A 49425-nucleotide genomic window follows, 5' to 3' on the forward strand; every position below is an offset into this window, starting at 1 on the left:
CCGAAGCGCTTTCCGCCGCGTTTCCTTAGAAAGGAGGTGATCCAGCCGCAGGTTCCCCTACGGCTACCTTGTTACGACTTCACCCCAGTCGCTGAACCCACCGTGGTCGCCTGCTTCCCTTACGGGTTGGCGCAACGCCTTCGGGTGAATCCAACTCCCATGGTGTGACGGGCGGTGTGTACAAGGCCTGGGAACGTATTCACCGCGGCATGCTGATCCGCGATTACTAGCGATTCCGCCTTCATGCTCTCGAGTTGCAGAGAACAATCCGAACTGAGACAACTTTTGGGGATTAGCTCGCCCTCGCAGGGTCGCTGCCCACTGTAGTTGCCATTGTAGCACGTGTGTAGCCCAGCGCGTAAGGGCCATGAGGACTTGACGTCATCCCCACCTTCCTCCGGCTTATCACCGGCGGTTCCTTTAGAGTACCCAACCAAATGATGGTAACTAAAGGCGAGGGTTGCGCTCGTTGCGGGACTTAACCCAACATCTCACGACACGAGCTGACGACAGCCATGCAGCACCTGTGTTCCAGTCCCCGAAGGGAAGAAAGGCATCTCTGCCAGTCGTCCGGACATGTCAAACGCTGGTAAGGTTCTGCGCGTTGCTTCGAATTAAACCACATGCTCCACCGCTTGTGCAGGCCCCCGTCAATTCCTTTGAGTTTTAACCTTGCGGCCGTACTCCCCAGGCGGATAACTTAATGCGTTAGCTGCGCCACCCAAGCACCAAGTGCCCGGACAGCTAGTTATCATCGTTTACGGCGTGGACTACCAGGGTATCTAATCCTGTTTGCTCCCCACGCTTTCGCACCTCAGCGTCAATACCAGTCCAGTCAGCCGCCTTCGCCACTGGTGTTCTTCCGAATATCTACGAATTTCACCTCTACACTCGGAATTCCACTGACCTCTCCTGGATTCAAGCGATGCAGTCTCAAAGGCAGTTCTGGAGTTGAGCTCCAGGCTTTCACCTCTGACTTACAAAGCCGCCTACGTGCGCTTTACGCCCAGTAATTCCGAACAACGCTAGCCCCCTCCGTATTACCGCGGCTGCTGGCACGGAGTTAGCCGGGGCTTATTCTCCCGGTACAGTCATTATCTTCCCGGGTAAAAGAGCTTTACAACCCTAGGGCCTTCATCACTCACGCGGCATTGCTGGATCAGGCTTTCGCCCATTGTCCAATATTCCCCACTGCTGCCTCCCGTAGGAGTCTGGGCCGTGTCTCAGTCCCAGTGTGGCTGATCATCCTCTCAGACCAGCTATGGATCGTCGGCTTGGTAGGCCTTTACCCCACCAACTACCTAATCCAACGCGGGCTCATCCTCTGGCGATAAATCTTTGGACTTTCGTCATCATCCGGTATTAGCAGCCGTTTCCAGCTGTTATTCCGAACCAAAGGGCAGATTCCCACGCGTTACGCACCCGTGCGCCACTAAGGCCGAAGCCTTCGTTCGACTTGCATGTGTTAGGCATGCCGCCAGCGTTCGTTCTGAGCCAGGATCAAACTCTCAAGTTTGATGCTCGATCCTCAACCAGGTGGAATAACCCAGCCAAGAACCGCTCACTTCAAGGAGCCAATTCCTGCACATCACATATTCAAGTGGATATGTAACGAGACATACGAACTGGCTTAAAACTTTAACGATCCCCGACGCACCTTGAATGCGTGAGTAACCGCCAAGCCGCCGCCCGCATGTCCCTTCATCTAACCTACAATGTCAAAGAGCCCCGACAACAAATCACCGGCAACACCTCACCTTCCCCGTTCCCAGGGCGTTCAGCGTGCCAGCATGTCGTAGCTGCAACCGGCGATCGTGGCGACCACCGCTGCGGTGAAACCCCTCTAGGCGGGACCACCCGGACGGTCAACACAAAAAGTGCCATTTTTCTGCAAAATTTCAAAAATCCTTTAGTTTTGGCGGTTTAAGCCAGACGCCATGGCCATCCCCTCGCGGAACCTTTGGCAGCTTTGTGATTCCGGCCTAGGCAGACGCGTGTGTAGGGCTTTCCTAGTGACCGCGTACCAGGAACGAGTGATACGAGCATGACGTCGCCCCGCATCACCGTTGCCCTGAGCGTCTATAACAACGCGGAATATCTGGCGGAGGCTCTGGACAGCATCCTCGCGCAGACCTTTGCCGATTTCGAGCTGGTGATCGTCGACGACGGCTCGACCGACCGCTCGGCCGCCATCATCGACCGCTATGCGGCGACCGATCCGCGCATCCGGGTGATCCGCCAAGCCAATCAGGGGCTGGTGGCGAGTCTCAACCACATCATCACGGTGGCGCGCGGGGCCTATATCGCCCGGATGGACGGCGATGACGTCGCCCTGCCCGAGCGTTTTGCACGGCAGGTCGCCTTTCTCGACGCGCATCCGGATCATGGCGTCATCGGGACGCAGATCCGGACGATCGATGCGCGGGGCCGTCGCCGCCGCGAACCGCCGATCGATCATCCTCTGTCCGCCGACATCATCGCCGCCGCCTTGCCGACCGCATCCCCTCTTTGCCATCCTTCGGTGATGATGCGTCGTGACATACTGGAAGCCGCAGGCGGCTATCGGCCGGCCTATCGCCATTGCGAGGATTACGACCTGTGGCTTCGACTGGCGGAGCGGACACGAATCGCCAATCTGCCCGAGCGGCTGCATCTCTATCGCTATTCGCCGTCACAGGTATCGCACCGGCATGTCCTGGCCCAGCGTTATGGTGTGGCGGTTGCGCGGCTGGCCCGGGTAGAACGCGCCGAAGGGCGACCCGACCCTTCGGACGGCTGGAGCGCCCTTCCCCCGATCGAGACGCTCGATACCGTCTTCGGGCGGCCGGGTGTGGCGCGCGATGTCCGCGCCGAGGTGGTGCGCGGGCTTTTGTATGCGCCCGAGGTGATGGCGGGAGAAGGGCTGACCTGGATCGCCGTGCATCTCGACGATATGCGCGGGACGGGTGGTGGACCCGTGGCCGGGCTTTGGCGGGCCGTGGCGCGGTTGGCGCGTCATCATCAGCCGCTGGCCGCGATCCGGCTCGCCGCGCTGCTGACCCGGCATCGGATCCGGCGATGAGCGGTTCTTTGGTTCGCGGCGCGGCGCTCTGGTCGATCGGGGCGCAATATATCGCCTTTGCGATTCAGTTCGTCGTCAGCGTGATCATATCGCGCTTCTTCCTCAGCCCGTCCGAGATGGGGCTTTATTCGATCGCGCTGTCCGCCGCGATGCTGGTGTCCGCGTTGCAGGATTTCGGCATCCGCCGGTTTGTGGCGGGCGAGCGCGACCTGACCGAGGAGCAGCTGCGCACCTGTTTTTCGGTGTCGCTGATCTTTGCGCTGGGTATCGGCCTGATCATTTTTGCGCTCGCCTGGCCGGTGGCGCGATTCTATGACAATGTCCGGCTGACCCCGCTGCTCGTCATCATCGCCGGATCCTATCTGATCGTGCCCTTCGGCATCGTGCCGGGCGCGATGCTCCAGCGGCGGATGGACTATTATTCGATCTTCCTGACCAGCGTCGGCGCGGCGGTGGTCAATGCGGTGTTTTCGCTGGCGCTGGCCTGGGCGGGCTATTCCGCCTTTGCGCTGGCCTGGGCCTCGGTCGCGCAACAGGCGGCACGCGCGATCATCGGCCAGTGGCGATCCGGCATCCGTCCCCCCTTCCCGCCCAGCCTGAAGGGGATCGGCCCGATCCTGCGCTTCGGGTCGAACAGCTCGCTCCTCTATATCAGCGACGCGATCAGCTCGCGCAGCCCGGAACTGGTCATCGGCCGTATCCTGACCCTGACCGCGGTCGGTCTGTACAGCCGCGCCTCCAGCCTGGGTGCGCAGTTACAGATGCTGGTCAGCGGCGCGGTCGACGGCGTGTTCTATCCGGCCTTTGCCCGCCTGCGCGATGCGGGGGCCGATCTGGCCGCGCCCTATCAGCGGGTCGTCGCGGCCTATAGCGGCGTGACCTGGCCCGCCATGACCTTCCTCGCCACCGCCGCGACGCCGATCGTGCTGATGCTCTATGGCCCGCGCTGGGCGGGCGTGGCGCCGCTGCTGAGCTGGATCGCGCTGGGGCAGTTGTTCTTCGCCGCCGTGCCGCTGCATTTCGAGCTGCCCATCCTGCTGGGGCATATCCGGCGGCTGATCGTCGCCAATGCGCTGGACACGATCGCGTCGATCGGGCTGCTGATCCTGGGGGCGATGGTCAGCCTGGAATGGGCGGCGATCTCGCGCATCGGCTATGGGATCGTGTGGTTCCTACTCTACGCCACGCTGATGAAGCCGCTGACCGGCTTTGCCTGGCGAGGGATGGTCAAAGTCTATGCACAGAGCCTGATCGCGACGCTGGCAACGGTCGCGCCGCTGCTGGCCGTCTATCGCTGGGTCGCGTCGCCGGAGACGGTCGGGTTCACGCTGCTGAGCGTGAGCGCGGCGGCGGGCGTGCTGGCGTGGCTGGCGGTGATCTATGCGGTGCGCCACCCGGTCCGGCGCGAGATCGACGCGATCGCCGGGGGCATCTGGGCCAAGCTGCCGGTCGGGCGGTTACGCCGGGCGAGGTAACATCCGCTTCGCTTGTCGAGCGGCCCGTCGTTGCGCATAGTCGGGCCATGGCCCCGCCCCCACCCGGACTCGACGATCCCAAGCAGGCGGCCTTTGCCTGGGCGCGGTTCCGCATGCTGATGGCATGGATGACGGTCGCCGCCGCCGTCGCGGTCGGCGGTTCGATGATCGCGCTGGCCGAGGTCTATGGCCCGCTCAACTGGGTGACGATGCTGGGCGTGATCGGCGGAATCGGCGGCATGGTGATGCTGACCGGCGCGCTGATGGGGCTGGTCTTCCTCAGCTCGGGCACCGGGCATGACGAGGATGTCGACCGGCGGCCATAAAAAACCGGCCCCCGCGAGCATCGCGGAGGCCGGTCCTTTATCCGTCGAAAGCGTGAGGGGCGATCAGCCCGCCGCCGCCTCCGGCTCCACCGGAGCCGCTGCGCGGACGCGACGACGGCGGGGTTTTTCCTCGGGCGTCGCTTCCGCCTCGGGTGCAGCGCTCAGGGCCGGGGGCAGGCGATCGGCGTCGAAGCCGGTCTGCTCGCCCGTATCCTGCACCTCGGCGGGACGCTCGCGACGCGGACGACCGCGACGACGGGGCGCTTCCTCCTCGGCCTGCGGTGCCGTCGCGACCTCAGCAACCGTGGCGGGCGCGGTCACGACCGGCTGCGCATCCTCGGCCATGGCGGGCTGTTCGGCGCGCATCGGGCGGCGATCCTCGCGCGGCTCACGGCGCGGTCGATCGTCGCGGTCGCGCCGGGGACGCTCTTCGCGCTGCTGATTGTCGCGGGCATAGGTTTCGCGCTGCTGGTTTTCTCTGGGCTGACGCTCACGACGCGGCTGTTCGACCTCGCCCTGCTGCTCGCCGGGGCGGATGGGGTCGCCCTCGTCGCCATAATCCTCGGCGTCGTTGTCGAAACCATCGTCATACTGGTCGTCGCGCGATTCCTCACGCTGGCGGCGCTGATTCTGCTCCTCGAAGCGCGAGCGGGTTTCGCTCAGCACCCGGAAATAGTGATCGGCGAACTGCCAGTAATATTCGGTGTTGACCCGGTCGCCCTGACGCTGCGCCTCGGTCGCCAGATTCTTGTACTTCTCGTACAGCTGGCTGGCGTTGCCGCGCGCGCGGTTGTCGATGCGATTGCCATTGTCGGAACGGCCAGGATTGCCGCCCGGACGCTGCCCACCATTATTGTTGCCGCCACGACCGCGACGGCGGCCGGCCTGCCGATTATTGATCAAGCTGTTCGTCCTTAGTCGTCAAACCAACAAGGTCCACTTTTTCCGACCCACTCTTCCCGACATCGCGCGCGGTTCGCGCGATGCGAAGCTGTCGCACCCGATGTCGGGCGCTGCCACGGCCGCCGGACAGCAGCGACTACATGACGAAGGGTATGGGCATCGGCCCGACATCCTGCGACCCCGAAAAACCGGTGAGAGTGCCAGATGTTCGCGTGCCCCTGTGCCCGCTCTAGCGGGTCGGACCTAGGTCCTTCAAGTGAAATATAGGGCATCACGCGCGATTGTTCAATGCACCAGCAGGGCACGCGGTCGCCCGCCGAGGTCGCGGTGCAGCGTCACCGCAAAGCCCTGATCCGCCAGCAAAGCCGTCACCGCCCCGGCCTGTTCATGCCCGATCTCAATCACCGCCGCTCCGCCGGGGGCGAGCAGGCGGCGCAGTTCGGGGGCGAGCAGCCGGTAATCGTCCAGTCCGTCGGGCCCGGCGAACAGCGCGGCGCCGGGTTCGTAATCGCGCACCTCGGGCGAGAGCGGCTCGGCCGTTCCGATATAGGGCGGGTTGGTGACGATGCAGTCGAACGACCCCGCCAGCGCCGCCGCCCAGTCGCCGCACACGAACCGCGCCCGGTCGGCCAGGCCACAGGCCGCGGCGTTGGCGACGGCGTATCGCAACGCTTGCGGGGAACAGTCGACGCCCAGCCCCTTCGCCTCCCGCCACTCGTCGAGGAGGGCGAGCAGCAACGTGCCCGGCCCGGTGCCCAGGTCGAGCAGGGTCGCGGGGGCACGCCCCCTGAAGTGCCGAAGTGCGGCGTCGACCAGCGTCTCGCTATCGACGCGCGGCACCAGCGCGCCGGGGCCGACCATCAGGTCCAGCGTCCAGAAGCCGCGCGTGCCGGTGATATAGGCGACCGGCTCTTGGGCGACTCGACGCTCGACCAGCGGCCAGAAGCTGTTGGGGACAGGGCGGCTCAAGTCGAGCAGCAAAGCGTTGCGCTCGATCCCCAGGGCGTAGGCGAGCAGCAGTTCCGCGTCGAGCCGCGCGGTGGGGGAGAAGGCGAAACGCTCTGCGGCCTGTGCAAGCGCGGTGCGGGCGTCCGTCACCGCATACCGACCACCCCGGCGAAGGCCGGGATCCAGCTTCGGGTGGCTATTGTAGTTGGACAACGCGAGACGAGTCCCCCCCTCCCCTTCAGGGGAGGGGTCGGGGGTGGGGCGTGTCCGCAAGCGCGGCGTTCGTGGAGAGGCCCCACCCCAACCCCTCCCCTGAAGGGGAGGGGTTCGCCTTCTTTCAGCGCAATTTCATTTCGCTCTCGGTGATGGTCCAGGCCCCCCTCACCCATCGAGCGCGGCGAGCCGTTCGGCTTCATCCTCCGCCAGCAGCGCGCCGATCAGTTCGTCCAGCTCGCCTTCCAGAATCTCCGGCAGGCGATGGAGAGTCAGGTTGATCCGGTGATCGGTCACGCGGCCCTGTGGGAAGTTGTACGTCCGAATCCGCTCCGACCGATCGCCCGAGCCGACCATCGACCGCCGCGTGCCCGCGCGTTCCGCCGCCAGACGCTCGCGCTCGGCCTCGTACAGGCGGGTCCGCAGCACCTTCATCGCCTTGGCGCGGTTCTTGTGCTGCGAGCGTTCGTCCTGCTGGATCACGACCAGCCCGGTCGGGATATGCGTGATACGGATCGCCGAGTCGGTGGTGTTGACGTGCTGTCCGCCCGCGCCCGACGAGCGATAGATGTCGATGCGCAGGTCCTTGTCGTCGATCTGGAGATCGACCTCCTCCGCTTCCGGAAGCACCGCGACGGTCGCCGCCGAGGTATGGATGCGCCCGCCCGATTCGGTGACGGGCACGCGCTGGACGCGGTGGACGCCGCTCTCGAACTTCAGCTTGGCGAACACGCCCGCCCCCGCGACCGACGCGACGACTTCCTTGTAGCCGCCGGTGTCGGGCACCGAGGCGGAGATGACCTCGACCCGCCAGCCCTGCCGCTCGGCATAACGCTGGTACATGCGGAACAGGTCGCCCGCGAACAGCGCCGCCTCGTCGCCGCCGGTCCCGGCCCGGATTTCGAGCATCGCGGCACGCTCGTCGGCGGCGTCGCGCGGCAGCAGGGCGAGCGCGAGATGACGATCCGCCGCCGCCAGCGCGTTGCGGTTGGCATGGAGTTCCTCCGCCGCCAGCTCGCGCAGCTCGTCATCGCCATCCTGCGTCATGAACGCCAGGCTGTCGGCCTCCTGCCGCAACCGGCGCACCTCGGCGGCCGCGTTGGCGACCGGCTCCAGCTCGGCATATTCCTTCGACACCGCGACGAAACGGTCCGAGGGCAGCTCACCCGTCGCCATCATCGCCTGCAATTCGTCGCGTCGCGCCTCGATCTGCGCGATGCGCTCGGCCGAGATGGTCTTCATCGCGGGGTCAGACGCTGCGCCAATGGAGGAAGCTGCTCGCCATGATCCTCGGCGACCTCGTCCTCGAACAACAGGTCGGACAGGCTCTGCGCCACCGTGTCGAGCGAGACGGTCGCCTGCTCGCCGGTCTTGAGCGCCTTCACCTGAATCTGGCCGTTCGCCAGTTCGTCATCGCCCAGGATCAGCGCATAGCGCGCGCCCTGGTCGTTCGCCTTGGCCATGCGACGCTTCATATTGCCGCGAAACGCCATGTCGGTCGCGACGTCGGCGCGGCGCAGCGCGGCGACCAGGCCCGTCGCGCGCAATTCCGCCGCCGCGCCCATCGGCACCACGACCGCATCGATACCGGGCTTCTCCGGCTCGTCGAGCAGCATCGCCAGCCGCTCGACTCCCGCCGCCCAGCCCACGCCTGCCGTCGCGGGACCGCCCAGCGACTCGATCAGCCCGTCATAGCGGCCGCCTGCCAGCACGGTCCCTTGCGAGCCCAGCCGGTCGGTCACGAACTCGAACGCAGTGTGGCGGTAATAGTCCAGCCCGCGCACCAGACGCGCGTTACGGGCCCATGCGACCCCCGCCGCATCCAGCCCCGCCGTCACCGCCTCGAAAAAGGCGCGCGCTTCCGGCGTCAGATAGGCGTCGATATCCGGCGCGGCGTCGGCGATCGGCCGGTCGCGCGGGTCCTTGGAATCGAGGATGCGCAACGGATTCTTCTCCAGCCGCACCAGGCTATCCTCGGACAGCTGATCCCGGTGCGCCTCGAAATGCGCGACCAACGCGTCGCGCCAGGCGTCGCGCGTCTCCGCATCGCCCAGCGTGTTGAGCTGCAGCGTCACGCCTTCGGCGATGCCCAGTTCGCGCAGCAACTGGTCGGCCATGACCAGCAATTCGACATCCGCCGCCGGCTCGGCCGCGCCCAGGATCTCGGCGTCGATCTGGTGGAACTGGCGATACCGCCCCTTTTGCGGGCGCTCATAGCGGAACACAGCCCCCGAGGTGACGAGCTTGAGCGGCGCATATTGCTGCCACCCCTCGGTCAGATAGGCGCGCGCGATCCCGGCGGTGAACTCGGGCCGCAGGGTCAGCAGGTCGCCGCCGCGATCGGGGAAGGTGTACATTTCCTTCGACACGACGTCGGTCGTCTCGCCGATCGAGCGGGCAAAGACCTGCGTATCCTCGAACACCGGCAAGTCGAGCCGCTGGAAGGCGTAGAGGCCATGGACATGCTCGAAGGTGGCGAGCACCTGCGCAAAGCGGCGCTGCTCGTCGCCGAAAATGTCCTGCGTGCCGCGCACGCGCTTGGGGGTTTCGATCCGTGCCATAGAGGTGGCGCTATCTAAGGTAGCGAAGCCCCGTGCGCTAGAGTGCGATCACGACCCTCGCGACAGCCAGTCGGACAGCGCCAGTTCGGTGGTGGGACGGGTTTCCGCGCACATGCTGTGCCGCATGATCTCCAGCGCCCAGCGGCGATGATCGTCGCCCTCGCTGGCCACCGTATCGCCCGGCACCCACAGGTCGTACTCGCGCATATGCGCATCGGCGGCGGTGAACAGCACGCAGATATCCGCCGCCACCCCGGTCAGGATGACGCGGCTGACGCCCAGTTGCGGCAGCAGCACCGGCAGGTTGGTCGCGTAGAAGCCCGAAAATTGCGGCTTCACGATGAAATAATCGCTGTCGCGCGGGCGCAGCGCGGCGATCAACGCGCGGCCGGGGCTGTCCGCGCGATCGCAATGGTCGACGATCGAAGAGCGTTCTGAATGCCAATGGCCGAAATTGTCGTTGACGTAGATGACCGGCACCCCGGCATCGTCCGCCGCCGCCCGCAGCGCCACGATCCGCCGCGCCGCCGCCTCGGCCGGTACGCGCAGATTTTCGCCGCCCTCGAAATCCAGATCGTTGATCATGTCGATGATGATCAGCGCAGCGGCGTGGGGAGCGGATTCGGTCATCGCACCGGAATGCCATGTCCGGTTGGAGCTGGCGTTGATCTGGCTCAGCGACTCCCCTCGCATCGGCGCATGGCGTCCGCCCTCGCCGCATCGATCGCGCCCATAGCCAAGTCCGCCCCGGTAGGCGTAGACCGTGCATTATGACGATCTCCCGCTGGCAGCGCCTGCAAACCCGTATCGGCGACCGGATCGCGCCACCGCGTTTCATACTGTTCGCGCTGATCCTGGTCGGCGCCGCGACGGGCTTGGTGCCGGTTCTCGGGATGACACGCGGCGTTCTGACCGGGTTCGATGCCGCCGCTCTGCTGTTCATCGGAACGCTCCTGCCGCTGCTGCGTCAGGGACAGGCCGCGAAGATGCGTGCCCGTGCGGCGCGCAACGACGCCAATCGCGCCGTCCTGCTCGTCTTTTGCGGGATCGTGATGTTCGTCGTGCTGGTCGCGGTCGGCGGCGAGTTGCGCGGGCGGAACAGCACCGTCACCATCGCGCTGGTCGTCGGCACGCTGATCCTCGCCTGGCTGTTCTCCAACATCGTCTATGCGCTGCATTATGCGCACCTCTATTACAGCGCGGATGGCGGCGGCGATGCGGGCGGCCTGCAATTCCCCGACACGGCCGAGCCGGATTATTGGGATTTCCTCTATTTCTCGGTGACGTTGGGCATGACCTTCCAGACCAGCGACGTGGCGATCGCCTCGCGCCGGATGCGACGGGTGGTGACGGGCCAGTGCCTGGCGGCCTTCATCTTCAACCTCGGCGTCATTGCCTTTACCGTCAATGTGTTGGGCGGCGGCGGCGGATAGGGGACCGCCAAAAGGGTCTGGACGACTGGCCTATCGGGTGCCTAACCTGCCGCCATCTCCCCGTCGCCGCAAAAGGCCCTTCATGATCCGCCATTCGCTTCGTTCCGTGTTCATCGCCTCGCTGCTCGCCTCCTCCGCAGCCGCCCCGCTCTTCGCGGCGAACGCCCAGGTCCCGCCGGGCAATTCCGCGCCCGCCGCCGCGGCCCCCTTCGTCAACACCATTCCCGATGCGGTCGACACCCCCTATCCCGGCACGATCAAGCTGGTCGTCGACGCGACGGATACCGAGCGCGGCATCTTCCGCGTGAAGGAGACGATCCCCGTCGCCAAGGCGGGGCCGATGGCGCTGCTGTTCCCCAAATGGCTGCCCGGCGCGCACAATCCGCGCGGCGAGATCGAGAAGCTGGCAGGCCTGGTCATCAAGGCGAATGGCCGCATCCTGCCCTGGACCCGCGATACGGTCGACGTCTTCGCCTTCCATGTCGATGTGCCGTCGGGCACGAAGGCACTGGACGTCGAGTTCCAGTTCCTGTCGGCGACCAAGCCGGATCAGGGCCGCATCGCCGTCACCCCGACGATGATCTCGCTCCAGCCCAATTCGGTCAGCCTGTATCCGGCCGGTTACTATACCCGCCAGATCCCGATCCAGATGACCGCGATCTTCCCCACGGGCTGGACGGCGGCAGGCGCGGTCCCGGCCAAGGCGTCGGGCTCGACCTACACCTATGACACGACCAATTACGAGATCCTGGTCGATTCCCCGGTGCTGGCGGGCAAGTACGGCAAGGTCTTCCCGCTTTCGCCCCAGGTGAACCTGAACGTCTTCGCCGACAACGCCGCCGAGCTGAACGCCAAGCCCGAGCAGATCGCCGCGCACCAGCGGCTGGTCGACCAGGCGGTCAAGGCCTTCGGCGCGCAGCATTACGACCATTATGAATTCCTGCTGTCGATCAGCGACCAGCTGGGCGGCATCGGCCTGGAGCATCACCGCTCGTCCGAAAACGGCGTGACGCCGGGTTACTTCACCGAATGGGATGCCGGGCCGGGCCGCCGCAACCTGTTGCCGCACGAGTTCACGCACAGCTGGGACGGCAAGTTCCGGCGCGGCGCGGACCTGTGGACCCCCGATTTCCGCACGCCGATGCGCAACTCGCTGCTCTGGGTCTATGAGGGGCAGACGCAGTTCTGGGGCTATGTGCTCCAGGCGCGGTCGGGCATGGTGTCGAAGCAGGACACGCTGGACCAATATGCCTCGATCCTCGCCATCTACGACACCGCGCCCGCGCGGCAGTGGCGCGATCTGCTCGACACCACCAACGACCCCATCATCTCGTCGCGCAAGCCCAAGGGCTGGACCAGCTGGCAGCGGTCGGAAGATTATTACAATGAAGGCCTGATGGTCTGGATGGAGGTCGATGCGATGCTCCGCCAGAAGTCGAACGGCACCAAGTCGATCGACGATTTCGCGCACGCGTTCTTCGGCATCCGCAACGGCGACTGGGGCGAAGTGACCTATACCTTCGAGGATGTCGCCAACACGCTGAACGGCATCGTGCCCTATGACTGGGCCGGGTTCCTGCGCCAGCGCATCACCGAGACGGGCAAGCCCGCGCCGATCAACGGCTTTGCCATGAACGGCTACAAGCTGGTCTATACGCCCGAGCCGACCCCGACCTTCAAGCAGGGTGAGAAGGGCAGCACCAACGTCACCTATTCGCTGGGCCTGACGGTGTCGAACAGCGGCGAGGTGACCAGTTCAATTTGGGACAGTCCGGCGTTCAAGGCGGGCATCGATGTCGGCACGCAAATCCAGGCGGTGAACGGTGAAAGCTACACCGGCGATCGGCTGAAGGCCGCGATCCTCGCCGCCAAGGACCCGAAGAAGCCGGTCAAGTTGGTGATAAAGAACCAGGATGTCTTCCGCGAGGTGACGATCGATTATACCGGTGGCCCGCGTTATCCGCGTCTGCAGAAGGTCGGAACGGGCGAGACCGGACTGGATCGTCTGCTGACCGCACGCTGACGCCGGCCCGACAAAGGCTTCGTCCTCGTCTATCGACACGCCATGGCGGGTTGCGCTATCGCGCCCGCCATTGTTTTTCCACCGGAACTCTTCCGGTATTGGCAAGAAAGACCGATTCGATGCGCATCGACCTCATTCCCGTCGGCAAGAGCCCGCCCGATGACCTCAATGTCGTGATCGAGGTGCCGACCGGCGGCGAGCCCGTGAAGTACGAGTTCGACAAGGCCTCCGGCGCGCTGTTCGTCGACCGCATCCTGCACACGCCGATGCGCTATCCGGCGAATTACGGCTTCGTGCCGCACACCCTGTCGCCCGATGGCGATCCGCTCGACGCGCTGGTCGTGTCGCGTTCGCCCTTCATCCCGGGCTGCGTCGTGCGCGCGCGCCCGATCGCCGTCCTGAACCTGGAAGACGAAGCCGGCGGCGACGAGAAGCTGGTCTGCGTGCCGGTCGACTCGACCTTCCCCTATTATTCGAACGTCGGCGGCCGCGACGATCTCCCCGAGATCGTGTTCCAGCAGATCGAGCACTTCTTCACCCATTATAAGGATCTGGAGAAGAAGAAGTGGGTGCGTATCGGCACCTGGGGTGACCGCGACGAGGCCCGCCGCATCGTCACCGAGGCGATCGAACGCTATGAGGACGCCAAGTCCAAGGGCGAAGAGCCGCACGACCACGACGTCCCCGGCCGCGCCTGAACCTTTCCGGTCCCGGTTTGACGAAGACGCCTCGGTGCCCAGCGCACCGGGGCGTTTTTCGTTACCTCCCTCCCCCAGCCCCTCCCGCAGGCGGGAGGGGCTGGGGGAGGGCCATCCCGGAACTTGAGCAAAGGTCCATCCCGTGGCCTTCGACTGCGCTTAGGCTGAACGGAGCGGGGGAATTGCAGAGGCTAAGAAGATTGGTTCGCGCGGAGGCGCGGAGAACGCGGAGGCGGCTCGCCTGCCACTGACAGCATCCCTCCATCATCAGCCAGAGATGAAGGACTGAGGCACGCCTCCGGCCCAACATCTCTGCGCCCTCCGCGCCTCTGCGCGAACCCTATCCCGGTCTACCGCCCCGCCAGCCGCTCCAACGCCTCACCCGACACCCGCTGCACCGTCCACGCGTCCATCGCCTGCGCCCCCATCGCGCGATAGAATTCGACTGCGGGCGTGTTCCAGTCGAGCACCGACCATTCGAACCGCGCCCAGCCGCGATCCCGGGCGATCCCCGCCAGATGGATCAGCAACGCCTTGCCCACTCCGGCCCCACGGGCGGCGGGCGTGACGTACAGGTCTTCCAGATACAGCCCCCGCCGCCCCGTCCAGGTTGAGAAATTGGCGAAGAACAGCGCGAAGCCGACCGCCTGCCCGTCCCGTTCGGCGATGACCGCCTCCGCCGCCGGACGATCGCCGAACAGCGCTTCGGCCAGCATCGGCTCGGTCGCGACGACCGCATCGGGCTCGCGCTCGAACGCCGCGAGTTCGCGGACGAAGCCGAGGATCGTCGCGGTATCGGCCGGTTCGGCCGGGCGAAGGATGATACTCATAATCCGGCCTCGCTTTGTGGTCCGGGCGCGACCGGTCGCCGCACCGCGACCACGCACCCTGCGATGATCAGCATCGCCCCCGCCAGCGTGAACGGCGAGACATGCTCGCCGAACACGGCATAGCCCAGCCCCGCCGCCCAGACGAAGGCGGTATATTCGACCGGTGCCAGCACCTGCGCCTCGGCGCGCGCATAGGCCCAGGCGAGCAGCAGCGCCGACAGGCTGCCGAGCAGCGCGGCGATCACGATGCTCGGCCATTGATGCGCGGCGGGCCAGCCCGAGACAAAGGGCGCGGCGGGCGTCATCAGCACCGCGATGACCAGCATGGTGAACAGCGCGACCTCGGCCGGGCCCGCGACCTGCGCCTGTCGCCGCAACAGCACCAGGCTGACCGCATAGAGGATCGAGGCGACCAGAATAGCGAGCGACCCCAGCACCACCTGCGTGGAGGCCTGCGCCTGCACCTCGCCGCCTGCGATCACCAGCACGCCCGCCCCCGCGATCAGCGACCCCAGGATCGCCGCGCGCCGGACCGTCTCGCCCAGCATGAAGGCGGCGAGGAATAGCGCGATCAGCGGCGAGAGAAAGGTCAGCGCGATGCTCTGCGCCATCGGCACCCGCGCCAGCCCCCAGAAGAACAGCAGCACCGAGGCGCCGCCCGTCGCCCCGCGCGCGATATGAAGGACCAGCACCTCGCGCGCGGGCCAGCGTCCCCGCTTGGCCAGGAACAACGCGCCGGTGATCGCCACCCCGACCCAGGACCGCCACAGCACCGCGCTATAGGCCCCGCTGTCGATCGACAGCCGCTTCATCAGCGTGTCCATCACCGAATAGATCGCGATGCCCAGTGCGGCGGCGCCAAAGGCGATGACGGGGGAGGTGCGCGCGCTCATGCCGTGGCGATACCGGGGCGGCGGGGGAAAGGCGAGTATTCCGTCGCCCCTCATGACCACCCCCACCCTTCCCACCCGCTTTCGCGCCGCAAGGGCGAGGCTGTGCGCCGCCCGACTGATCGATACCGGGATGAAACCCGCCCCCGCATCCGTTGCCTCCTCAGACACCGATACCAAGGGATAAAGGGTATGAAGACGCTCCTCGCCGCCACGGGCCTGACCATGATGCTCGCCACCCCCGCCGGGGCGCAGGTGACCGCCTCGGTCGGGGCGGACTATGCGTCGGGCCAATACGGCACCAGCCAAGAGGTCCGCAGCGCCAGCTCCACCGCCACGCTGCGCGCCAAGCACAAGCGGGTGACGGTGTTCGCGGCACTGCCCTATGTGCAGGTCGATGCGCCGGGCAACGTGATCGCGCCGGGCGGGCCGCTGGGCCTGCCGATCTTCGTCGACCCCACCAAGCCCGCCACCCGCGTCAAGCGCAGCGGACTGGGCGATGCGGTGGTCGGTGCCTCGGTACAGGTCGTGCCGCCGCGCCGCCATCACCTGGCGCTGGCCCTGACCGGCAGCGCGAAATTGCCCACCGCCTCCGCCTCGCAAGGGCTGGGCACGGGCAAGGCGGACTATTCGGTCGTGGCGGAGGCGGCGGTGCCGGGCAAGGTCACGCCCTTCGCGGCCGTGGGCCACAGCTTTGTCGGCCAGCCCGACGGCTATCGCCTGCGCGACGTGACCAGCGCACGGGGCGGCGTCGCACTGGGGATCGGCAAGGCGAGCGAAGTCAGCGTGTCGTACAATTACGCCTCGCGGGTCAGCGACCAGGCCGCCGACCGACAGGAAATCGGCGCGGAGATGGATACCGCGCTGTCCCAGCGCCTGTCGCTGGGCGTGCAGGGGAGCGCCGGAGTCAGCAAGGGCGCACCCGATATGGGTGCGGGCGTACGACTGGGGCTGCGGCTGTAACCTAATCCTCCCCGGTACGGGGAGGGGGACCGCCGCGAAGCGGTGGTGGAGGGGGCGTGCCACAAAGGGCGTCCTATGAAGCAGCCCCCCTCCGTCAGGGCTGCGCCTTGCCACCTCCCCGTGCCGGGGAGGATTTATGGATGCGCCAGCATATGGCGATACCAGGGCAGGATATGATCGCGCAGCAACGGCGCCAGCGTCATCGCCTCGACCGTGGCGGCATCGACCCAGATCACTTCCTCGATCTCCGCTGCCGGAACAGGCTCCCACGTGCGGCGCAGGTAGAAGACCGTCGCATCGATCCGGTAGCCCGGCTCATTCGCGGCCGCCGCCGAAAAGCGCCCGATCCGTTGCAATTCATCTTCACCCACGCGCAGCCCGATTTCCTCGTCCAGTTCGCGGATCAGCGCGGCGGCGGGGGTCTCGCCGGGTTCGATCTTGCCCCCGGCCTGCATGAAGATGTCCGTCCCCGCCTTGCGCACCAGCAGCAATCGCCCCGCCCCGTCGTCGACCAGGGCGGCGGCGATGCGAAGGACGGCGGTCTTCACTCCGCCGCGATCGCGGCCTTCGCCACGTCGGCCGCTTCCAGCTCCGCCGCCTTGGCCTCGACCAGCTTCACGATATGCTCGACCATGTCGGCATCTTCGACCGTATGGTCGGTCAGGCCCGACAGATAGACCATGTGTTTGCCGTTGCCGCCGCCGGTCACGCCGATATCTGTCTCGCGCGCTTCGCCGGGGCCGTTGACGACGCAGCCCAGCACCGACAGCGACATGGGCGTGCGGATATGCTGGAGCCGCTCCTCCAGCACCTGCACGGTGCGGATCACGTCGAAGCCCTGGCGCGCGCAGGACGGGCAGGACACGACGCGCACGCCGCGATTGCGGATGCCCAGCGCCTTCAGGATCTCGAAGCCGACGCGCACCTCTTCCTCCGGCTCGGCCGAGAGCGAGACGCGGATCGTGTCGCCGATCCCGAACCACAGGAGCGAGCCGATGCCGATCGACGACTTGACCGTGCCCCCGATCAGCCCGCCCGCCTCGGTGATGCCCAGATGCAGCGGGCAGTCGGTCGCCTCGGCCAGCCCCTGATAGGCCGCGACCGCCAGGAAGACGTCGGACGCCTTCACCGCGACCTTATATTCGTGGAAGTCATGGTCCTGGAGCAGCTTGATATGGTCGAGCGCCGATTCGACCAGCGCCTCGGGGCACGGCTCGCCATATTTTTCGAGCAGGTCCTTCTCGAGGCTCCCGGCATTCACGCCGATGCGGATGGCGCAGCCATTGGCCTTGGCGGCGCGGACGACTTCGGCGACGCGCTCGGACGAGCCGATATTGCCGGGATTGATGCGCAGGCAGGCCGCGCCCGCATCGGCGGCTTCCAGTGCCCGCTTATAGTGGAAATGGATGTCCGCGACGATGGGAACGCGCGCCGCTTTGGTGATCTTGGCCAGCGCCGCGGTCGAATCGGTGTCGGGGCAGGAGACGCGGATGATGTCCGCCCCCGCCTCTTCGCAGCGCCGAATCTGGTTGATCGTGGCGACCGGATCGCTGGTCGGCGTGTTGGTCATGGTCTGCACGGTGACGGGGGCGTCGCCGCCCACGGGCACGTTGCCCACCATGATCTGACGGCTTTGGCGGCGGGCGATATCACGCCAGGGACGAATGGACATGGACCCCTATATACGCGCAGCGAGTTGCGGTTCAAAGTCAGTGCTGTACCAGACCGCCAAATGACCGCCGCCGCCCCCATCCCCCGCCATTACGGCCTAGACTGGTTGCGGATCGGCGCCTTCGCCATCCTGATCCTCTATCATATCGGCATGGTCTTCGTGCCCTGGGGCTTTCACGTCCAGCTCGCCAGCCTGCCCTGGGTGGCGATCCCGATGCTGGCGAGCAATCCTTGGCGGCTGATGCTGCTGTTCGTCGTATCGGGCTATGCCACGCGCGCGCTGGCGGTGCGGCATCCCAGCGTCTTCAGCTTCGCGCGGGGGCGCAGCATCCGGCTGCTCGTGCCGCTGCTCTTCGGCATCTGCGTGCTGGTGCCGCCGCAGATCTGGGCCGAGTTGGCCAGCAAATATGGCTATGCCGGGTCGTATTGGGCGTTCTGGACGCACGACTGGCTGAGCTTTCGCGCGATCGGCGGCGTGGTGCCGACGCCCGCCTGGAACCATCTTTGGTTCGTCGGCTATCTGTGGGTCTATACCATGGCGATCGCGTTGATGCTGGCGGTCGGGCACCGTTGGGCCGGGGCGGCGCAGCGCGTGTTCGACCGGGTGCTGGGCGGCTGGGGCGGCGCGGTGCTGCCGGTCGTGGCGCTGTTGCTGATCGATATCCGCTTCTTCCCCGGCCAGTCGGAGACCCATGCGCTGCTCGGCGACTGGCTCGCCCATGCCATCTATTTCCCCGCGCTGCTGTTCGGCTTCGGCATGGCCGGGTCGGAGCGGGTGCTGGACAGCTTCCGGCGCGGCTGGGCGGTTGCGGGCGTCATTGCGCTCGCCAGCTATGCGATCGCCGCCGGGCTGGAGTGGCGCTGGCCGGGGCTGGTCGGCGCGCCCGAGGGGTTCGGCATCCTGTTCGCGGGCGCGCGGGCGGTGCAGGGCTGGATGGCGGTCGTCGCGCTGATCGGCATTGCCGAGCGATTCTGGAACCGCGACCACCCCTGGCGGCGGACACTGACCGAGGCGGTGTTCCCGTTCTATCTGATCCACCAGACGATCATCATCCTGGTCGCCTTTGCCTTGCGCGAGCTGGGCTGGCCGCTCTGGCTCGATACCGTCATCCTGATCGCGGCGACGGTGGCGGGATGTTGGGCCTTTTATCTGCTCGGGCGCAATGTCAGATGGCTACGGCCCCTTATAGGCTTGAGGCCGGGGGATGGCAGCAAGCCTGCGATCTGATAGGGGCGCGGGCGATTTCCCTGACCGTTTCGGAGTTTCGCCCATGTCCCCATCCTGGTCGCTGGTCATTCATGGCGGCGCGGGCCGGATCACCCGTGATGTCCTGACGCCCGAGCAGGATGCGGGCGCACGTGCCGGGCTGGACGCCGCGCTCAAGGCCGGGTCGGCGGTGCTGGCGGGCGGCGGCAGCGCACTGGACGCGGTCGAGGCGGCGGTGCGCGTGCTGGAGGACGATCCCCACTTCAACGCCGGGCGCGGCGCGTGCTTCACGCGCGAGGGCACCAACGAACTCGACGCCGCGATCATGGACGGGCGCGACCGGCGCGCGGGCTCGGTGGCGGGCGTCACGCGCACCCGCAACCCGGTGTCGCTCGCCCGCAAGGTCATGGAGGCGAGCCCGCATGTCCTGCTCGCCGGATCGGGCGCGGATCGCTTCTCGGTGGAGCAGGGACTGGAGCAGGTCGACCCCAGCTGGTTCCACACCGACGAGCGGCGGCGCCAGCTGGACGAACTCCTCTCGCGGGGTGCCGACGCCTTCGACAGCGACATGAAATACGGCACGGTCGGTGCGGTGGCCTGCGACACACAGGATCATGTCGCTGCCGCCACCTCGACCGGGGGCGTGACCGGCAAGCGCTGGGGGCGGATCGGCGACTCGCCTTTGGTCGGTGCGGGCACCTATGCGGACGACCGGGCCTGCGCGGTGTCGTGCACCGGATCGGGGGAGGTCTTCATCCGGGTCGGCGTGGGGCATGAGATCGCCGCGCGCCGCCGCTTCACCGGCGAGGATATTCAGGCCGCCGCCGACACCGTGCTGGCCGAGGTCAAGGACCTGGGCGGCACCGGCGGCACCATCGTCGCCGCACCCAACGGTGCCGTCGCGTGGAGCCTGACGACGGCGGGCATGTACCGCGGCCGCGCGACATCGGCGGGCGAACATCGGGTGGCGATCTACGCCGACGAGGGATAAAAGGCCGCCTATGAAGCACTTGCGTATCTTGTTCGGGATGCTGGCGGGCCTGTTCGCCAGCCTGTCCCTCGCCTCCCCCGCCGCCGCCTATTGGGAATATGGCCACGAGACCGTCGCGGCCATCGCCTGGGCCAATATCACCCCGCATGCCCGCGCCGAGATCCGCCGGATCCTGCGCGCCCAGGCCCAGCTCGACACGCCGACCTGTCCGGTCCGGACGATCGAGGAAGCCAGTGTCTGGCCCGATTGCGTCAAGCCGCTGAAGGACGAAAACGGCAAGTCGCGCTTCGGCTATGCCTATGTCTGGCATTATCAGAATATCGACATCTGCCAGCCCTTCCGCCTGCCCCCGGCCTGCGACACGGGCGACTGCGTGTCGGCCCAAATTCCGCGCCAGCTCGCCATACTGAAGAACAGGCACGTGTCGCAGAAGGAGCGGGTGATGGCGCTGGCCTTCCTGGTCCATTTCGTCGGCGACCTGCACCAGCCGCTTCACGCGGGGGACAAGAGCGACAAGGGCGGCAACGACACCCGTGTCGATTACGGCACCTATGCGACGCCCCGCCTGAACCTCCATTCGATCTGGGACGGTCTGCTCGCCGAGCGGGCGATCTCGACCCCGCCCAAGCTGGTCCGCGCCTATCCGGCGGCCGAGCGGCGGCGCGAGTCGGCGGGCGACGTGACGGCGTGGAGCCGCGAGAACTGGGCTATCGCCAGGCGCGCCTATGCCGCCGCGATGGGCGGCGATCCCTGCCGGCCGACGCCGGCGCATATGACGATGGATGAAGCCGCGATCCGCGAAATGGCCCCGGTTGAACGCGAGCAGGTGAAGCGTGGCGGGCTGCGGCTGGCCAGGCTGCTGAACAGCGCGTTCCGGGGGTAATCCCACCACCCGTTCGCACTGAGCGAAGTCGAAGTGCACGCCCGGCGCTTTGATCCAAGCGCTTCCCATGGCCTTCGACTTCGCTCAGGCTGAACGGAGGATGGGGTAAATAGAAGGGCCCGGCTCTCTTTCCGAGAGCCGGGCGTCGTTACATCAGCTCAGCACGACCGTCACGGCACGGCGGTTCTCGGCATAGCTGGCTTCGTCCGAACCCAGCGCGACCGGGCGCTCCTTGCCATAGCTGATGACGTTCATCCGCTCCGGCGAAACACCGCGCGCCGCCAGATAGTTCTTGGCCGCGTTCGCACGACGGTCACCCAGGGCGAGATTATATTCGCGGGTGCCGCGCTCGTCGCAATGCCCCTCGATGGTGATGCGGACATTGGGATAGCGCGCCAGCCACTGCGCCTGGCTGTCCAGGATCGCGCGCGACTGGGGATCGATGTCATATTGGTCGAGCCCGAAATGGATCGTGTTCGACGTCACCGAGCGCTTGAAGTCGGCGTCCGAGCCGGGAACGATCGCGCCGTCCGGGTTGGTCGTCGCACCCGCATTGGGATCGACGCCATTGCCCTGGCTGACCGGCGCGGGCGGCAGCACTTCGGGGCGCTTCTTGGCGCAGCCCGCCATGGCGATCGCCATGGTGGCGACGACGAGCGTGGTCTTGATCTTGGTCATCGGACTCTCAACTCCCTACAGACTGGTGGAACCCCCGAAACTCTCAACTGGCGCAACTCTTTACTGGCGCAGCGGCCCCCAGGCGGGGTCCGACCCGTCGAGCGGCGTCGGAATGCGACGCTCGTTCACGCCGGTCAGGTCGACCATCCACACATCCGCCTTGCCCGACGACCCCTGCGTCGAGCGCTGGAAGGTGATGACGCGGCCATTGGGCGACCAGCTCGGTCCTTCGTCCTGCCAGCTGTTGGTCAGCAGCTTTTCGCCGCCGCCCGACGGATTCATGATACCGATCCGGAACGCCCCGCCCAGCTTGGTGAAGGCGATCAGGTCGCCGCGCGGGCTCCATACCGGGGTGGCATAGCGCCCGCCGCCGAAGCTGATCCGCTGCTGGTTCGAGCCGTCGGCGTTCATGACGTAGATCTGCTGCCCGCCCGAGCGATCGCTCTCGAATACGATCTTCGATCCATCGGGCGAATAGCTGCCGCCGGTATCGATCCCCGGCGCGTTCGTCAGGCGCTGGGGTGCCCCGCCTTGCGACGAGACGCGATAGATATCGGTATTGCCGCCCTGCGCCATCGAGAACAGGATCCAGCGGCCATCGGGCGAGAATCGCGGCGCGAAGGTCGTCGCGGCGTTCTGCACCACCAGACGCTGGCGCCCGGTGCCGATGTCATAGACATAGATGGCGGGCCGCTTGTCGATATAGGACATATAGACGATCGACTGCTGGTTCGGCGCGAAGCGCGGGGTCAGCACGATCGACTGGCCGTTGGTCAGGAAGCGGTGGTTCGCGCCGTCCTGGTCCATGATCGCCAGCCGCTTGATGCGACGCGCCTTGGGCCCCGTTTCCGAGACATAGGTGATGCGGCTGTCGAAATAGGGACCTTCGCCGGTCAGCTTGGTGTAGATGGTGTCGGCGCACTTATGCGCCGCGCGCCGCCAGTCCCCCGGCGTCACGACGAAGCCTTGCCGCGCCAGCTCGCTCTTGGCCAGCACGTCATAGAGATAGCAGCCGACCGTCAGCGTGCCGTCGCCATTGGCGCGGACATAGCCCTGGACCAGCGCCTGCGCGCCGGTGCCGTTCCAATAGTCGAAGGCGGGCGCGGTCACTTCGGGAAAGGACACGGTACGCAGCTGCGCAGGGGGAATCGGCGTGAACAGCCCCGAATTGCGCAGGTCGTTGACGATGATCTCGGACAGCTTCTGCCCCACGACATCGGTCGTGCCCGCCGGGGTCTGCACCACCGCACTGGTCGGCATCGCCGGGACTGCGATCGGCATCGGCGCGGAGATACCGCCCTCGACATCGACGACCAGGCCTTCCTGACCGTTGGCGGGCTGGGCGGCGGACTGCTGCCCGGCGGCGGGAGCGGCCTGATCCTGGGTTGCGGGCGCGGGCACATCCTGTGCCCCCACGGCGCTGGCGGCCAGCGCCAGGGTGAGCGGAAGAGTCAGCAGGGAACGGGGCATAAGCATCATCCTCAACCCGGAAGTTTGTAGCGCAGCGTGATGTTCCGCCAGCCATTGGGAATGTCGTACAGTTCCTGCGGAAGCCCCCGTAGCGGCGAGCAGCCCTTGAACGTCGCGATCGCCAGCGCGTCGACGCGGTCGACATAGCGGTCATTCTCGCCGTCAACGCCGGTATGGCCGACGACGCGCGGTTCGGAGGCCAGGCTGCCGTCGCGGTTGATGTGCAGGTTGATCGCAACGCGAATCTTCTCCGCGCCCGGTCCCGGCGTCACCTGCCGATTGGCACAGGGCTGGACCTGCCGCTGGATCGCCGAGGCGATATTGGCCAGCTGCTGCGCACCCATCTTCGCCGCCGGGGCCGCTTCCGACTTGGACGGCGACGGGTCGGGCGACAGGCCCTTCAGGAAATTGTCCCCCAGGCGCGATCCGCGCGGCTTGGCCGTGGTCGCCGTCTGGCTCTGGCCGCTGCCCCGCGCCTGGGTGGCGGGCTTGGCCGTGGAGGGCCTGGCCGCCGGGCTGGGCTTGGCCGGAGCGGCGGGTGCGGGCTTGGCCTCGCGCACCGGCTTGGCCGGGGCCGGTTTGGCGGGCGCGGGTTTTGGTTTCGGCTGGGGCTTGGGCTGGGGCCGGGGCTTTTCGACCGGCTTGGGCTGCGGCTTGGGTTCCGGGCGCGGCTCGGGCTTGGCCGGTTCGGGTTTCGGCTGTGGCCTGGGTTGCGGTTTCGGCTGGGGCGCCGGGGGCGGCGGCGCGGGCTGGGGTTCCGGCTCCGCCTCGACCGGCTCGGGCGGCGCAGCGTCCTCGGGCGCCCCTTCCTCGGGTGCGATTGACTGGGCGGCCTGCTGGTTGGGGGTCGGCGACGCGGCTTCCAGCGCGACATCCTTCACCAGCGAGATGTCGATCGGCGTGACCTTCAGCTTTTCCGGGTTCGGCGTCGACAGAAAGCCGACCGACAACAGGCCGAACAGGACGATATGCCCTGCGACCGCAATCGCCAGTCCGGTCCGTTCCCCACGCTCCATCAGCGGGCGCCCGCTCCCTGTGTCGGTCCGCCCTCAACGGTGACCAGCGACACGCGGTTCAGCCCGGCGCGGTTCAGCTCGCCCATCACCCGCATCACCCGGCCATAATCCAGCGCCCGGTCGGCGCGCAGATAGACCTGCGGCACCTGTCCGTCGGGGCCCTTGCGCGCGGCGATCGCATCAAGCCTGGCGGGCAAGTCGCCTTCGGTGATCTCGTCATCGTTCAGGAACATGCGGCCCTGTTCGTCGATCGCGATCTGCTCAGGCTTCTGTTCCTGGTCCAGCGCCTTGGCGCGGCTGTCGGGCAGATTCACCGGCACGCCCGACGTCAGCAGCGGCGCGGTCACCATGAAGATGATCAGCAGCACCAGCATCACGTCGACCAAGGGCGTGACGTTGATGTCCGCCATCGGCGCGCGGCGGCCCCGGCCGGAGCGGGAGGGAAGGTTCATGGCCATCGCCGTTACCCCTTCAACGCGCCTGGTCGAGCTGGCGGCTGAGCGTGGTGTGGAAGCCGTCGGCGAAGCGGTTCAGCGACGCCTCCACCCGGTTCACGCCGTGGCTGAAGCGGTTGTACGCGATCACTGCCGGGATGGCGGCGAACAGGCCGATGGCGGTGGCGAACAGCGCCTCCGAGATACCCGGCGCTACCACCGCCAGCGAGGTGTTCTGCGCCTGCGCGATGCCGGTGAAGCTGCGCATGATGCCCCAGACGGTGCCGAACAACCCGACGAACGGCGCGACCGACCCGACCGTGGCCAGCACGTTCAGCCGGTCGGACAGCTTGTCGATCTCCCCCGCCACGGCCGATCCCATCGCAGTGGCGAGGCGCTCGCGCGTGCCGTCGCGGTCGATATGCCCGCCCGCGGTCGAGCGCCGCCATTCCTGCACGCCCGCCGAGAAGACCCGTGCGGAGGGCAGTTCATTGTCCTGCTCCATCCGGTGAAAGGCGTCGATATCCTCGGCCTTCCAGAAATCACGCTCGAACCGGGTCATGCCCTTCTTCGTGCGCGCCAGCTTGCGCGAAAAGGCGACGATGATCGTCCAGGTCCAGATGCTGGCGAGCAGCAGGCCGATCATCACGAACTTCACCACCCAGTCGGCGTGGATGAACAGCGCGACGGGCGACAAACTGGCGGCATCCATGTTGAAGACGGGATTCATGGGTGTTGGGTGTCCCCTTGCCAGACAAGGCGTTGGTAGATGGCGATCCAGTCGGCGGGCTGCCGACGCGGGCGACCGTTCGGGCCGACCCACGCGACGGTCACGTGTGCGTCGGTCAGCTTGACCGCCCCGCACCTGACTGTCTGATGAATGACGACGCGAACCGCACTGACCTCGATCAGTCTGGACGTAACGACCAGGTCGTCGTCGAGCCGAGCGGAGGCGGCATAGCGGATGGCGATGTCGGTGACGGCATAGGCACCCTGCCCCGCCTCGTGCGCGGCGCGCTGGTCGATCCCGGCGACCCGCAGCATGTCGGAGCGCGCGCGCTCCATGTAGCGGAGGTAGTTGGCGTGATAGACGACGCCCGACAGGTCGGTATCCTCGAAATAGACGCGCACCGCGAAGCGATGCTCATGCCCCTCGAAGCGGCCGCCCTTCGGCTGGTCTTCTCCTGTCACCGTCATGGTGACTGCCCGTTAACCCATCCGTCCGGGGGAAGGAAGGCACTTGCACGCCTGTTACCTACAGGTTACATGATACCTATAGGTTACAGGAGAGTCATGATGGGTCTCGTCGAGAATGCCGAACGCAAGAGCCGGGCACGGGCGATCATAGGCTATCTGCTGGCGGTGACTCTTCTAGCATCCGCCGTCTTGGCAATTCGGGGACATAGCGACGGAGCCGGGCGGCTGGTACCCTGGTTCGTCATGATCGGGCTGACGGCGCTTAACCTCACTGCTTTGCCGTTCCGCTGGAGCCGATGCGGACCGTTAGCCCGGTTGATGAACGACGAAACGACGCGCGACCATCGGCGGTCGAGTCTGGCGGCAGGCTTCTAGACCATGCTCGTGGCCGCTACCGCGACCATCGTCGTCGCCGCGCTTCTGCCCCTCGACGCCATCTCGGCGGGACGGGTTGTCGTCACCGCCGGACTCATGGCCGCGCTGGTCGCCTTTTCGACGCTGGAGCTTCGCGCCGGTCGATGAACGAGACGCTGGGCAACGACCTGAAGGCTGCACGCGAGGCGGCGGGGCTGACCCAAGGCGCGCTCGCCGAGGCGATCGGGGTCAGCCGCAAGACGATCAATACGGTGGAGAACGGCGTCTTCCAGCCCTCGACCCTGCTCGCACTCAAGCTGGCGCGAGCCTTGGGACGCCCGGTCGAATCGCTGTTCTGGATCGTCGACTGAGACTTACTGGATCGCGGCGGGATCGACCTTCAGCGACGGCGGGTTGATGACCGGCGGGGTATAGGGCTTGGCGGCGGGCACCGGCTGGCTCGACAGGACCGGACCGCTCGGCGCGCTGGCGGGGGCGACGGCGGGGGCTGCGCTGCTGGCGATGGACAGCGGGGCGACGCCCTGCTGCACCGGCACCATCGTGCCCGCGCGCCAGGCGTCATAGGCACGGAAGAAGGCGATAAAGGGCGCGTTGAGCTTGTCCAGCCGCTCGGCCGCCTTCATGTCGAACGCGGTGGTCGGGGCGGTGCTGATATCGGCCAGCACTTCGTCGGCGGCGGCGCAGAAGGTTTTGCGGACGGGCGTGATCGAGAAGAAATTGTACAGCCGGGTCATCGCATCGTCATAGCTGTCGCGCCAGTCGCCGCCTTGCGCCTGATATTCCGCCGAATAGCGCTTTTCCGCGGCCGCCAGCTCGATCCGCTGGACGGTCAGCATAGTGTTGTAGCGGGTGACGATCTGCCCCTCATCCGGCCCGCGACAGGCCAGCGCGGCGACGTTCAGGCCCGAGCGCAGGTGCCAGACGGTGGCGGCGCTGGTCAGCGAGCGATTGGGCGTGGCGTAATTGCCGTCAGGCAGCAAAGCCGGGATTCGCATGCCCGGCGTGGCACCGGCGGGCATCGGCGCGCGGACATATTGCGGCGGGGCCGGGACCATGACCGGCGGCGGCGCGACCTTGGCGGTTTCGCGCGCGGCGCATCCCGCCAGCGACAGGCCGATCGCCAAACCCGATACGATACGCAAACTCGCCATGACCCTGATCCTCGGAAAACCCCGCCCCCCCCCGGTTATCGGCGACGTCATGCCGAAACAAGGTTAACACGTCGTAACCTGTGCGATGAAACGAGGCGTATGTCAGGGGGTTGGAGGTCCTCCCCGGCACGGGGAGGAATGAATTTACGCCGCGCGCGCGACCAGGGCGGCGGCGGCTTCGGTCATCAGCTGGGCCAGGATGTCGGCGATCGGCTCTTCCTTCGTGACCATGCCGACCGACTGGCCCGCCATCACCGAGCCATGCTCGACATCGCCGTCGATCACCGCGCGGCGCAGCGCGCCCGCCCAATAATGTTCGATCTGGAGTTGCGCCTCCATCATCGCGACCTTGCCCTCGTCCAGCGCCTGCGCGACTTCGCGCTGCTTGGCGGTGAACAGCTCGCCGCCCGCATTCTTCAGCGCGCGGACGGGAATGACCGGCAAGCGCGGGTCGATCTGCACGCTCGCCACCGCATCGCGGGCCGAGGCGCGGATGAACGCCTTCTTGAAATTGGGGTGCGCGATCGATTCGGTCGCGCAGACGAAACGCGTGCCGAGCTGGACCCCAGCCGCGCCCATGTCGAGATAGGCGGCGATCGCTTCGCCCCGGCCGATGCCACCCGCTACGAAGACCGGCACCTGATCCGCGATCTCAGGCAGCATCTCCTGCGCGAGTACGCTGGTCGACACCGGGCCGATATGGCCGCCCGCCTCCATACCCTCGATCACCAGCGCATCGACGCCCGAGCGGATCAGCTTCTTGGCCAGCGACAAGGCGGGCGCGAAGCAGATGACCTTGGCCCCCGTCTCCTTGATCGCCTCCAGCGCGCCCTTGGGCGGCAGGCCGCCGGCGAGCACGACATGGCCGACCTGGTGACGGCCGCACACCGCGATCAGGTCGAACAGCTGCGGGTGCATGGTGATCAGGTTCACGCCGAACGGCCGACTGGTCATCGCCTTGGTCGCGGCGATCTCGGTATCGAGCAGTTCGGGGGTCATCGCGCCGCAGGCGATCACGCCAAAGCCACCCGCGTTCGACATGGCGGAGACGAGGTTGCGCTCCGACACCCAGGACATGGCCCCCGCCATGATCGCCATCTCGGCGCCCAGAAATTCCGCGCCGCGCGCCATGCGGGTGGCGAGACGCTGTTCGCCGGTGGTGGTGAGGGTGTCGGTCATCTTCGCTCCATGCCGTGGAGCGCGGCGGACGGCAAGATTTGGTTCACGCGAAGCCGCGATGACGCGAAGAGTTTGTTCGCGCGGAGACGCGGAGGCGCGGAGATGACCTGCGCGCGGCAGCGCCATCACTTGATCGCCGATGGTTGAAAAAGGAGCGGCGACGCGGCTGGATTCAACACCTCCGCGTCTCCGCGCCTCCGCGCGAACCAATCTTTTTGAAGACGCGTCGCGTCTTCGCGGCTTCGCGTGGACGAAAGCCCCCTCCCCAAGCTAAGCCCAGAGAGGGGGAAGCCTTTAGGCCGCTTCGGCGTCCAGGCCGTAAGCGGTGTGCAGCACGCGCACCGCCAGTTCGGTATAGTCCTCTTCGATCAGCACGCTGACCTTGATCTCCGAGGTGGTGATCGCGAGGATGTTGATCCCGCGCGCGCCCAGCGTCTGGAACATGGTCGAGGCCACGCCCGCATGGCTGCGCATGCCGACGCCCACGACCGAAATCTTGGCGACCCGCGTGTCGTGGACCAGGCTGGCATAGCCGATGTCGCCGCTCGCCTTTTCCAGCACGTCCAGGCTGCGCGCCAGGTCGGCCGAGGGGACGGTGAAGGTCACGTCCGTCGAGCCGGTCGAATGCGCGATATTCTGGACGATCATGTCCACATTGATGCCCGCATCGGCGAGTGGCGCGAAGATCGCGCCGACCGCGCCGGGGCGATCCGGCACGGCGGTCAGGGTGATCTTAGCTTCGTTCTTGTCATGCGCGATGCCGGTGATGAGCTGGCGTTCCATATCGTCGATTTCCTCTTCGCCCACGATCAACGTGCCGCGATGTCCGTCTTCGTCCCGTGCGTCGTCGAACGAGCTGAGCACCCGCACGCGCACCTGTTCCTTCATCGCCAGACCCACCGAGCGGGTCTGGAGCACCTTGGCGCCGACGCTGGCGAGTTCCAGCATCTCCTCATAGGTGACCTTCGACAGCTTGCGCGCCCGCGGCACGATGCGCGGATCAGTGGTGTAGACGCCGTCGACATCGGTATAGATGTCGCACCGCTCCGCCTTCATCGCCGCCGCGACCGCGACCGCGCTGGTGTCCGATCCGCCGCGCCCCAGCGTCGTGACCCGGTTGCCCTCGGCCACGCCCTGGAAGCCGGGGATCACCGCGACCACGCCGCTGGCGAGGCTTTCGTCCAGCGCGGTCGTGTCGATCTCGCCGATCCGCGCTTTGGCGAACGCCGTGTCGGTATGGATCGGCAGCTGCCAGCCCAGCCACGACCGGGCGGGGACGCCCAGCGCCTGGAGCGTGATCGCCAGCAGCCCGCTGGTGATCTGTTCGCCCGCCGAGACGACGACGTCATATTCCTGGGGATCGTAAAGCGACGAGGCCTCGCGGCAGAAACCGACCAGCCGGTCGGTCTCCCCCGCCATTGCAGAGACGACGACCGCGACCTCATGGCCCGCCTCCACCTCGCGTTTGACCCGCGCCGCCACGTTGCGGATGCGCTCGATTCCGGCCATCGAGGTGCCGCCGAACTTCATCACGATACGGGCCATGCGGTTTTTGCCAATCTCCTTGGGGTAAAACGGCGGTCCTGATAGGTAGCCCCCATGACGAACGCAAGCCATTTGAACGATTCTACCATTATTGGGGCCGAAGCCGCACATTTCGGAAAGATGGCGGCCGATTGGTGGGACCCCAAGGGGTCGAGCGCGATGCTGCACCGACTCAACCCGCCGCGGCTGCGTTACATCCGCGAACAGATCGACCTGCACTGGGATGCGGACGGACAGGGCTTCACGCCGCTGACGGGCAAGCGGGCGCTCGACGTCGGCTGCGGCGCGGGGCTGCTGTGCGAGCCACTCGCCCGTCTCGGCGCGGAGGTGACGGGGCTGGATGCCGCACCGGAGAATGTCGCGGTCGCCGCCGCCCATGCCGCGCAATCGGGGCTGGAAATCCATTATCGCGCAGGCAGCGTCGAGGGGCTGGCGGGCGAGACCTTCGACCTCGTGACCTCGTTGGAGGTGATCGAGCATGTCGCCGATCCGGCGCGATTCGTCCGTGGGCTGGCCGATGCGCTGGCGCCCGGCGGGCTGATGATCCTGTCGACGCCCAACCGCACGCCGCTGTCGAAGCTGGCGCTGATCACGCTGGCGGAAGGGACAGGCAAGATTCCCAAGGGCACGCATGACTGGTCGAAGTTCCTGACGCCCGACGAACTGTCCGGCCTGCTGACCGAGGCGGGGCTGACGGTGCGTGACGTGCGGGGGCTGAGCTATTCGCCGACAAAGGGATTCATGGTCAGCGACTCGACCGCGCTCGACTATTTCGTGACGGCGACGCGTTGATGCTTTTCCTCCCCTGCAAGGGGAGGTGGCAGGCCGAAGGCCTGACGGAGGGGTATCCCCCCTATCGAGAGCGGGACACCCCTCCGACGCGCTGTGCGCGCCACCTCCCCTTCCAGGGGAGGAATGTTCTGGACCCTTCCTAATGTCGATCTCGCCAAAGCCTTCAGCGAACCATTCTGGCGCCCACCGCCTCCTGATCCTCCTCGCCGTCGCGATCCTCGCCCGCGCGCTGACCTTCGGGAATCCGGTGGTCCATGTGGATGAGGAGTTCTACTTCTTCACCGGCCATTCGATGTGGCACGGCGCATGGCCGTTCGTCGATGTGTGGGATCGCAAGCCGGTCGGGCTGTTCCTGCTCTACGCCCTACCCGCCGCCTTCGGCTTTCCGGCGGGCATCTGGGCCTATCAAGCCATGGCACTGGCCAGCGTCGTTGCGACCGGCTGGCTGATCGCGCGCATGGCGGAGCGGCTCGGCTGGGGCGCGGGCGCCACGGCGGCGGGGGTCGCCTATATCCTTTGGCTCGACCTGCTGGGCGGTCAGGGCGGTCAGGCGCCGGTCTTCTACAATCTGCTGATGATGGGCGCCGCCTGGACGATTCTCGAATCGAATCGGCGCGGCTCCCGGACGCTGGGGCTTGCCGCGATGGCGCTGGTCGGCCTTGTCCTCCAGATCAAATATTCGGCGGTGTTCGAGGGGATGGTCTTCGGCCTGTGGCTACTCACCAGCGAATGGCGACGGAGCCGGTCGCCGGTCGCGCTGGTCCTGTACGGCACGGCGCTTGTCGCGGTATCGCTGGCTCCTACCGCACTGGCGGCGGGCGTCTATGCCGCGATCGGGCAGTGGGATGCGTTTCTCTACGCCAATTTCCTGTCGATCTTTCACCGCAACCCCGATCCGCTGGCAGAACTGGCGGGCAATCTGGGCCAGATGGTGTTGATCCTGTCGCCCGTGGTCACACTAGCGGTCCTCGGACTGAAGCGAGCGGAGCGCGACCGGGAGCGGACCTTGCTCGCCGTCTGGCTGGGCGCCGCGATCATCGGGGTGCTAATATTCCGGCCGTGGTTCGACCATTATGGCCTGCCGATCCTGCTCCCCGCCTGCACCGCCGCGGCCGCCATGCTGGGGCGAGAGGACTGGCGGCGGCGCCAGACCCCTGCCCTGCTGCTGACCGTGGCACTGGCCGGGCAGATCGTGCTGCTGTCTTTGCGCCACGAGCGCGGCGACGCGACCGAGTTCGCGGCCCTGTCCCAGGCGGTCGGCAAGGGGCCGGGCTGCCTCTATGTCTATTCGGGCAGCACCATGCTCTATGTCGCGACCCAGCGCTGCGCCCTGTCGCGCTGGATCGTGCCCGCGCATCTCAGCCGCGCCCGCGAGGCCGGGGCCACCGGCGTCGATCAGGATAGCGAGATCACCCGCATCCTGTCGCAACACCCCGCCGTCGTCGTGATGCGCCCGCCCTATAATGGCGAGCGGCCCGCAGCCCATGCCCGCGTGCTCGCGGCGATGGCGGATGGCTATCGGCTGGCGGCGAAACTGCCGATGGGCAATGAGACGATCAGCGTCTATAAATCCGCGCGATGAAACGCCTTCTCGCCTCGATCCATGACGTGTCCCCCCGTTTCGAGGGGGCGGTCGATGCGCTGTTCGACCGGCTGTCGGGGCATCTGGGCGGCCCGCGCCTGGCCATGCTGGTCATCCCCGACCATTGGAACAGCGCGCCGATCGCGCCCGGCACACCCTTCGCCACGCGCCTGCGCGACTGGGCCGACATGGGGATCGAGATGTTCGTCCATGGCTGGTCGCACAAGGACGACATGGTCCATACCGACTCGAAGACCGCGATGAAGGCCAAGCATATGACTGCGGGGGAAGGCGAATTCGTCGGCTTGCCCCGCGCCGAAGCCCTGCGCCGGATGCAGCGCGGCACCGCGCTGATCGAGGATATCATAGGCCGCCGCGCGACCGGCTTCATCGCGCCCGCCTGGCTCTATTCGGACGAGGCACGTCTGGCCTTGGGCGATGCGGGTTTCGGGCTGGCCGAGGATCATTTCCGCGTCTGGACGCCCATGGACGGCAAGGTCATCGCGCGTGGCCCCGTCGTCACCTGGGCGAGTCGTTCGCGCGGACGCCAGCTGAGCTCGCTCGCCGCCGCCGCCGTGCTGCGCCACGGCCTGCGCCCCACCCCGGTCGCCCGAGTCGCGGTGCATCCAGGCGACAATGGCGTGCCCGCTTTGCTCGACAGCATCGACAAGACCTATGCGCGACTGGCGAAGACCCATACGCCGTCCCGCTACGCGGATTTGCTCGCCGCCTGAATCAGCGCGTAGCGAGGGTATGGAGGTAGCGGTGCCGCGCCTCCGACCCGCGTGGGTAGCGTTTCAGCGTCTTCACCTCGCTGCGCGAGAGCCGGAAGCGGGAATAGCCCTTGTCCGCCAGGCAAGGCTCGACATCGCCGAGCTGGATCGCATGAAGTCGGCGCTTTTGTCGGTCGGGCTGAGTCCGCAGGATCGAATTGATCCAATCGCTGGCATTGCCGCCGCTGTTCAGGTTGTTGTCGGCCGCCGTGAAGCCCGTGATGAACCGCTTTGCGGGTTCGTCCTGTGATACGTCACGGAAATAGCCGATCTTGGCGCATTCGACCGAATCGGCGCGATACTGGTCGAAAGCGATGCCAGGCTTGCCCCAGCTTTCGATCGGGGGACGGTCGGCCGCCTGTGCGGCGCCCGAGGATGCCAGCATGATGCCGATCACGACTGCGAAGCCACGACTCATCGACCGTATCCCATGACATTTTTGTCATGATGACAGACTCTCGGGGGCTACGAAAGCTCTGTTCCGGCTCAGGCGACGGCCTGCAGCTGCTCGCCCTCGTCGAGCAACTGCTGATAGCGCGCGATCAATGCCTCGGCATGATCGCGGTCGCTGAACACCTTGCCCGCCGCCACGCGCGCGGCGTTGCGCAGCACGCGCTGGTCGCGCGCCAGCAACCGCTCGATCGCCTCGGCACAGGCGGCACCGTCGCGCGCGCGGAAGGTTTCGGCGAAGAGCGGGCTCGCCACTTCGGCGCACCCGCCATAATCGGGCACCACCAGCGGCAAGCCGGAGGCCAGCGCTTCGGACGCCACGAGCCCGAACGTCTCGGTTTCGCAGCCATGGACCAGCGCGTCGCAGCTGGCCATGATCCGGGCGAGGCGCGGGCGGTCATAGACCGGGCGGAACAGGCGGATATGGGGGCTGCCCGCGATCCGCTTCTCCAGCGTCCGGCTGGCGACGCCGCCGCCGATCAGGATCAGGCCGACCGGCCGGGTCGAGGCCACGCGCTCGACCGCATCGATGACCATCGGCCAGCGCTTTTCGGGGTGATGCCGCCCCAGCCCCAGCAGCAGATGCGCGTCCTCCGGCAACGCACACTGGGCCAGCAGCGCGGCGCGCAGCCGTTCGTCGCGGTGGTCGGGCGAGAAGAAATGCCGCTCGATGCCCAACGGAATCCCCTCGTCCACCCGCACGCCGCGCTTGCCCAGGCGCTTCACCAGCGCCGGGCCGTTGGACAGCACCAGGTCGTAATGGTCGAGGAAACGGTTCATGTAGCGGCTGTACCAGCTGAACCAGTCCTCCACCCGCTCCTGCGCGACCAGCCCATCCAGCCAGCGGACCGGATAGGTGCCGACATTGTCGTTGTGCATGAAGAAGACCTTCTTCGCGCGCCCCTGCCAGCTGGCGACGAACCAGGCGGGCTTGGCAGGCGAGGAGACCTCGACGATATCGGGGTCAAGCTCGTCGAGCAGCTGGCAGACGGGCGCGGAGTCCCAGAACATGCCGTAATTGGTGTCCAGGATCAGGCGCGGCGCCTTCACATAGATGATCTTGCCGCCGCCGGGACGCTCCTCGACCCGGTCCTCGGTGCCCGGCGCGAGCACGATCAGCTCATGACCCATCTCGGCCAGGATCGACATCTTGCGGTCGATATAGGTCCGCACGCCCCCGCCGGTGGGGGAGTAGAATTCGTTGACGTCGACGATGCGCATCGCCTGTTCCTTACTCCACCGGACCGAAACCGCCCAGCCCACGCAGATATTGGGCACGGATGGTCGTCGTCGCCACCCCGTTGGGCACGTCGATCAGCGCGGAGGCGAGCGGCGGCTTGCGGCGGCCGAGCTTGGTATTGGCCGGGAAGCCTGCGCCATCGCTCCAGAAATTGAACTTGTTCTTGCCGTCGCGGTCATGGGTGAACAGCAGGGCATAGCGGCCGGGGCGCGGCACGCGGATGCACAAGGCGATCGGGCCGCCGCTCGCCGGGGTCGGCACCTGAACGCGGCGGAAGGTCTTGCCCGCGCGCTCCAGCACCCCGTCGTCCGCCAGGAAATCCTCCTCGTTCGCCGGATAGAGTTCGAGCTTCAGATTGCCCTTGCGATCCTTCAACCCCTCGATCCGCGCCAGGATCGCCGGGCCGCCGCCGGTGCAGGCCGCCGCATCGCTGCCCAACACCTGCGCGCCCGCCGCCTGCGGCACCACCGCCAGGCCGATCGTCGCCGCCACCATCATCTTCATCACGCGAATCATGCGCGTACCTTCCGAACCAGTGCCGCCACACCGAACCCCGCGATCAACACGACATGGACCAGCAGGGTCAGCGCCGCGGTGAACGCGATCAGTTCACTCAGTTCCTGATCCTGCCCGATCAACAGGATCGCGAAATTGGCGAAAAGAAGGTCCTTGTTGGGCACCAGCGGCAGGCGCGAGACGAGCAGGCGCGCCGCCGACAGGAACAGCCACATGCCCAGCGACACGCTCGGCATGCCGTAATGCCATGCCAGCGCGACCAGCAGCGAATTGGCGATCAGGCGGACGCAATGGACCATGAAGACCCACCACAGGGTCTTGCGATCCAGCGAGAAGACGCGCCGCGAAAAGATCAGGAAGGGCAGCGAGGTCGCCATGACGATCGCGATCGATCCCCAGACCAGCCGCAGCTGTTCCGTCGTCAGCAGCTCGCGCCCGACCGGCAGGGCCAGGCCGATCATGAGGAGGGTGATCGCATTGCCCGCAATGGCGGACAGGATGCCGACATCCTTGACCGCGCCGAAGGGGGCGGCGACCATCTTCGCGTTCGCGCGCGCCCAGGCGTAGAAATAGGCCTCGCCCGAATAGCTGAACGCCACCTCGTTCGCGATCCGCTTGCGGATCAGCGCGGCCATGCCGCTGAACGGGATGCCCCACAGCCGCCGGAAGATGATATAGTCGCCGATCGGCAGCGCCATGTAGAGGCCGACAAAGACGATGTAGAACAAAGGATTGGTCGGCACCGAATGGCTTAGGCCGACCAGACCGCGGCCGAGCAGTTCGTGTCCCAGCCCGACGATCATGGCGAGCGTCAGCACGCCGCCGATAATGGCGGGCCAACGGTTCTTGACCGTCTTCAACGGTTCCAGCGCGGCCATGTCGCGCGCCACCGGGCCGCTGTCACCGCCAGCACCGGGTGCCGAGCCGACAGGCAGGGCCTGTTGCGGGGTCATGGGATCATCTCGTTCATTCTGCACGTTATGGAGATTCCTCGGCGGCGTTCGCCGGTGGCGCCCGCTAACCTCAACACTGCTGTCTCGCACCTGAATAAGAATTCATCCTCTGTCGCGCGATTGTGTCCACCTTAGGGCTGAAACTGACATAATTCAGCGACAAGCGGCGATTAGCGCTCCCATTATCGACCCGCCCCTTCTCCCCCGGAGCCTATGCCCGCCGATCATATCCTGACCTATGCCCTGGCCATGCGTGGCGGCGTCGAGGCGGCGCTGGGGCGGATGCTGCCGGGCTGGCTGAACCGGGGACGGCGCGTCACGCTGATCCTGGGCGACGAGGACGGCCAGTTCCAGGGCGGCGTTCCGCTGGGCGTCGAGACGGTGACGCTGGGGCATCAACGCTATGGCGGGCTGTGCCGTGCATTGCCTTCGGCGATCGAGCGGGTGCGGCCCGATATCGTCTTCTGTCCGGGCAATCACTATACCGCCATGGCCGCCTGGACACGCACGCGGCTGGCCGAAGCCTGCCCGCCGATCGTCGCCAAGATGTCCAATGCGGTCGATCGCGGCGACCAGCAGCCGCTGATCGCCTGGGGACAGCGGCAATGGCTGGCGGGGCACCGGCTGTTCCTGGACGCGCTGGTCGCGATGACCCCGGCGACCGCGCGCGCGGCGCAAGCCGCCACCGGGCTGTCGGTCGCGGTGATTCCCAATCCGCCGACACCGCTCGATGCGGCCGCCGCGCCCCGTGCCGCGATGCCGGGTCGCCGCATCCTGGGCGTCGGGCGGCTGGAGCCGCAGAAGCGCTGGGACCGGCTGATCACCGCGATGACCCATCTGCCCAAGGATATCGGCCTGACCATCCTGGGCGAGGGCAGCCTGCGCGCCGCCCTGACCGCCCAGATCGAGATACTGGGCCTGTCGCACCGGGTCTCGCTGCCCGGCCACAGCGCCCATGCCCCCGCCGCGATGGCGGCGGCGCAGGTCGTCGCCCTGCCCTCCGACTATGAGGGCGTGCCCGGCGTGCTGCGCGAGGCGCTGGCCGTCGGCACGCCCGTGGTCAGCACCGACTCGAGCCCGGCGGTGCATGAGATCGTGTCCGATCGCGCGATGGGCACCATCGTCCCGCGCGAGGATCTGGGCGCCCTGGTCGCGGCGCTGCGCCACTGGCTCGATCCCGTGGCACCGCGTCCCGAACCCGTGCCGCAACCCGGGCAGGATTCGGCCGAGCGCTATCTGGCGCTGTTCGACTCGATCGTCGCCGCCCGTGCCCGCCGCAGGCTGGGCGAAACGGGGCCGCTGGAACCTGTGCTAGCCGGGTAGAGCGGCCGGAGCTTACTGAATATCGGCCTCGGCGCGGCCTATGTCCTTGTCCTGTTCCGCCTCGCGCTCCGAGCGACGCTGAAGCGCGGACTTGGCCATGGCGGTCATCGGATCGGCCAGCGCCAGCCCCAGGATACCGAACAACGCACTGGCCATGATCTGGGTCGACAGGGTCAGCGCGGGCGGCAGATCGACGGTGCGCTTGGCGACCATCGGCACCACGACATAGCCGTCGAAGGTCTGCACGATCAGATAGGTGCCGATCGCCCAGAAACCCGCATCGCTACCGGCCGAAAAGCCGACCGCGATCATCAGCGTGCCGGTGATGATCGCCCCGATATTGGGGATGAAGGCCAGAATGCCCGCGATAATGCCCAGCAGCAGCGCCATCGGCACGCCGCCGATCATCAGCGCGATGCCGGTCAGCACCCCCTCCACCGCCATGCCCAGCAGACGCCCGGCGAGCAGGCGGCGCAGCGTGAACATGACGCGGCCCTGCGTGATCGCGAATTCGGCGCGGGCGGCCCGCGGCACGAACCATTGCAGGCCGCGCGCATAGCCTTCGGGGTCCATCGCCAGGAACAGGCCGATGATCAGGATCATGAACATCGTCGTGACGGCGCCCACGGCGGTGCCGACCCAGGAGGTCAGCTTGCCGATCGACCCCACCGACTGCTTCAACAGGCCATTGATGTCCGACGTGCCGGGCATCAGCCCCTGCGACGACAGCCAGCCGGTAACCTTGCCCGCCTGCGTCTCCAGCGTGGAGCGCAGCTGGGTCACCTGCTGCGTCATCTCGACACCGGTCAGGTAGAAGGTGCCGAGCAGGAACACGACCACCGCCAGCACGACGATCAGCAACCGCCACCCGCGCCCGATCGGCAACACCCGGCCGAGCAGCCGGACCCCGCCGTCGAGCAGCGTGGCAAAGACCAGCCCGGCAAAGATCACCAGCAGCGGCTGGACCAGCAGGACCGTCACCGCCATCGCGGCGATCAGCCCCAGCCAGATCGCCGCGCGTGTCAGCTCCCGCCGGACAAAGCCTTCCCGGAACTCGATCGGTGCCGGACGGTCGGTCAGCGGGGCCTGGTCGCTCATGGCGTGGCGCCGTCGCCGGCCTTGACGGCGGTCGGGTGCAGCGACAGGCCCGCCCGGCCCGACCGCAGCGAGGTCCACCAGGTGACGGGGTTGAGCGTCGTGTCGCCGTCCAGGCTGAAGGTCACGAACTCGGCCCGGCCGCCGATATTCTCATAGGGCACCGCCCCACCCAGCCCCAGCTCGGTCAGCGAGAAGCGGCTGTCGGCCGAACGGTCGCGATTGTCGCCCATCAGGAAGACGTGATCGGCCGGGATGGTGATCGCCGGGTAATTGTCCCCCGGGCTCCAGCCCATTTCGACCGTGTCGTAACGGCGGCCATTGGGCAGCGTCTCGGTCACGATCGGCAGGTGACAGACCCACTGGCCGTTCGCGGTGCGGACGCGCGCCTGATCGCCATAGTCGGTGCACGGGCTGTTCGTGTCGATGGGGATGTCGATATAATGGAGCGGCCCGCGCTGCACCGGCTTGCCGTTCAGGATCACCGTGCCGTCGCGCACCGCCAGCGTATCGCCGGGCAGGCCGATCACCCGCTTGATATAGTCGTTATGCGTGCCCGGCGGAGTCACGATCACGACATCGCCGCGCTTGGGGACCGAGCCGAAGACGCGGCCATGGATAAAGGGCAGCTGATAGCTCCAGCTCGCCTCGGGCTGGCGCAGCACCACCGACTTGAAGATCGCGACCGGGTTGGGGATGGTCGGCGAGATATAGGACCAGCCATAGGCGAACTTGCTGACGACCAGCCGGTCGCCGACGCGCAGGCCCGGCAGCATCGATTCGGACGGGATGTAGAAGGGCTTGGCGATAAAGCTGTGGAAGCCCAGCACGATCAGCAGCAGCCAGAACAGCCCCTTGACCTCGGCCCACCAGTCGGTGCCCTTCTTCCTGGCGGGCGGCGTCTGCGCAGGCGGCGGCGGCGCGCTCACCGTGGGATCAGCGGGCGAGCCCTGGTTCGTGTCCAACACCGCGTCCTTCATGCGGAAACTTCCGGTCGTGCCTCGATCACGACAAAGGCCTGGGCCCAGGGGTGATCGTCGGTCATGGTCAAGTGGATATGGGCGACGTGGCCCTCCGGCGTCATCGCGTCAAGCCGTTCGCGCGCGCCGCCGGTCAAATGCAGGGTCGGCGCACCGCCGGGGAGGTTGACGACGCCGATGTCGCGCATGAACACGCCCCGCGAGAAACCCGAGCCGACCGCCTTGGAAAAGGCCTCTTTGGCGGCGAAGCGCTTGGCGTAGGTGCCCGCGCGGGTGAAGGGGCGTTTGGCGGCCTTGGCCTGCTCGATATCGGTGAAGCAGCGCGCCTCGAACCGCCCGCCATGCCGGTCGAGCGCGGCCTGGATACGCTCGATATTGCACAGGTCGGAGCCCAGACCGATAATCACAAAATCCTCCCCGGTACGGGGAGGGGGACCGTCGCGCAGCGATGGTGGAGGGGGCTCTCCACCATAGGAGCCATTTGGGGCGCTCCCCCTCCACCAGCCTGCGGCTGGTCCCCCTCCCCGTGCCGGGGAGGATTCACCGCGCGATATCCATCGCGGCGCGCATCTTGCGCACGACTTCCGGCAGGCCGACGAATACCGCGTCCGCGATCAGGAAATGCCCGATGTTCAACTCGCGCACCTGCGGGATCGCGGCGATGGGGGCGACATTGTCGTACGTGAGGCCGTGGCCGGCATGAACCTCGATCCCGTTCTTCGCCGCCAGCGCCGCCGCATCCGACAGGCGGCGCAGTTCGTGCGTCCGCGCCTCGCCATCCAGTTCGGCATAACGGCCGGTGTGCAGTTCGACCACCGGCACGCCCAGATGCAGCGCCGCCTCGATCTGACGGGGATCGGGTTCGATGAACAGCGACACGCGAATCCCCGCCTCGCCCAGCTTGGCGACCATGGGGCTGAGCCATTCGCGCTGCCCGGCAGCGTCGAGGCCGCCTTCGGTCGTGCGCTCCTCGCGCTTTTCGGGGACGATGCAGGCGGCGTGCGGGCGATGCTTCAGCGCGATGGCGAGCATTTCCTCGGTCGCGGCCATTTCCAGGTTCAGCGGCACGGTGAGTTCCGCCGACAGCCGCGCGATATCGTCGTCGGTGATGTGGCGCCGGTCCTCGCGCAGATGCGCGGTGATGCCGTCCGCCCCCGCCTCTGCCGCGACCAGCGCCGCCTCGACCGGATCGGGATAGCCCGCCCCGCGCGCATTCCGCACGGTCGCGACATGGTCGATATTGACGCCCAGGCGTAAGTGCTCGGTCATGCCGCCGCGCGGCTCCCCGGCTTGATGGCGGGGATCGCGGCCAGTTCGGGCGGCAGATCGTCGGGGCTGTAGCTCGGCACGTCCAGCCGGATCAGCGGGAAGAAGGGCACGCCCAGATCGGCCGTCCCGTTGGAACGGTCGACCAGTGACGCGGCGGCGATCGTCTCGCCCCCCTCGCGCGCGATGGCGGCGATCGCCTCGCGGCTGGACAGGCCGGTCGTCACCACGTCTTCCATCATCAGCACCTTCTGCCCGTGCTCGAGGCGGAAGCCGCGGCGCAGGTGGAAGGTTCCCTCGGGCCGTTCCAGGAACATGCCCGGCACGCCCAGCGCGCGCGCCATTTCATGGCCGACGATGACGCCGCCCATGGCGGGGGCGACGACGGCGCTGATCTGCGCCTTGATGTCGGCCGGGATCTTCGCAGCCACCGCCTCGCAGAGACGGGCGGCGCGGGCCGGGTCCATCAGGACGCGGGCGCATTGCAGATAGCGCGGGCTGCGCAGGCCGGAGGAAAGGATGAAATGCCCCTCGAGCAGCGCCTCGGCGGCACGAAACTCGGCAAGGACGTCTTCATCGGTCATGGGGCAACTCCGGCATCGGTCAGATGACCCGGCCTCATAGGATCGCCCCGCCCCCCGCGCAATCTGGCATGTGCGCTCAAGGGTTGAGGGGGCGAAGTCCCGTGCTATAGTCCCCCTAACAAAAACGACATGAGGCCCCGCCCCAAGACCGTCGGACGACCGATGGACGGGTGAGGGAGATGGGAGACGAGAGCGGGATGAGCGAGGTCAAGCGCATGTCCGGACCCCGGAGGATGAGGATGCCCAAACGCATGAAGGCGATCGCGATCGCCGCCGGGATGGGATGCGCCGCGCTGTCGGGTGTCGCCTTCGCGACTCCGGCCGCGCCGCCCGCTCCCCAAGCCGCCCCCGCGCCGCAGGCCGCCGCCGAGGGGGCGGGCGTCTCCAACACCGCGCCGACCAGCGCCGCGGCCCCCGCCACCGCCGCGCCGACCAGCCCGCTGCTGGCGCAGGACGGTGCCCCCGCGACGACGATCGATCCCAATGTCGGCCTGCCGATCGACGGCCGCTTCGGACTTCAGCCGCAGGTGACGCAGAACGGCGATCGCGCGCACCGGATGCACGACCATATCCTGATCCCGGTCATCACCGCGATCTGCGTCCTCGTCCTGCTGCTGCTCGCCTGGGTCGTGTTCCGCTATCGCCGCGCCGCCAATCCGGTGCCGTCCAAGACCAGCCACAACACGCTGATCGAGGTGTTGTGGACGCTGGGGCCGGTCGTGGTCCTCGTCCTGATCGCCATCCCCTCGATCGGCCTGCTCCAGGCGCAGTTCAAGCCCGCCCCCGCTGGCGCCGTCACGCTGAAGGCGATCGGCAACCAATGGTATTGGACCTATCAATACCCCGATCATGGCGGGATCGAGATCACCGCCAACATGCTGAAGGAAAAGGATCAGGTGGCGCCGGGTGAGCGGGCGCGCACCGATGCCGACGGCCCGCGCCTGCTGGCGGTCGACAATCGCATCGTCCTGCCGGTCGGGGTGCCGATCCGCCTGATCACCACGTCCAACGACGTGATCCACAGCTGGGCGATCCCGGCCTTCTGGATGAAGCTGGACGCGGTGCCCGGCCGGTTGAACGAGACGAGCTTCACCATCGAGAAGCCGGGCCTGTATTTCGGGCAATGTTCGGAACTGTGCGGCGCGCGCCACGCCTTCATGCCGATCGCGGTACAGGCGGTGCCCCCGGCGCAGTTCGCCGCCTGGGTCGCGGCCAAGGGCGGCAAGATGCCGGGCTCGGTCGCGCCGTCGGCCTCGGTCATCCCGCAACCGGGCGCCGAGGGCTCGAAGGTCGAAGCCACCCAGGCCAATGCCGCCGAGGCGGTGACGGGTCCGGCCGACAACGCCTCCACCCCCGCCCAGTCCTCCACCTCCGCGCAGGGCGCCACCGGGAATCCGGCGGGCCCCGGCAACGCTGGACAATAAGCCATGACCGACACCGCACTTCACCCCGGATCGGCATTCGTCGGTCATGAGGATCACCACCACGCGCACCATGACGCCGATCACAAGCCCGGCTTCTTCGCGCGCTGGTTCCTGTCGACCAACCATAAGGACATCGGCACCCTCTATCTGATCTTCGCGATCGTGGCGGGGATCATCGGTGGCGCGATCTCGGGCCTGATGCGCGCCGAACTGCGCGAACCCGGTATCCAGTATCTGGGGATCTGGGCGGGGATGCTCCACGGCGGCGCGCAGAGCCTCGACCAGTCGCTCCACCTGTGGAACGTGCTGATCACCGCGCATGGCCTGATCATGGTGTTCTTCATGGTCATGCCCGCGATGATCGGCGGGTTCGGCAACTGGTTCGTGCCGATCATGATCGGTGCGCCCGACATGGCCTTCCCGCGCATGAACAACGTGTCCTTCTGGCTGCTGATCCCGGCCTTCACCCTGCTGCTCGCCTCGCCCTTCTTCGGGTCGGGCGCGGGCGTGGGGTGGACGGCGTATGCGCCCCTATCGACCTTCGGCGAGCCCGGACCGTCGGTGGACATGGCGATCCTGGCGCTACATCTGGCGGGTGCGTCGTCGATCCTGGGGGCGATCAACTTCATCACCACCATCTTCAACATGCGCGCGCCGGGCATGACCCTGCACAAGATGCCGCTGTTCGTCTGGTCGGTGCTGGTCACCGCCTTCCTGCTGCTGCTCTCGCTGCCGGTGCTGGCCGCCGCGATCACCATGTTGCTGACCGATCGCAATTTCGGCACGACCTTCTTCGATCCCGCCGGTGGCGGTGACCCGATCCTGTACCAGCATCTCTTCTGGTTCTTCGGCCACCCCGAAGTGTACATCATGATCCTGCCGGGCTTCGGCATCGTCAGCCAGATCATCGCGACCTTCAGCCGCAAGCCGGTCTTCGGCTATCTTGGCATGGCCTATGCGATGGTCGCGATCGGCGTGGTCGGCTTCGTCGTGTGGGCGCACCACATGTTCGCCACCGGCCTGTCCGTGAACACCAAGATGTACTTCACCGCCGCCACGATGATCATCGCGGTGCCGACCGGTATCAAGATCTTCTCGTGGATTGCGACCATGTGGGGCGGTTCGCTGTCGTTCAAGACGCCGATGGTCTGGGCGATCGGCTTCATCTTCATGTTCACCGTCGGCGGCGTGACCGGTGTGGTGCTCGCCAATGGCGGCATCGACGACTATATGCACGACACCTATTATGTCGTGGCGCACTTCCACTATGTCCTGTCGCTGGGCGCGGTATTCGCACTGTTCGCGGGCTTCTATTACTGGTTCCCCAAGATGTCGGGGAAGATGTATAGCGAACTGCTCGGCCAGCTGCATTTCTGGGTGTTCTTCGTGGGTGTGAACCTGTTGTTCTTCCCGATGCACTTCCTGGGCCTGCAGGGCATGCCGCGCCGCTACCCGGACTATCCGGACGCCTTCGCGCTGTGGAACAAGGTCGCGACGCATGGCTATGAGATCATGGCCGCGGGCATGGCGATCTTCTTCATCAACCTGATCTGGTCGCTGATCGCGGGCAAGCCGGCGGGCGACAATCCCTGGGGCGAAGGCGCGACGACGCTGGAATGGACGCTGTCCAGCCCGCCGCCCTACCACCAGTTCGAGACGCTGCCGCGAATCGACTGATCGGCCGCTCCATCCCTCGATTCGAACGAGGCCCCGAAACAGGATTTCGGGGCCTTTTTCATTACGCTTGCGTTGCGATAGGGCCGTATCGGCCGGATGGCCCCGTACATGCGGTGAGCGGCGGAACCTTTCATATTCTATTATCCACATTGGCACCAAATTGCCTCGGTCGCCCAGCGGGGGCGGTTAGCGGGTGCATGGCCAATGATGGGGCGGGATATAGAGGTTGCGCCGGTGACGGTGGCCTTGAACGAGAGTGCGGACACGCCCGGCATGACGAACCGTCCGAGCGAGTCGACCCTGATGACCAGCGGTGCGATCCTCCCGCTGCTGGCGCTGGCGGCCTGTGGCGATGGCGGGAGCCAGGGTAGCAGCGCCGCGAGCGGCGGCTCGGCCAGCTCCAGCGGTTCGACCACGCCGGTCGTCGTCGTCACCCCACCGCCGACCGCCACGGAAGCCAGCCGCTTCCTCGCCCAAGCGACGATGGGCGCGACCCGCAGCACGATCGATGCCGTCGTCTCGCGCGGCTATGACGGCTGGCTGACCGACCAGTTCGCGCTGCCCCGCGCGATCAGCCACTGGGACTGGATGATCGCGGGCGGCTATGACGCCGCGGCCAACCGCAATTCGCTGGCCGGGCTGGACCCGACGCTCTGGCGGCAGATGATCGTCGAGCCGGACCAGCTGCGCCAACGGATCGGCATGGCGCTGCTCGACATATTGGTGGTCGGGGTCGATGGCGTGACCGATGCCTGGCGCGCGTTCAGCATGGCGGCCTATGTCGACGTGCTGCTCGACAACGCCTTCGGCAATTATCGCGACCTGCTGGGCGCGATCACGACCAATTTCGCGATGGCCAGCTTCCTGACCTTCCTCAACAACCGGAAGGGCAATCCGACCACCGGCGCGCAACCCGACGAGAATTACGCGCGCGAGCTGATGCAGCTGTTCACGCTGGGCCTCTACCAGCTCGACATGGACGGCTCCGCGAAGACCAATGGCGGCCAGCCGATCGAAACCTACACCCAGGCCGATGTGTCGGGGCTGGCGCGCGTCTTCACCGGCCTGGCCCCGGCGACCAGCGACAGCAGCACGCCCGCGCGCTACCGGATGCCGTTGGTGATGAACGCCGCGATCAACGAGACCGGCACGGCAAGCTTTCTGGGCACCAGCGTCAGTGGCGGCGGCATGGCGGCCGTCAAAAGCGCGCTCGATACGATCTTCGCCCACCCCAATCTGCCGCCCTTCGTCTCGCGCCAGTTGATCCAGCGGCTCGTGACGAGCAATCCTTCGCCTGCCTATATCAATCGCGTCGCGACGGCCTTTGCCGATAACGGCCAGGGGATACGCGGCGACATGAAAGCGGTGATCCGCGCCATCCTGCTCGACAGCGAGGCGCGGGCCCTGCCCGGCACGGCCAATGCGGGCAAGCTGCGCGAGCCGGTGCTGCGGCTGACCGGCTGGGCGCGTGCGTTCGGGGCCAGTTCGCCCTCCAATGCCTGGGCGATCGGCGACACGTCCAACCCGACCAGCCGATTGGGGCAGAGCAAGGGCCGCAGCCCTTCGGTCTTCAACTTCTACCGCCCCGGCTATACCCCGCCCGGCACCGGCCTGGCGGGCAGCGGCCTGGTCGCGCCCGAATTCCAGATCACCAACGAACAGAGCGTCGTCGGCTATGTGAACTTCATGTACGGGCTGATCGCCAACGGTATCGGCGACGTGAAGGCCGATTACACCGCGATCCAGACCTTGGCGGCGGACAGCAAGGCGCTGGTCGACGAGGTCAATCTGGTGCTGGCCGCCGGGCAATTGTCGACCTCGACCGTGACGACGATCCGCGGCGCGGTCGACAGCGTGGCGGCGACGGCGACGAACGGCCCGATCAACCGGGTCGGCATCGCCATCCTGCTGACCATGGCCTCCCCCGAATATCTGAATCTGCGGTGATGAGCATGATGCAAGACCAATCGCCCCATGATCAGTCCAGGCGCGCCTTCCTGAAGCGCAGCGCGCTGTTCGGCCTGGCCGGGACCGCCACCCCCTTCGTCTCCAGCCTGGCCGCGATCGGCGAGGCGGCGGCGGCCACCGCGTCCGACTATAAGGCGCTGGTCTGCGTGTTCCTGTACGGCGGCAACGACTATGCCAACACGCTGGTCCCCTATGACGAGACCAGCTTTGCCGCCTATCGCGCGGCGCGGGCCAATATCGGCTATCAGCGCGATGCGCTGGCGGGCAGCGTGCTGAACCCCGCCGTCGCCCTGCCGGGTGGCCGCGTCTATGCGCTGTCGCCGTCCATGCCCGAAATGAGCCAGCTCTTCGCGGCGGGCAAGATGGCGGTGGCGCTGAACGTCGGCACGCTGGTCGAGCCGACGACCAAGACGCAATATAACAATCGCACCGTCCGGCTGCCCCCCAAGCTGTTCAGCCACAACGACCAGCAAAGCTTCTTCCAGGCGTCCAGCCCCGAAGGCGCGACCAGCGGCTGGGGCGGGCGGATCGGCGACGTGTTCCAGAACGGCAACGGCGCCGCCGCGCTGACCTGCATCAACACCAGCGGCAATGCGGTGTACCTGACCGGGCGGACCGCGATCCAATATGCGGTGGGCACCGGCGGCCCGGTCGCGCTGCTGAACAACAGCCGCACGCTCTATGGTTCGTCCTCGGCGCTCGACACGCTGCGCAGCCTGATGACCACCGAAACCAGCTTTGCGATGGCGAGCGAGCATGCCCGCATCTCCAAGCGCGCCTTCGACGTACAGGCGCAGCTCAGCGGCGCGCTGGCCGGGGCTCCGGCGAGCAATTTCCCGCTATTCCCGTCGAACAACCCGCTCGCCGACCAGTTGAAGATGGTCGCGCGGATGATCGCGGTGAACCAGACGCTGGGGCTGAAGCGGCAGGTGTTCTTCGTGTCGATGGGCGGGTTCGACCTGCACGACAATCTGGTCGCGCAGCATCCGGGACTGCTCGCCCGGATTTCCTCGGCGATGAAGGCCTTTTACGACACCACCGCCGCGATGGGCGTCGCCAATCAGGTGACCAGCTTCACCGCATCGGACTTCGGCCGCACGCTCCAGTCGAACGACGACGGGTCGGATCATGGCTGGGGCGGCATGCACTTCATCGTCGGCGGCGCGGTGAAGGGGCAGCGTTTCTATGGCAAGGCGCCGACCGTCGGCACGAATACCAATGACGATGTCGGCCAGGGCCGTCTGATCCCGACCATGTCGGTAGACCAATATGCCGCGACGCTGGCCAGTTGGTTCGGGATCGATTCGGGCGGGTTGCGCACCGTGCTGCCCAATATCGGCAATTATGATTCCGCCACCTGGAACCAGGGGTTCATGGGGTAGGCCGAGCACTTGGTGACAATATAACATATTGATTTGCGGCAATTCTCCGATCAGCCCCAATCGGAAAACTTAACCCATGGCGCGTCTGGCACCGGATTGCGTGGCCCCCATATGGGCGGCCGCGTCCGTTCGTTCGCGTTACAGATTTCCAGAGGAGCTTCCATGCCCACTCCCGCCAAGGGTTATGCCGCCCAGTCGGCCGAAACCCCGCTCGCCCCCTTTTCCTTCGAGCGCCGCGATCCGCAGGGCGACGATGTCGCGATCGACATCCTCTATTGCGGCGTCTGCCACTCCGACCTGCACACCGCGCGCGGCGAATGGGCGGGCACCCAATATCCATGCGTACCCGGCCATGAGATCGTCGGCCGCGTGACCGCCGTCGGTGGCGACGTGACCAAGTACCAGGTCGGCGACCTCGTGGGCGTCGGCTGCATGGTCGACAGCTGCGGCCACTGCCCGTCCTGCCATGACGGCGAGGAGCAATATTGCGAGACGACCGGCTTCGTCGGCACCTATAACGGTCCTGATCCCGTACTGGGCGGCCATACCTTTGGCGGCTATTCCGACCATATCGTGGTCAAGGAAGGCTTCGTCCTGAAGATCAACCATGACGAGGCCGATCTGGCCGCCGTCGCGCCGCTGCTCTGCGCAGGCATCACCACCTATTCCCCCTTACGCCACTGGAAGGTCGGGCCGGGCCAGAAGGTCGGCATCGTCGGTCTCGGCGGCCTGGGTCATATGGGCGTGAAGATCGCCGCCGCGATGGGGGCCGAGGTCTATGTCTTCTCGACCTCGCCCAACAAGGCCGAGGATGCCAAGCGGCTGGGCGCCAAGGACCTGATCGTGTCGAAGGACGAGGCGCAGATGGCGGCCCATGCCAACAGCTTCGACTTCATCCTGAACACGGTGGCCGCGCCGCATAACCTCGACGCGTTCCTGATGCTGCTGAAGCGCGACGGCACGATGACGCTGGTCGGCGTGCCCGACTCGCCGCACCCGTCGCCCTCGGTCGGCAACCTGGTCTTCCGCCGCCGTTCGCTGGCGGGTTCGCTGATCGGCGGCATCGCCGAGACGCAGGAAATGCTCGACTTCTGTCACCAGCATGGCCTGACCGCCGACATCGAGATGATCGCGATGGACGAGGTCAACACCGCCTATGACCGGATGCAAAAGAGCGATGTGAAGTATCGCTTCGTCATCGACATGGCGACGTTGAAGCAGGGCTGACGCTAACAGGGCCGAGTCTGGTTTAGGCCCTTCCCTCGGAGCTTGGCACGCCTCTCCCGCAGGCGGGAGGGG

The 49425-nt window shown here is 66.8% G+C and carries 49 protein-coding genes and 1 rRNA gene; 22 read left to right on the forward strand and 28 right to left on the reverse strand.

Annotation, left to right across the window (positions count from 1 at the left end):
- Window positions 1-29: 29 nt before the first annotated feature.
- Window positions 30-1516 (reverse strand): 16S ribosomal RNA (locus tag NS355_RS09960).
- A gap of 528 nt (window positions 1517-2044) precedes the next feature.
- On the opposite strand from NS355_RS09960, the gene NS355_RS09965 reads away from it, so the two are divergent.
- From NS355_RS09965 to NS355_RS09975, 3 genes are read left to right on the forward strand one after another with little or no spacing between them, the layout of a single operon-like run.
- On the forward strand, window positions 2045-3061 hold the full coding sequence (locus NS355_RS09965; protein ID WP_058745570.1) for a glycosyltransferase family 2 protein: 1017 nt from the start codon (window positions 2045-2047) through the stop codon (window positions 3059-3061).
- A complete protein-coding gene (locus NS355_RS09970; RefSeq protein ID WP_058745571.1) occupies window positions 3058-4536 on the forward strand; it encodes an oligosaccharide flippase family protein in 1479 nt (492 codons plus the stop codon). The genes NS355_RS09965 and NS355_RS09970 overlap by 4 nt, the downstream gene beginning before the upstream one ends.
- 47 nt (window positions 4537-4583) lie before the next feature.
- Window positions 4584-4862 carry a hypothetical protein gene (locus NS355_RS09975; protein ID WP_058745572.1) on the forward strand — a complete coding sequence of 93 codons (279 nt, stop codon included), beginning with the start codon at window positions 4584-4586 and terminating at the stop codon, window positions 4860-4862.
- 63 nt (window positions 4863-4925) lie between these two features.
- Here NS355_RS09975 and NS355_RS09980 read toward each other — a convergent pair whose 3' ends face one another.
- From NS355_RS09980 to NS355_RS10000, 5 genes are all read right to left on the reverse strand, one after another.
- Window positions 4926-5765 (reverse strand): DUF4167 domain-containing protein, encoded by an 840-nt coding sequence (locus NS355_RS09980; RefSeq protein WP_058745573.1) that lies wholly within the window; start codon window positions 5763-5765, stop codon window positions 4926-4928.
- Window positions 5766-6050: 285 nt separating this feature from the next.
- The gene (gene prmC / locus NS355_RS09985) at window positions 6051-6863 is read right to left on the reverse strand and encodes a peptide chain release factor N(5)-glutamine methyltransferase (RefSeq protein ID WP_058745574.1); all 813 of its coding nucleotides are present in this window, start codon (window positions 6861-6863) and stop codon (window positions 6051-6053) included.
- A 231-nt stretch (window positions 6864-7094) separates the two neighbouring features.
- On the reverse strand, window positions 7095-8168 hold the full coding sequence (gene prfA / locus NS355_RS09990) for a peptide chain release factor 1 (protein WP_056438521.1): 1074 nt from the start codon (window positions 8166-8168) through the stop codon (window positions 7095-7097).
- Window positions 8165-9487 (reverse strand): histidine--tRNA ligase, encoded by a 1323-nt coding sequence (gene hisS / locus NS355_RS09995; RefSeq protein WP_058745575.1) that lies wholly within the window; start codon window positions 9485-9487, stop codon window positions 8165-8167. Before hisS ends, prfA begins: the two co-directional genes overlap by 4 nt.
- Before the next feature lie 48 nt (window positions 9488-9535).
- Window positions 9536-10117, reverse strand: coding sequence for a cysteine hydrolase family protein (locus tag NS355_RS10000; RefSeq protein ID WP_058745610.1), 582 nt, complete (start codon window positions 10115-10117; stop codon window positions 9536-9538).
- A 140-nt stretch (window positions 10118-10257) separates the two neighbouring features.
- On the opposite strand from NS355_RS10000, the gene NS355_RS10005 reads away from it, so the two are divergent.
- From NS355_RS10005 to ppa, 3 genes are all read left to right on the forward strand, one after another.
- Complete coding sequence (locus tag NS355_RS10005) at window positions 10258-10920, forward strand: DUF1345 domain-containing protein (RefSeq protein ID WP_058745576.1); 663 nt, start codon at window positions 10258-10260, stop codon at window positions 10918-10920.
- 82 nt (window positions 10921-11002) lie between these two features.
- Complete coding sequence (locus tag NS355_RS10010) at window positions 11003-12943, forward strand: M61 family metallopeptidase (protein ID WP_058745577.1); 1941 nt, start codon at window positions 11003-11005, stop codon at window positions 12941-12943.
- 119 nt (window positions 12944-13062) lie between these two features.
- Window positions 13063-13641: an inorganic diphosphatase gene (ppa, locus tag NS355_RS10015; protein WP_058745578.1), complete on the forward strand. Its 579-nt coding sequence runs from the start codon at window positions 13063-13065 to the stop codon at window positions 13639-13641.
- A 350-nt stretch (window positions 13642-13991) separates the two neighbouring features.
- Here the strand turns inward: ppa and NS355_RS10020 are convergent, their stop codons facing one another.
- Window positions 13992-14471 (reverse strand): GNAT family N-acetyltransferase, encoded by a 480-nt coding sequence (locus NS355_RS10020; RefSeq protein WP_058745579.1) that lies wholly within the window; start codon window positions 14469-14471, stop codon window positions 13992-13994.
- On the reverse strand, window positions 14468-15364 hold the full coding sequence (locus NS355_RS10025; protein ID WP_058745580.1) for a DMT family transporter: 897 nt from the start codon (window positions 15362-15364) through the stop codon (window positions 14468-14470). The genes NS355_RS10020 and NS355_RS10025 overlap by 4 nt, the downstream gene beginning before the upstream one ends.
- Before the next feature lie 189 nt (window positions 15365-15553).
- Here NS355_RS10025 and NS355_RS10030 point away from each other — a divergent pair, with 189 nt between their 5' ends.
- Complete coding sequence (locus tag NS355_RS10030; protein ID WP_058745581.1) at window positions 15554-16324, forward strand: transporter; 771 nt, start codon at window positions 15554-15556, stop codon at window positions 16322-16324.
- Window positions 16325-16458: 134 nt separating this feature from the next.
- On the opposite strand, the gene NS355_RS10035 is transcribed toward NS355_RS10030, so the two are convergent.
- Both NS355_RS10035 and ispG read right to left on the reverse strand, forming a co-directional pair.
- Window positions 16459-16872: an NUDIX hydrolase gene (locus tag NS355_RS10035; protein WP_058745582.1), complete on the reverse strand. Its 414-nt coding sequence runs from the start codon at window positions 16870-16872 to the stop codon at window positions 16459-16461.
- Window positions 16869-17996 (reverse strand): flavodoxin-dependent (E)-4-hydroxy-3-methylbut-2-enyl-diphosphate synthase, encoded by a 1128-nt coding sequence (gene ispG / locus NS355_RS10040; RefSeq protein WP_058732960.1) that lies wholly within the window; start codon window positions 17994-17996, stop codon window positions 16869-16871. Before ispG ends, NS355_RS10035 begins: the two co-directional genes overlap by 4 nt.
- A 60-nt stretch (window positions 17997-18056) precedes the next feature.
- Here ispG and NS355_RS10045 point away from each other — a divergent pair, with 60 nt between their 5' ends.
- Genes NS355_RS10045 through NS355_RS10055 form a run of 3 tightly spaced genes read left to right on the forward strand, consistent with a single transcriptional unit; the run spans window position 18057 to window position 21076 of the window.
- The gene (locus NS355_RS10045) at window positions 18057-19223 is read left to right on the forward strand and encodes an acyltransferase family protein (RefSeq protein WP_084787819.1); all 1167 of its coding nucleotides are present in this window, start codon (window positions 18057-18059) and stop codon (window positions 19221-19223) included.
- A gap of 43 nt (window positions 19224-19266) precedes the next feature.
- Window positions 19267-20193 (forward strand): isoaspartyl peptidase/L-asparaginase family protein, encoded by a 927-nt coding sequence (locus tag NS355_RS10050; protein WP_058745583.1) that lies wholly within the window; start codon window positions 19267-19269, stop codon window positions 20191-20193.
- A 10-nt stretch (window positions 20194-20203) separates the two neighbouring features.
- On the forward strand, window positions 20204-21076 hold the full coding sequence (locus tag NS355_RS10055) for a S1/P1 nuclease (RefSeq protein WP_058745584.1): 873 nt from the start codon (window positions 20204-20206) through the stop codon (window positions 21074-21076).
- Between the two features lie 153 nt (window positions 21077-21229).
- Here NS355_RS10055 and pal read toward each other — a convergent pair whose 3' ends face one another.
- Genes pal through NS355_RS10085 form a run of 6 tightly spaced genes read right to left on the reverse strand, consistent with a single transcriptional unit; the run spans window position 21230 to window position 25871 of the window.
- Window positions 21230-21754, reverse strand: a complete 525-nt coding sequence (gene pal / locus NS355_RS10060) for a peptidoglycan-associated lipoprotein Pal (protein WP_058745585.1) — start codon at window positions 21752-21754, stop codon at window positions 21230-21232.
- 60 nt (window positions 21755-21814) lie between these two features.
- Window positions 21815-23224, reverse strand: a complete 1410-nt coding sequence (gene tolB, locus NS355_RS10065) for a Tol-Pal system beta propeller repeat protein TolB (protein ID WP_058745612.1) — start codon at window positions 23222-23224, stop codon at window positions 21815-21817.
- A gap of 11 nt (window positions 23225-23235) precedes the next feature.
- Entirely contained in the window at window positions 23236-24240 is a 1005-nt protein-coding gene (locus tag NS355_RS10070) for a hypothetical protein (protein WP_058745586.1), read from the reverse strand.
- Window positions 24240-24698, reverse strand: coding sequence for a protein TolR (gene tolR, locus NS355_RS10075; RefSeq protein WP_058745587.1), 459 nt, complete (start codon window positions 24696-24698; stop codon window positions 24240-24242). Before tolR ends, NS355_RS10070 begins: the two co-directional genes overlap by 1 nt.
- A 13-nt stretch (window positions 24699-24711) precedes the next feature.
- Window positions 24712-25404: a protein TolQ gene (gene tolQ, locus NS355_RS10080; RefSeq protein ID WP_058745588.1), complete on the reverse strand. Its 693-nt coding sequence runs from the start codon at window positions 25402-25404 to the stop codon at window positions 24712-24714.
- Entirely contained in the window at window positions 25401-25871 is a 471-nt protein-coding gene (locus NS355_RS10085) for a YbgC/FadM family acyl-CoA thioesterase (RefSeq protein ID WP_058745589.1), read from the reverse strand. Before NS355_RS10085 ends, tolQ begins: the two co-directional genes overlap by 4 nt.
- Before the next feature lie 96 nt (window positions 25872-25967).
- Here NS355_RS10085 and NS355_RS10090 point away from each other — a divergent pair, with 96 nt between their 5' ends.
- Genes NS355_RS10090 through NS355_RS10095 form a run of 3 tightly spaced genes read left to right on the forward strand, consistent with a single transcriptional unit; the run spans window position 25968 to window position 26596 of the window.
- Entirely contained in the window at window positions 25968-26246 is a 279-nt protein-coding gene (locus tag NS355_RS10090) for a hypothetical protein (protein ID WP_058745590.1), read from the forward strand.
- Window positions 26247-26249: 3 nt separating this feature from the next.
- Window positions 26250-26393 (forward strand): hypothetical protein, encoded by a 144-nt coding sequence (locus NS355_RS19000; protein WP_167345440.1) that lies wholly within the window; start codon window positions 26250-26252, stop codon window positions 26391-26393.
- A complete protein-coding gene (locus tag NS355_RS10095; protein WP_058745591.1) occupies window positions 26390-26596 on the forward strand; it encodes a helix-turn-helix transcriptional regulator in 207 nt (68 codons plus the stop codon). The genes NS355_RS19000 and NS355_RS10095 overlap by 4 nt, the downstream gene beginning before the upstream one ends.
- Window positions 26597-26599: 3 nt before the next feature.
- On the opposite strand, the gene NS355_RS10100 is transcribed toward NS355_RS10095, so the two are convergent.
- From NS355_RS10100 to NS355_RS10110, 3 genes are all read right to left on the reverse strand, one after another.
- Window positions 26600-27397 carry a hypothetical protein gene (locus NS355_RS10100; RefSeq protein ID WP_153008183.1) on the reverse strand — a complete coding sequence of 266 codons (798 nt, stop codon included), beginning with the start codon at window positions 27395-27397 and terminating at the stop codon, window positions 26600-26602.
- Between the two features lie 144 nt (window positions 27398-27541).
- Window positions 27542-28528: an NAD(P)H-dependent flavin oxidoreductase gene (locus NS355_RS10105; protein ID WP_058745613.1), complete on the reverse strand. Its 987-nt coding sequence runs from the start codon at window positions 28526-28528 to the stop codon at window positions 27542-27544.
- Window positions 28529-28870: 342 nt separating this feature from the next.
- Window positions 28871-30121 carry an aspartate kinase gene (locus tag NS355_RS10110; RefSeq protein WP_058745593.1) on the reverse strand — a complete coding sequence of 417 codons (1251 nt, stop codon included), beginning with the start codon at window positions 30119-30121 and terminating at the stop codon, window positions 28871-28873.
- A gap of 54 nt (window positions 30122-30175) precedes the next feature.
- On the opposite strand from NS355_RS10110, the gene ubiG reads away from it, so the two are divergent.
- From ubiG to NS355_RS10125, 3 genes are all read left to right on the forward strand, one after another.
- Window positions 30176-30913, forward strand: coding sequence for a bifunctional 2-polyprenyl-6-hydroxyphenol methylase/3-demethylubiquinol 3-O-methyltransferase UbiG (ubiG, locus tag NS355_RS10115; protein ID WP_084787821.1), 738 nt, complete (start codon window positions 30176-30178; stop codon window positions 30911-30913).
- Between the two features lie 142 nt (window positions 30914-31055).
- A complete protein-coding gene (locus NS355_RS10120; protein ID WP_058745595.1) occupies window positions 31056-32495 on the forward strand; it encodes a hypothetical protein in 1440 nt (479 codons plus the stop codon).
- On the forward strand, window positions 32492-33229 hold the full coding sequence (locus NS355_RS10125; protein ID WP_058745596.1) for a polysaccharide deacetylase family protein: 738 nt from the start codon (window positions 32492-32494) through the stop codon (window positions 33227-33229). The genes NS355_RS10120 and NS355_RS10125 overlap by 4 nt, the downstream gene beginning before the upstream one ends.
- A 1-nt stretch (window position 33230) precedes the next feature.
- Here the strand turns inward: NS355_RS10125 and NS355_RS10130 are convergent, their stop codons facing one another.
- From NS355_RS10130 to NS355_RS10145, 4 genes are all read right to left on the reverse strand, one after another.
- On the reverse strand, window positions 33231-33686 hold the full coding sequence (locus NS355_RS10130) for a hypothetical protein (protein ID WP_058745597.1): 456 nt from the start codon (window positions 33684-33686) through the stop codon (window positions 33231-33233).
- A gap of 68 nt (window positions 33687-33754) precedes the next feature.
- Window positions 33755-34939: a glycosyltransferase gene (locus NS355_RS10135; RefSeq protein ID WP_058745598.1), complete on the reverse strand. Its 1185-nt coding sequence runs from the start codon at window positions 34937-34939 to the stop codon at window positions 33755-33757.
- A 10-nt stretch (window positions 34940-34949) separates the two neighbouring features.
- Window positions 34950-35474: a DUF2141 domain-containing protein gene (locus tag NS355_RS10140; RefSeq protein WP_058745599.1), complete on the reverse strand. Its 525-nt coding sequence runs from the start codon at window positions 35472-35474 to the stop codon at window positions 34950-34952.
- Window positions 35471-36427 (reverse strand): hypothetical protein, encoded by a 957-nt coding sequence (locus NS355_RS10145; protein ID WP_244489638.1) that lies wholly within the window; start codon window positions 36425-36427, stop codon window positions 35471-35473. The genes NS355_RS10140 and NS355_RS10145 overlap by 4 nt, the downstream gene beginning before the upstream one ends.
- 213 nt (window positions 36428-36640) lie before the next feature.
- Here NS355_RS10145 and NS355_RS10150 point away from each other — a divergent pair, with 213 nt between their 5' ends.
- Complete coding sequence (locus NS355_RS10150) at window positions 36641-37750, forward strand: glycosyltransferase (protein ID WP_058745600.1); 1110 nt, start codon at window positions 36641-36643, stop codon at window positions 37748-37750.
- Window positions 37751-37762: 12 nt separating this feature from the next.
- On the opposite strand, the gene NS355_RS10155 is transcribed toward NS355_RS10150, so the two are convergent.
- The 5 genes from NS355_RS10155 to pyrE form a co-directional block, all read right to left on the reverse strand.
- On the reverse strand, window positions 37763-38848 hold the full coding sequence (locus NS355_RS10155; protein ID WP_058745601.1) for an AI-2E family transporter: 1086 nt from the start codon (window positions 38846-38848) through the stop codon (window positions 37763-37765).
- Window positions 38845-39825 (reverse strand): signal peptidase I, encoded by a 981-nt coding sequence (gene lepB / locus NS355_RS10160; RefSeq protein ID WP_058745602.1) that lies wholly within the window; start codon window positions 39823-39825, stop codon window positions 38845-38847. The genes NS355_RS10155 and lepB overlap by 4 nt, the downstream gene beginning before the upstream one ends.
- Complete coding sequence (gene acpS, locus NS355_RS10165) at window positions 39822-40232, reverse strand: holo-ACP synthase (protein ID WP_058745603.1); 411 nt, start codon at window positions 40230-40232, stop codon at window positions 39822-39824. The genes lepB and acpS overlap by 4 nt, the downstream gene beginning before the upstream one ends.
- 133 nt (window positions 40233-40365) lie before the next feature.
- Window positions 40366-41094, reverse strand: a complete 729-nt coding sequence (locus NS355_RS10170; RefSeq protein WP_058745604.1) for a pyridoxine 5'-phosphate synthase — start codon at window positions 41092-41094, stop codon at window positions 40366-40368.
- Window positions 41091-41675, reverse strand: coding sequence for an orotate phosphoribosyltransferase (gene pyrE, locus NS355_RS10175; RefSeq protein WP_058745605.1), 585 nt, complete (start codon window positions 41673-41675; stop codon window positions 41091-41093). The genes NS355_RS10170 and pyrE overlap by 4 nt, the downstream gene beginning before the upstream one ends.
- Window positions 41676-41914: 239 nt before the next feature.
- Between pyrE and coxB the strand changes: the two genes are divergently transcribed.
- The 5 genes from coxB to NS355_RS10200 all read left to right on the forward strand — a co-directional run bounded on the left by coxB (window position 41915) and on the right by NS355_RS10200 (window position 49353).
- Window positions 41915-43099: a cytochrome c oxidase subunit II gene (coxB, locus tag NS355_RS10180; protein ID WP_430727008.1), complete on the forward strand. Its 1185-nt coding sequence runs from the start codon at window positions 41915-41917 to the stop codon at window positions 43097-43099.
- Between the two features lie 3 nt (window positions 43100-43102).
- Window positions 43103-44776: a cytochrome c oxidase subunit I gene (ctaD, locus tag NS355_RS10185; RefSeq protein WP_058745607.1), complete on the forward strand. Its 1674-nt coding sequence runs from the start codon at window positions 43103-43105 to the stop codon at window positions 44774-44776.
- Window positions 44777-45010: 234 nt separating this feature from the next.
- Window positions 45011-46723 (forward strand): DUF1800 domain-containing protein, encoded by a 1713-nt coding sequence (locus NS355_RS10190; RefSeq protein WP_244489640.1) that lies wholly within the window; start codon window positions 45011-45013, stop codon window positions 46721-46723.
- A 5-nt stretch (window positions 46724-46728) separates the two neighbouring features.
- Window positions 46729-48126: a DUF1501 domain-containing protein gene (locus tag NS355_RS10195; protein WP_345938804.1), complete on the forward strand. Its 1398-nt coding sequence runs from the start codon at window positions 46729-46731 to the stop codon at window positions 48124-48126.
- A gap of 162 nt (window positions 48127-48288) precedes the next feature.
- The gene (locus NS355_RS10200) at window positions 48289-49353 is read left to right on the forward strand and encodes an NAD(P)-dependent alcohol dehydrogenase (protein ID WP_058745609.1); all 1065 of its coding nucleotides are present in this window, start codon (window positions 48289-48291) and stop codon (window positions 49351-49353) included.
- The last annotated feature ends 72 nt before the right edge of the window (window positions 49354-49425 follow it).

This window comes from Sphingomonas yabuuchiae, assembly GCF_001477495.1.
Taxonomy (GTDB): Bacteria; Pseudomonadota; Alphaproteobacteria; order Sphingomonadales; family Sphingomonadaceae; genus Sphingomonas; species Sphingomonas yabuuchiae_A.

Coding starts and splice junctions, on each gene's coding strand:
- NS355_RS09965 (WP_058745570.1), top strand. CDS start 2,045: ATGACGTCGCCCCGCATCACCGTTGCCCTGAGCGTCTATAACAACGCG.
- NS355_RS09970 (WP_058745571.1), top strand. CDS start 3,058: ATGAGCGGTTCTTTGGTTCGCGGCGCGGCGCTCTGGTCGATCGGGGCG.
- NS355_RS09975 (WP_058745572.1), top strand. CDS start 4,584: ATGGCCCCGCCCCCACCCGGACTCGACGATCCCAAGCAGGCGGCCTTT.
- prfA (WP_056438521.1), bottom strand. CDS start 8,168: ATGAAGACCATCTCGGCCGAGCGCATCGCGCAGATCGAGGCGCGACGC.
- hisS (WP_058745575.1), bottom strand. CDS start 9,487: ATGGCACGGATCGAAACCCCCAAGCGCGTGCGCGGCACGCAGGACATT.
- NS355_RS10000 (WP_058745610.1), bottom strand. CDS start 10,117: ATGACCGAATCCGCTCCCCACGCCGCTGCGCTGATCATCATCGACATG.
- NS355_RS10005 (WP_058745576.1), top strand. CDS start 10,258: ATGACGATCTCCCGCTGGCAGCGCCTGCAAACCCGTATCGGCGACCGG.
- NS355_RS10010 (WP_058745577.1), top strand. CDS start 11,003: ATGATCCGCCATTCGCTTCGTTCCGTGTTCATCGCCTCGCTGCTCGCC.
- ppa (WP_058745578.1), top strand. CDS start 13,063: ATGCGCATCGACCTCATTCCCGTCGGCAAGAGCCCGCCCGATGACCTC.
- NS355_RS10020 (WP_058745579.1), bottom strand. CDS start 14,471: ATGAGTATCATCCTTCGCCCGGCCGAACCGGCCGATACCGCGACGATC.
- NS355_RS10025 (WP_058745580.1), bottom strand. CDS start 15,364: ATGAGCGCGCGCACCTCCCCCGTCATCGCCTTTGGCGCCGCCGCACTG.
- NS355_RS10030 (WP_058745581.1), top strand. CDS start 15,554: ATGAAGACGCTCCTCGCCGCCACGGGCCTGACCATGATGCTCGCCACC.
- ispG (WP_058732960.1), bottom strand. CDS start 17,996: ATGTCCATTCGTCCCTGGCGTGATATCGCCCGCCGCCAAAGCCGTCAG.
- NS355_RS10045 (WP_084787819.1), top strand. CDS start 18,057: ATGACCGCCGCCGCCCCCATCCCCCGCCATTACGGCCTAGACTGGTTG.
- NS355_RS10050 (WP_058745583.1), top strand. CDS start 19,267: ATGTCCCCATCCTGGTCGCTGGTCATTCATGGCGGCGCGGGCCGGATC.
- NS355_RS10055 (WP_058745584.1), top strand. CDS start 20,204: ATGAAGCACTTGCGTATCTTGTTCGGGATGCTGGCGGGCCTGTTCGCC.
- pal (WP_058745585.1), bottom strand. CDS start 21,754: ATGACCAAGATCAAGACCACGCTCGTCGTCGCCACCATGGCGATCGCC.
- tolB (WP_058745612.1), bottom strand. CDS start 23,224: ATGCCCCGTTCCCTGCTGACTCTTCCGCTCACCCTGGCGCTGGCCGCC.
- NS355_RS10070 (WP_058745586.1), bottom strand. CDS start 24,240: ATGGAGCGTGGGGAACGGACCGGACTGGCGATTGCGGTCGCAGGGCAT.
- tolR (WP_058745587.1), bottom strand. CDS start 24,698: ATGGCCATGAACCTTCCCTCCCGCTCCGGCCGGGGCCGCCGCGCGCCG.
- tolQ (WP_058745588.1), bottom strand. CDS start 25,404: ATGAATCCCGTCTTCAACATGGATGCCGCCAGTTTGTCGCCCGTCGCG.
- NS355_RS10085 (WP_058745589.1), bottom strand. CDS start 25,871: ATGACGGTGACAGGAGAAGACCAGCCGAAGGGCGGCCGCTTCGAGGGG.
- NS355_RS10090 (WP_058745590.1), top strand. CDS start 25,968: ATGATGGGTCTCGTCGAGAATGCCGAACGCAAGAGCCGGGCACGGGCG.
- NS355_RS19000 (WP_167345440.1), top strand. CDS start 26,250: ATGCTCGTGGCCGCTACCGCGACCATCGTCGTCGCCGCGCTTCTGCCC.
- NS355_RS10095 (WP_058745591.1), top strand. CDS start 26,390: ATGAACGAGACGCTGGGCAACGACCTGAAGGCTGCACGCGAGGCGGCG.
- NS355_RS10100 (WP_153008183.1), bottom strand. CDS start 27,397: ATGGCGAGTTTGCGTATCGTATCGGGTTTGGCGATCGGCCTGTCGCTG.
- NS355_RS10105 (WP_058745613.1), bottom strand. CDS start 28,528: ATGGCGCGCGGCGCGGAATTTCTGGGCGCCGAGATGGCGATCATGGCG.
- NS355_RS10110 (WP_058745593.1), bottom strand. CDS start 30,121: ATGGCCCGTATCGTGATGAAGTTCGGCGGCACCTCGATGGCCGGAATC.
- ubiG (WP_084787821.1), top strand. CDS start 30,176: ATGACGAACGCAAGCCATTTGAACGATTCTACCATTATTGGGGCCGAA.
- NS355_RS10120 (WP_058745595.1), top strand. CDS start 31,056: ATGTCGATCTCGCCAAAGCCTTCAGCGAACCATTCTGGCGCCCACCGC.
- NS355_RS10125 (WP_058745596.1), top strand. CDS start 32,492: ATGAAACGCCTTCTCGCCTCGATCCATGACGTGTCCCCCCGTTTCGAG.
- NS355_RS10130 (WP_058745597.1), bottom strand. CDS start 33,686: ATGAGTCGTGGCTTCGCAGTCGTGATCGGCATCATGCTGGCATCCTCG.
- NS355_RS10135 (WP_058745598.1), bottom strand. CDS start 34,939: ATGCGCATCGTCGACGTCAACGAATTCTACTCCCCCACCGGCGGGGGC.
- NS355_RS10140 (WP_058745599.1), bottom strand. CDS start 35,474: ATGATTCGCGTGATGAAGATGATGGTGGCGGCGACGATCGGCCTGGCG.
- NS355_RS10145 (WP_244489638.1), bottom strand. CDS start 36,427: ATGACCCCGCAACAGGCCCTGCCTGTCGGCTCGGCACCCGGTGCTGGC.
- NS355_RS10150 (WP_058745600.1), top strand. CDS start 36,641: ATGCCCGCCGATCATATCCTGACCTATGCCCTGGCCATGCGTGGCGGC.
- NS355_RS10155 (WP_058745601.1), bottom strand. CDS start 38,848: ATGAGCGACCAGGCCCCGCTGACCGACCGTCCGGCACCGATCGAGTTC.
- lepB (WP_058745602.1), bottom strand. CDS start 39,825: ATGAAGGACGCGGTGTTGGACACGAACCAGGGCTCGCCCGCTGATCCC.
- NS355_RS10170 (WP_058745604.1), bottom strand. CDS start 41,094: ATGACCGAGCACTTACGCCTGGGCGTCAATATCGACCATGTCGCGACC.
- pyrE (WP_058745605.1), bottom strand. CDS start 41,675: ATGACCGATGAAGACGTCCTTGCCGAGTTTCGTGCCGCCGAGGCGCTG.
- coxB (WP_430727008.1), top strand. CDS start 41,915: ATGCCCAAACGCATGAAGGCGATCGCGATCGCCGCCGGGATGGGATGC.
- ctaD (WP_058745607.1), top strand. CDS start 43,103: ATGACCGACACCGCACTTCACCCCGGATCGGCATTCGTCGGTCATGAG.
- NS355_RS10195 (WP_345938804.1), top strand. CDS start 46,729: ATGATGCAAGACCAATCGCCCCATGATCAGTCCAGGCGCGCCTTCCTG.
- NS355_RS10200 (WP_058745609.1), top strand. CDS start 48,289: ATGCCCACTCCCGCCAAGGGTTATGCCGCCCAGTCGGCCGAAACCCCG.